Origin of the sequence: Clostridium sp. Ade.TY (assembly GCF_000498355.1) — a bacterium.
Taxonomy (GTDB): Bacteria; Bacillota; Clostridia; order Clostridiales; family Clostridiaceae; genus Clostridium.
This window is the reverse complement of the sequence record NZ_AVSV01000007.1, coordinates 57,672-112,702: the sequence shown is the minus strand read 5'-3', so window position 1 is coordinate 112,702 and position 55,031 is coordinate 57,672. Positions and strand designations below refer to the sequence as shown.

The window sequence follows — 55,031 nt, the reverse complement described above, 5'->3', positions numbered from 1 at the left end:
ATAAATCTTAATTACTTTTTTATTTTTGTTTTTTGTTTTCTCCGTTTACATTTATTATTATATAATAATAATTATCCATTGTAAATACTTTTTTTAATTTTTTCTAAAAAATAGATAAGAGTAAATACTCTTATCTATCTAATATTAATAATATAAATTTTCAGTTGCATATTCTGCATCACAAGTTATATCTATACCAAGCTTTCTAAATGTTTGCTCATCATTATTACTCACTATAGTTGTTGAATGTGCTTGTGCCCCTTTAAGACTAGAAAGCTTCTCAATAGCAACTTGAGCCATTGGATTAGTAGCTGCACATATACTAAGTGCCATAAGTACTTCTTCACAATTAAGAGCTGGTCTCTTAGATGCTAATGTTTCCTTTTTTAATCTTATTATAGGATTTAATATAACTGGTGATATTAAGTGAATATCATCATTTATATCAGCAAAATGCTTAATAGCATTTATAATAGCTGCTGCTGTTCCTTCCATAAGATCTGATGTCTTACCTGTAACTATAGTTCCATCGTCTAATTCAATAGCAACAGATGGACATATTTCTTTACTATCTTTAATTCTTTTTAATCTTTCTGAATTTTCTCTAGCTTTAATAACAACTTTTCTATCTTGTTCTCTTAAATTTAATTCACTCATTATTAAAGATACTCTTTGAAATGTTTCTTTATCTACATATCCTTTTTTATATTCACATGCAGTTTTAAAATATCTTCTTATAATTTCTTGTTTTGAAGCTTCTTTTACTACTTCATCATCTATAATTCCAAAACCAACTCTATTTACACCCATATCAGTAGGTGATTTATATATTGACTCTTCCCCTGTTATTTTTTCTATAATTCTTTTTAAAACTGGAAAACTTTCAATATCTCTATTATAATTTACAGCAACTTTATTATAGGCATCAAAATGGAATGAATCTATCATATTTACATCTTTTAAGTCTGCTGTTGCGGCTTCATATGCAATATTTAATGGATGCTTTAATGGCACATTCCATACTGGGAATGTTTCAAATTTTGAGTAACCTGCAACTTTCCCTCTTTTATTTTCATGATAAAGTTGACTTAAGCATGTTGCAAGCTTTCCACTTCCAGGTCCTGGTGCAGTAACAACTACTATTGGTTTTGTAGTTTCTATATAAGGATTTTTTCCATATCCCTCATCACTTACTATAGTATCTACATCAGTTGGATATCCTTTAGTTGATCTATGTTTGTATACCTTTATGCCTCTTCTTTCAAGTTTATTTATAAAAATATTTGTAGAAGGTTGTTCATCATATCTTGTTATTACAACACTATTTACATCTAAATCATAAGCTCTAAGTTCATCTATAAGTCTCAATACATCAGCATCATATGTAATACCGAAATCTCCTCTTATTTTATTTCTTTCTATATCACCAGCATAAACACAAATAATTATTTCTGCCTTATCTCTTAATTTATGTAATAATTTTATCTTTGCATTTTCATCAAAACCTGGCAATACTCTTTTGGCATGAAGGTCTTGAAGAAGTTTACCTCCAAATTCTAAATAAAGCTTATCGTAGTTATTTACTCTCTCTAAAATATATTTAGACTGTTCTTCTAAGTATTTTTTATGATCAAATCCTATTTTCATAAGTTCTCCTTTTGTTAATAAATTTTTTATTTAGATTTTATACGTTTATACACTATACTATTTTCATAAAAATATGTGAACCATAAAATGTTTATAAAAAATAGAAAATATATTGGATTGTCAGCTGTAAATCCTTTTAATCCTATTAGTGATAAAAGTCCAAGCAATCCAATATATTTATATTTGTGATAATCCATGTAATCATCCCCCAAAAATATATACTTAATTATATTATATACATTTTTAGAATTATTTTCTATATTTAATTGCTTTTAATAAATTTATATTTATACTCAGGTCTACCAACATTACCATAATCTATAGTAACTTCTGCCTCACCTATATTTTCTAAATAATCAATATATTTTTTTATAGTAACATTACTTACCCCTGTTAATTTTGATATTCCTCTTATAGTCCAATATTCTTCATTATTTTCATTTATAACATCATATATTTTGTTTAGTGTATTTTTATTTATTCCTTTTGGTAATTTATTTTCTTCATTAAGTAAGCTTTCACTATTGTATAATCTATCTAAGTCATCTTGATCTATCTTAGTATTTTGAATTAAAAGTTGTTTCTTTTTTATGTACTTATCTATAGCTTTTTTAAATCTTTCAAATTCAAAAGGTTTTATTAAATAATCTACTATACCATAGGCAAAAGCAGCCTTTATTTCTTCTGATTTATCTGCTGCTGTCATCATTATAACTTCTGATAATATCCCTCTATCCCTAATATCTTTTAATATTTCTATTCCATTATCTTTAGGAAGGTATACATCTAACAATATTAAGTCTATATTCTCTTTTTCTAATATATTTATTAAATCTTCTTTATTAGATACAGTTTTTATTACTTTAAATCTATCAATCATTTCAACATACTTTTTATTTATTAAAGCTACCATAGGGTCATCCTCAACAATAATAACTTTATTCATTTTTATCCCTCCTTTAATATGTTTATTATAAACTTCTTATTCTTTTTATTTTCATTTATTTTTATAGAACCCCCGTAAAGATCAATTCTTCCCTTTACTGTTGATAATCCTATTCCTCTTCCTTCTCCTTTTGAAGTTACTCCATTTTCAAAGAGATTATCTTTTATATTTTTCTTTATATTCTTACCATTATCTTTAACTTCTATATTTATCTCCTTATCATCTTCATATATATATACTTCGACAATTCCACTTCCTTCTTTTTCTACACATGCATCAAAAGCATTTTCTATAAGATTACCAAGTATAGTTATTATATCTATTGAAGTTACTCTTCCATGAGATGACATCATATAAGAATCATCATTTATTATAAATTCTATATTTTTTTCATTTGCAATTAATTTCTTACTAAGAAGCATTGCACTTATTAAATTATCTTTTATCTTTGCAACATTAGTTGTATTTTCTAAAACCTCTTTTTGACAATCACTTATATATTTTTTAGCTTCATTATATTCTTCTAAATTTATAAGCCCTAAAATAACATGTAGTTTATTTTTAAACTCATGAACATTCGCTCTAATATTTTTAAGTAATCCATCTATTCCTGTTATTTCCCTTGCTAATCTATTTATATTTTCACTTTTCATTAAAGTAATAACTGCACCCAAGTATTTTCCTTTTTCTTTTATAAAACTTAAATTTACAAATACTTTCTCTCCACTTAATGTTATCTCTTTCATCTCTATACTTTTTTTCTTATCTATAAAATTAGAAAGCTTTTCTATTAATTCTTCTATATTTAATGTATCAAACATTTTAAAGCAATTATCATTTATTTCTAAAATTTTGTTATTTGTATCTATAGCAATTACACCTTCATCTATTGAATCAAGTATTATTTTCTTTTCATTATATAACCTAGCTATTTCATCAGGTTCCATTCCAAGCATCTCTTTTTTTATTTTTCTTGCAAATGTTTCTGATAGTAATATTGTAATTGGTAATATTAAAATAAATAAACATATTGTTATAAATATAACTTTATTAGTTACAGATTCAACATCCTTCAAATATTTCCCAACCATAACAAATCCAACTTGCTTATCCTTATAATATATTGGATCAAAATATCTAACCGTAAATCCCATTGAACCTTGCATCGTTGAATAATAACTAGTTCCATATTTAATTACATCTCTATTATCCGTATTTACATATTTATGTCCTATTTGACTAACATCAAGATGAGAATATTTTTCTCCTGTCATATCTCCAACAACAATAATATCTACATTTTTAAATTTATCAGCAAATTTCTTCACATAATTTTGAATTTCAAAATTATTTTTTCGTTCAGCTAATGTTTTTTGAACTAATGGTGTATTCGCTACTACATATGAAGTTTCCTTTAAATCTCTTTTTATTTCATCATGAAGATCATCAACTCTAAGTTTCATAAAAAACGCACAAGCAAGTATTAAAGGTATTATCGCAATAATAATGCTACGCTTTCTAACACGACTTTTAAAGCTCATATTACCTCCTATTATTCTTTTTAAATTAGATTATACATAACTTTTCTATTTTTTTCGACATATTTTTTATGTATATTTATTAAATTTAATAAAAAAGCCTTACTTATAGTTTGTTACAAGTAAGGCTGCATTATAAATCTTATTAAGCTATTGCATTTTTACAGTTTTTTTCTGTTAAATATTCATTTAAATTTTCATATGAAATACTTATCATATTTGTTAAAGCTTCATCTGTATATGAACCTATATGAGGAGTTAATAATACTTTAGGGAACATATTTATAAGCTTTTCTATATTTTCATCATCTATTTCTTGTCCTTTAAGATCTTTAAAGAATACTCTACTTTCTCCTTCTAAAACATCAGCTCCATATCCTCCAAGTTTTCCACTTTCAATACCTCTTATTATAGCTTCTATATCTTGAAGTTCTCCTCTTGCTGTATTTATTACAATTCCGCCATCTTTCATATTGTTTATAAACTCATCATTTATTAAGTGATAGTTTACTCCTTTAATATATGGCATATGTACTGATATTATATCTGAAGTTTTTATTAATTCTTCTTGACTTACAAATTCAACAACTTCTTTTGCAGCATCACTTTGGAATACATCATATCCAATTACTCTTGCTCCTAAACCTTTGAAAAGTTTAGCAGTTGTAAGTCCTATTCTACCAGTTCCAATTATACCAACTGTACAATTTCTAACTTCTTTACTAAACATATTTGCATCAACTACAAAATTCTTTTCTCTTGTTCTGTTTACAGAATATGCTGTATGTCTAAGTAACATCATAGCAAGTGTTACTGCAAGTTCTCCTATTGCATTTGGTGAATATCCTGGAACTCTTGCTGACTTTAATCCAAATTCTTTAACTGCATCTAAATCAACATGGTCAAATCCAACTGTTCTAGTAAGTACATATTTTAATCCATTGTTTTTTAAAAGCTCTAAGTTTTGTCTATCAGCCATACAGTTACCTCTAACCATTATAGCTTCAGCTCCTATAGCTTCTTTAACATTTTCATGATTTAATCCTTTTTCTACAAGCTTTAAATCGTATCCATATTTATTTAATTTATTAAAAAATTCAACTTCTGTTGGTCTTACTCCAAAACAAACTAACTTAATTGACATAAAAAACTTCCTCTCTTTTCTACATTTATATTTAAAAATAAATTTATAATAAAATAAGACTTAATTCGGAGAAAAGAATTAACTTAAACTCCGAATTATAGTCATTTAATTTTAGTCTATACAAACAATCCTATATTTTTAATTACTTCTAAAACTACTATCCATATTGGCATTGCAACTACGGCAACTATAGTTGATAATAATGAACAGTTTGATGAAAGAACTGATTCTTTATCAAAGCTTATAGCATAAGCTGCTGCAACTGTCGCTGTTGGTGCTGCCATCATTATTACTACTGTAGCTAGTCCAACATATGATACTGGTAAAATTCCAGTTACATTTAAAACATATAATAATACTATGTTTATTAGTGGAACTATAATTACTTTTTGAATGCTGTAGTACCATGAATCTTTTGATCCCATTGCTTCTTTAAATGGTATTGTAGCTAAATTAGCTCCTATTGATAACCATGCAAGTGGTGAACATAAAGTACTTAAATAAGTTAATGGTTTATAAAGCCATGGTAACGTTTGGTCGATTCTTAAGAATGCATAATTTTTTACTCCTTCTTTTGTTGAAACAGCTACTTGTGGTAGTGAATCTTGGAATAACCATATAAATAATCCTAAGAATGTTGCTATAATAATTGGATTTAAAAACATGCTTTTAACATTTTTCTTAAAGTTTTCTTTATCCATTTTTAAACCTGACATTTTAATAAATCCATATGAATAAAGGAATACTCTATATGCTATATTAAATATTGAAGAGTACATAACTCCTACTGTTCCATAAACAGCTTGTACAATCGGAGTTCCAAAGAAAGTTGTTGAACCAAATACTGTTAGTACTCTTAAAGCATCTTGCTTGTCTCCTTTATATCTTGAATAAAATAACTTAGTTATAAATATAAGAATTATGTAAATTGCAAATCCCCATATTAAAAGATTTATTCCTTCATGTAAACTTTTCTTGTTTATATCTACTAAGAATGATTTTAATGCTAATGCTGGAAGTGATACTGATAAAACTACTTTACTTAATATCTTTGCGGCACTATCATTTATTATGTTTTTCTTTCTTAAATAAAATCCTAAGAAAATAATTGCTATTGATGAAAATATTGCGCCTATAATTTCGTTGTCTGTTAATGTTTTTCCTAAAATACTTAAGATATCCATCTAACCTAATTCCTCCTTGGTTTTAAAGTTTTCTCAAATGTTTTTTGTTATTAATTTCACACTTATGTTATAACATTAACAATTTAACTACAATTATATTTAAATTTCTAAATAATTATTTAAGTTTTTTAAGGTTTTTTATTTAATTTATTCACTTAAATAACTTAAATAATTAATTTTATCGTTAAATTTTAATCAAATAAAAGAAAAATATCTTTATTCTAATTGTTATAATTAAATTATTTTAATTACCCTTTTCTAAGTTTCTATATAAATAAATAAAGTTTTTATGCTTTTCTACAAATAAAAAAGAGCCTCATTCGGCTCCTAATATATTAATTAAAAATTTATTTTCTATATTATTTTGTATAATATTTTCAAATTTAACTTTTGAATTTTCGCTTGTATATTCTAAAAGAGGATCTATTATATAATATAAATTTTTAATATTTATTTCATCACTACTAATAATATTAATTTTAACTTCTTTTTGATTATATAATTTACTACATTCTTTTAATGTATTATATACTCCAATACCTATATTCTCTTTATCATTTAATTTTGATATGTAAACAAACATATTTTTTAAATTTAAATTATTTTTATTTATATAAAAATATAATATTTCTTTAAATAAAACTATTATATCCATGTTTCTTCTATTATTTATATATTTATTTTCTATAAAGGTTAATTTATTTAAATTATTAAAGTCTTTTATAAAAATATTTTTTTCCTCATTACTACATATTAATATATTTCCTGAACAATTATAAAATAAACTTAGTTTATAAAAATAATTTTGATCATTGTAATTTATAATATTTATTTTATATTTATCAAAACAAAAACTATAATATGTAAAAATCTTTATAATATTTTTTTCTTTTATAATATGTTTATTTTCCTTAAAAATATTTTTATTTCTAAGTTTACTTATTATATTTATTTCATCTTCTAAAGAATAAATTATATTTATAACTTTTAAATCCCCCATTATATTGACCCCTCTTATTTTAAAATTCAAACGTAATTTAGGGCCATTTTAAAAATAGCCCTAATTTTTTTATACATAAAATATATTTTTTATATCTTCTTCATTGTAATTAACTATAAGTTCTTCTGGGAAATCAATCTCATCTATTAATTTTATACAATTATCAAACTTTCCTATATCATAACATATATGAGAATCACTTCCGAATATTATTTTTGTTTTATGCTTTCTGCAAAACTCTAACATTTTTTTATCATTTTCTAAAGCTCCAACTCTAAATCCATTCGGCTTTAGAGATGAGTTATTTAATTCTAATAAAACATTATTTTCCTTTGCTGCAATTACAATCTCTTCATAATTAATAGGATATCTTGAATCATCTAAATGTCCTATTATTTTTATATTTGGCTTTTTCATAACATTTATAACAGCCCTTGTATTTTCTTCTTCTGTTCCAGATGCTATACAAGGTGGATGAAGACTTGCTATTGCATAGTCTAAATTATTTAAGTCATCATTTGTCATATCTATATTTCCATCAAAATCTAAAATATTAACTTCAGCTCCAACTAAAACATTAACTTCATCAACGAACTTAGGTATTGCTCTTAAATTATGGAAATGATATATATGAGCAGTTCCTGGCATTTTAGGTGCGTGATCTGAGATTCCTAAATATTTAAGTCCCTTTTCTCTTGCACTATCTATATTTTCTTTAACTGTACTATATGCGTGTCCACTAGATATAGTATGAGTATGTAAATCTATTAATTCTCTCATTCTTTACCTCCTTAATACTTACTTATATATTTTACCACAAAAAAATTTTTTAATCATAATTTTACATATTGTTAAACTCAAGTTAAACTAATAAAAAGCTTCCTTGCAAAGAAATTAATCTAAGCAAAAAAGCTTTTTTTAATATATATTAAATTTCACTAGTTCCTTCAGTTAATAATACCTCATCTGAAAGTTTCTTTTTATAAAACACTACAAAACATGTTACTGTTATAATTGCAGCTGTTATATCTGCAATAGGTTCTGCCATTAAAGTCCATCTAAGTTTATCTTCAAAAATCATCGGTAATACTAATGCTAATGGTATAAGAAGTATTATTTTTCTAAGAAGAGCTAATATTAATGATGTTTTAGCCTGTCCCATTGCTAAGAATGTTTGTTGACATGCTATTTGTGCACCTGATGCTATAATACCACCAAAGAATATTTTTATACTCCAAGTTGTTATAGTCATAAGGCTTGGATTATCATTAAATATTGATACAAAGAATCCCGGTACAAGCATTAAAGCAATCCACATAGCTCCTGCATATCCTAATGAATATGTAAGTAATAACTTAAATGTTCCTTTAACTCTATTTCCTTTCTTAGCACCATAATTATAACTTATTATAGGTTGTGCCCCTTGTGATAATCCAACAAGTGGTAATAATACAATTTGCATTATACTGCTCATTATAGTCATTGCACTAACTGCTAAATCTCCACCAAACTTTAATAATTGATTGTTCATTATAATCATTACAAGACTTTCTGTTGATTGCATTATAAAAGGTGATACTCCAAGAGCTATTATTGGAAATACAACTTTTAATTTTGGAATCATATACTCTTTTCTTATCTTTAATATACTCTTTTTCCCAAATAAAAATTTTAGAACCCATATAGCTGATACACTTTGTCCTATTACTGTTGCAAGTGCTGCTCCTTTAACTCCCATTCCAAATCCAAATATAAATATAGGATCTAAAATTATATTAATTACAGCCCCTATTACAACTGTTGCCATACCAACTTTAGCAAACCCTTGAGTATTAACAAATGGATTCATTCCTAAAGCTATTTGAACAAAAACAGTCCCAAGAATATATAATCCTAAATAATCATTTGAATATTTAATTGTAGCTTCACTAGCTCCAAAAGCCCAAAGCATCGGTTCTTTAAAAATTGTAAAAACTATTGTTAATAAAACTCCTAATAATATAAGAGAAGAAAAACTGTTACTTAATATTTCTTCTGCTTCATCATTCTTCTTTTCTCCCATCTTTATTGCCGCAAGAGGTGCTCCTCCCATACCTATAAGTGCACTAAAAGCTGATATTATCATTATTATAGGGAAAGCTACTCCAACCCCTGCCATGGCTATTTCTCCATTTGGTATTCTTCCTATAAATATTCTATCTATTATATTGTATAGAACATTAACTATTTGAGCTATAATTGCAGGAAGTGCTAATTTAAATAATAAACTATTTATATTCCCATTACCTAAGTCTATTTTCTTATCAGACATATTAAACCCTCCATATAATTTAGTCTTTTATAAATTTTACATTATTTTACCTCATTTGTAAAACAAAAAAGCATAGTTTAAAACTATGCTTTGTGCTTATTTATAAATCTTTCTATTCTTTTTATAGCTTCAGTTAAATCATCCATAGATGCTGCATAACATGCTCTTATAAATCCTTCTCCACATTCACCAAAAGCATTTCCCGGAACTGCTAATACTTTCTCTTCCATAAGAAGTTTTTCACAAAATTCATCTGATGTCATTCCTGTAGACTTAATACATGGAAATACATAAAGAGCACCTAATGGCTCAAAACACTCAAGTCCCATTTTTCTAAATCCATTTACTAAAACTCTTCTTCTTCTGTTGTATTCAGATGCCATTTCTCTTACACTGTCATCTCCATGTTTAAGTGCTTCAATAGCTGCATACTGTGCTGTTGTTGGTGAACACATTATTGCATATTGATGAATCTTCTTCATTGCCTCTATTAATACTTTATTTCCACATGCATATCCAAGTCTCCACCCTGTCATTGCATATGCTTTTGAAAATCCATTTATTATAAGAGTTTTATCTTTAACATCCTTAAATTCTGCAATTGATACATGCTTTTTATCATATGATAATTCTCCATATATTTCATCTGAAAGAATTATTATATCTTTATCTTTAACAACATCAACTATTTTTTCTAATTCTTCCTTTGTCATTATAGCTCCAGTTGGATTATTAGGAAATGGAAGGATTAAAACTTTTGTTTTTTCTGTTATTGCCTCTATTAAATCATCTGGCATAAGTTTAAAATCATCTTCAGCCTTTAAATTTATTATTTTTGCTGTTGCACCTGTAAATGCAGTACAACCTCTGTATGCAACAAAACTAGGTTCTGGAATTATAACTTCATCTCCTGGTCCTACAAGTGCTCTAAGCGCTAAATCAATAGCTTCACTTCCACCAACAGTAACTAATATCTCTTCTTTAGGATTATATAATAAATTAAATTTTCTATATAAATAATTTGATATTTCTTCTCTAAGTTCTATAAATCCTGCATTAGATGAATAATGAGTATGTCCTTTTTCTAATGAATATATTCCAGCTTCTACAACGTTCCAAGGTGTTACAAAATCTGGTTCTCCAACTCCAAGAGATATAACATCCTCCATTTCATTTATCATATCAAAATATTTTCTTATACCAGATGGTGGCATATTTTTTATATTATCTAAAATCATATTTTCCATTATCATATGAATATAGCCTCCCTATCTTTAATTTTCTTATCTTTAAATATAGTTCCATGATCTTTATATTTTTTAAGTACAAAGTGTGTTGCCGTACCTTGTACATATTCTTGGACAGCAAGTTTTTCTGATACAAACATAGCAACTTCCTTCATAGTTTTCCCTTCAACTATTACAGTTAAATCAAAACCTCCAGAGCTCATTAAATAACAAGCTTTAACATTTGAAAATTTATATATTCTTTCTGCAACTTTATCAAAACCTTGTCCTCTTTGAGGTGTTATTTTTACTTCAATTAAAGCAGTAACAGTTTCTTTTCCTGTGTTTTCCCAATTTATTAATGTAGTATATCCTGCAATTATATTTTTTTCTTCATAATCTCTAATAGCTTCCCTAACTTCTTCAACAGTCTTTCCTGACATTACAGCAATTTCTTCATCACTATATCTACTATTTTTCTCCAAAATTTCAAGAATTTCTTCCATCTCTCTTAAATCCTCCCTTATTTTTTTAATAAAAAAAACCTTAATCCCAAAAAGGGACGAAGGTTATTGTTTCGCGGTACCACCCTAATAAATAAATATATTACTATACTTATTCACTCTATAAGAATAAATTTATTCCTTTCCTAGTTAACGTTAGGCTTACGGCTTATTTTATTAAGTGTTTTTACTTAGTTCTCAATAAGCAATTCCAAGGCTGCTTCCATAAATACTCTTACTAAATTCCACCAAACTTTAGCTCTCTTTAAAGATAATATTTTATGTACTCTTCCTCTTCATAATTTTTTTGAATTTATTTTTTTCTATATTATATGACTATATTTTAATAAATTCAATACTTTTATTGATTAAAATTTTGTAATCTATTATTTCTCATTGAATATTTATCCATTTTATAATAATATTTACATCAAGATATATAGGGGGTATTTTTATGATTAAAACAAATTATCACACTCATACAAAAAGATGTTTACATGCCGAAGGTAATGATTTAGATTATATTAATGAAGCAATAAAAGCCAATCTTCATACTATAGGATTTAGTGATCATGGTCCATATGAAGATAATAGATTTGGACTTAGAATGCCTTATTCTGTTTTACCTGAATATATAAAAACTTTTAAAAACTTTAAAAAACAATTTAAAGATATTATAAATATAAAAATTGGATTAGAAATAGAATATGATGAAAATAAACTAGATTATTATAAATATCTATTAACTAAATTAGATTATTTAGCTTTAGGACAACATATTTTTCTTGATAAAAATAATAACTTTTTAAATAGTTATGAAATTAAATCAACAGAAAGTTATTTAGACTATGCAAATTCTATATCTAAAGCTTTAAACACTAAATTATTTTCTTTTGTAGCTCATCCTGATCTTATATTTTTAAATGAATTTCCATTTGATGAGAATTGTGAAAAAGCTTGTAATATAATAATAAATGCTGCAAAAAGAAATAATTCTATCCTTGAATTTAATGCTAATGGTTTCAGACGTGGAATTCATAAATTCCCAGATGGAGAAAGATATCAATATCCTTATAAACCTTTTTGGGAAAAAGTTAAAGAAAATAATTTAATGGTTTTAGTATCATCAGATTGTCATAATCCAAAACAAGTATATGATTCATATATGGAGATGGCAGTAAATACTGCAAAAGATTTCGGACTTAATGTTATAGATTTTATAGATTAAAAGGAGCTTTAAAAGCTCCTTTTTTTATCCTATTCCACCAAGTATTATTCCAAGTACTATTATAACTACTGTAATAAAGACAAATACATACTTTCCAAAGAAATAAAATTTATCTCCAAGTTTTACTTCTGATCCAGTATTTATTTCCTTTAAAACCTCATCTTTATTAAGAACATAATAAAATACAATCATAGTTATTAATGCCCCTATTGGTGAAAGTATTATTGTTATAAAATTTGTAAAATTATTAAAATTATTCATACTTAAATCCAATGGAATTGACAGCAAAAATCCAACTAAAGCTATAATTGTTATACTCTTTCTTCTACTAATATTAAACTTATACATTAAAGACTCACATGGACCTTCAAGCATAGCAATAGAAGAACTAATTGCAGCCAAAAATATACTTAAAAAGAAGAATTCACCTAATATTTGACCTCCTGGAATTGTTTTAAATATAGTTGGAACTGTTATAAATAATAATGGAGGTCCTGCCATTGGATCTAAATTACAAGCAAATACAGCTGGCATTATAACAAATCCTGATAAAATTGCAGCTAATGTATCAAATATTGCTGTATATACTGCTGCCTTTGGTATATTAAATTCCTTTTTAGTATAACTACCATAAACAACTAAACAACACCCTGTAAGTGATACTGTAAAAAATGCTTGTCCTAATGCATTAACCCATGTTTTGATTTTAAATAAATATTCCCAATTTGGAACTAATAAAAACTTTACTCCTTCAATTGCACCATCTAAAGTTAATGATCTAATAGCAAGTATTAATAATATAAAAAACATAGCAGGCATTATTATTTTATTTATTTTTTCAATGCCTTTAACAACTCCAAGCCAAACTATTATTACTGTTATTATAATAGCTATTAAATTCCAAATTATACTTTCTGGACTTCCTGCAAAAGACTCAAAATAAGATGTTAAATTAACCTCTTTAAATTTTCCACTTATACTTATTGAAAAATACTTTATAATCCACCCAACAACAATGTTATAAAAAACAAATATTCCAAAAAGCCCCATTACAGGTATTGCTCCTAATATTTTTCCTCCATGAAAACCTTTCTTTTCAAATGCTAATTCTGTTCCACCAAGATTACCTTTTGAAAATAATCTTCCAAAGGAAAATTCTGTTATAAGTCCTGTTGTTCCTAAAATTAAAACAAAGAAAAGATATGGAATTAAGAATACTGCCCCACCGTTACTTCCCATTCTGTAAGGAAACATCCATATATTTCCAAGTCCAATTGCAGCACCTACACATGCGAGAATAAATCCTTTACTACTTTTAAAATTTTCTCTTTTACCCATTTCATAGCCCTCCTCTACGCAAAAAAGCCACATAGAAAACTCTATATGACTTAAATATAAAAAAAGCCACATAGATACTACGTGGCTTAATTACTTACATAATTTTAAAACTTAGCCACCATAGATACTTACCCCTTATAATCTATACGAAGGTTTGCATCCATGATGATTTATAAACACAAACCTTCTACCTAAAGTAGCTAAAGAAAAACAATCTATTAACTTTTTCTATATTGTACAGTATTGTATTCATAAATCAACCTCCTAAGTTTTTTATGATTATATCACAAAAAACCATTATCTGTCTATTATTTTTCATTATTTAATCTACTTTTTTAATATTATAATATATAAATATTATTTTTTTTATTAATTTCATATAAAAAGGATGTAAAATCTTTAATTTTACATCCTTTTAATTATCTATTTACATTTCCAATATCCGTCACATTCACAGTCATCGTCTGCTTCTTCTTTATAGCATTCTATAGCTTTTAAGAATAAAGCATTTGTTTTCTTAATCATTTCTTCAAGCTTTTCTAATAAACATTCAGCTTCTCTTATTCTTTTATCAGCTTTTTCAGATAATTGATCAGCTTTCAATCTATATTTTGCTGCTTCTTCTTGTAAACAATTAGCATCTCTTAATCTTTTATTTATTGCTTCTAATAATCCTCTATTTTGTGCTGCTAATTCTTCTGCACATCTTTCATATTTTTCACATTTGTTATCCTTGCATGGTATACAATAGCATTTTTCCTTTTTGCATTCTCCACAACCCTTATTACATCTAGTCATTTTATATTCCCCTCTTTCTCACTCTTTAGTATAATAAAAACTTTCTTTAATAATAATATATGAATGCAATATGCTATTGTTACTTTTGTTTGTATAAATTTGTATTATCTTAAAATTTATTGTCCTTTATAACTTTAACCTTACCATCTAAAATTCCTATAACATCTTTATTATTTTCCAAATAATTTTTTACTATATTTATTGCATCTATTGTTATAACTTCTCCTTGACATATTAATGGTATCCCTGGTGGATATGGAACTATTGCTTCCTTAGAAACTCTTCCTAATGACTCTTTTAAATTTACAAATTCATAATCTTTTTTAAAAATTTCAAAAGGCTCAAATACTTTTTCTGTTTTTATATTAAAGCTCTCTACATTCCCAACATACTTTATATCTTCAAAATTTATTTTATTAAGTACTTCATAAATCTTTTTAAAGTCCTCTTCTTTATTAAAAGGGGATAGTATTAAAACAACACCTCTTAAAAATCCCATTTCACATTGAACTTTTTCTTTTCTAAGAAGTTCATGAAGCTTATACCCACTATAACCTTCATCAAGTATTAAAACATATCTACTTTTATCAATTTCATAACCATCCATTAAATCAAAGTCAGATAATATTTTAACCTTATCAATACAATTAATTTTTTCTTTCCACTTATTTGCTAACTTTATTAATTTATCATATTCATTTTCACCATATTCATCTAAATAATATCTTGCATAATCTAAAGAAGCCATTAAAAGATATGATGGTGATGTGCTTAAAAATGTATTTTTATAAAATAAAACATCTGAATCTTCATCATTTACAATTAAATATCCCCCTTGTGTTAATGATGGTAATGTTTTATGGGCACTTAAAACAATGTAATCTGCCAAACTAGTTAAACTTTTAGGTAATTTATTAGTTGCAATAAAATGTGCTCCATGAGCTGCATCTATTATTACTTTTAATCCCTTATTCTTTAAATCTTTGATTATAGTTTCTATATCATAGCTTACACCAAAATAATTAGGATTTGTAATAATTATTCCCTTTGCATTTTTGCATTTATCGAAAGCTTCATAAATTTTTTCTTTATTTGGAGGTAAGAAAATCCCATTTTTATTATCTATTACTGGATCTATATAAGTAACCTTTAATTTTCTAAGTATTAAACCATTATATATAGATTTATGACAATTTCTTTCAACTAAAACTTCATCACCTTCATTAAATGCACTAAAAATAGAAATTAAATTGCCAGAAGAGCTCCCATTTACCATGAAAAATCCTAATTTTCCACCATATGTTTTTGCTAAAAGCTCCTCACTTTCTTTAATAACTCCTTCTGGACAATGTAAATTATCTAATGGATCATTTTCTGTAATATCTAAAAAGCCCAAATTATATACAAACTCTTCTCCAAGCTTATCACCTAGAAATCCAATCCCACATTTATTTCCTGGCATTGAAAGTATAAGGTTTTTTTCTTTATGATAATCTATTAAAGCTGTTAACAAAGGTAGTTTTCCCATATATTTTCCTCCTTAATTATAAAAAAAGTTACCTTAAATTAAGGCAACTTTTTTATTTTAAAACTTGAATAAGCTTTTTATCAAATACTTTCTTTATAGTATTTACTATAAACATTAAATTTATATCATCTAAAATTTCTGTTTCATCATTATAAATACTAGAATCTTTAAACATAGTATTAAATGTAGCAAGTTCTTTTGCAAGTACTATGCTCTGTTCTTCCCTAAATAATCTTTTAAGCTTAAAACTCTTTTTAAGTTTATCTAAATCTTTTTCTGTTAATATATCATTTAAATTCAATGAATCATTAACACATTCATCTATAATTTTTATAGCTTTTTTATAATTTTCTTTTGATGTACTTAATGTTATTTTATAAAATTTTATTCCTTCTTCATAGCAAACTCTAGTTAATACATCATAAACTAAATTATTTTTAGTTCTAAGTGTATCAAAAAGTTTTGAATTAACTCCATCACCAAAGTATTCATTAAATATTTTAAGTGCCTTAACTTCCTTATTACTTAATGTATCTATTGGATAATTAATTTGAATTTTGCTAGTTTTAATATTATCCTTCACTTCTTCAAAATATTTATCCTTAGCTTCCTCATAAATAATTTCATTAAGTTCTTTTTCTCTTGCATTCCATTTTCCAAAATACTTTTCTAAAATATCAATAACTTTCTCAAATTTTATATTAGTAACAACAGCAATACTTGTATTTCTTGGGAAATATACTTTATTGTAAAATTCTTTTATATCCTCTACTTTTAGTCTTTCTAAACTATCAAAAGTTCCTATTATAGGATACTTTATTCTTCTTTTATTAAATGAATTTAAAAACAACTTATCTTCTAAGTATTGTTCTACCTCTTCATCCCACTCTTTAAGTTCTTCGATTATTATTTTCTTTTCATCATTAAATCCTTCTTCATTAAAAATCGGATTAATTATAATATCTGAAAATATATCAATTCCTTTTTCCAAATCTTCACTTAATAGTGTTCCATAATATATTACATAAGGATAATTCGTCATAGCATTTTGAAATCCAAAAGTTTCACTTAACTCTATATTTATTTGTTCTTCTGTTCTATTTTTAGTTCCTTTATAAACCATATGTTCTGTTGCGTGAGCCACTCCATACTTTTCATCATCCATAAGAGCTCCTCCATTTAAAGAAATACATACAGATGTAAGGCTTGAACTATGATTCTCATATATTAACTTAATGCCATTTTTTAAAATATATTCCTTAATCACTATATCGCTCTCCTAAGTACACTTTTAATATATTATTCTGCTTTTAATGCTATTGCACATTCAATTCTTTTCTTTTGCATTTTACAACCTATTTCATAAGGAACATTCATATCTCCATTGAAATTAACATTGTTTGCTTGACATCCTCCACTACAGTAGAATCTTGCCCAACAATCTCTGCATTTAGGTTTATTATATATATGTGCTTTTTTAAATTTCTTTCCTAGTTCTGAATTATATGAATCATCATATATACTTCCAAGTTTATATTCTTCCTTACCAACAAATTGATGACATGGATAAACTTCACCCTGTGGAGTTATTGCAACATATTCAAATCCTGCTCCACAACCTGAAATTCTCTTATAAACACAAGGACCACCATTTAAATCTACATTAAAGTGATAGAATCTAAACTCATCTCCCTCTTTTTTTCTTCTAACCATTTCATCATATAACTTATCATAATTTTCAAAGATTGTATCTAAATCTTCTTCTCTAAGTGATAATTGATGTTCCTTTGGTAATACAACTGGTTCTATTGAGATTTCTCTAAAACCTTCATTTGCCATAGCCATAACATCTTCATAAAAATCAGTATTAGCTCTTGTAAATGTTCCTCTTACATAGAACATTTTATCTTTATTTCTCTTTTCAACCATTTTCTTAATATTTGGAAGAATATCATCATATGATCCTGATCCATCAACTTTTATTCTTACATTATCATTAACTTCTTTTCTACCATCTAATGAAAGAATTATGTTTCCCATTTCTTTATCCATATATTCCATCATTTCTTCATTTAAAAGAGTAGCATTTGTTGTCATTGTAAATCTTATATTTTTATTCCACTTAGCTTCATTTTCTCTTGCATAAGCTATTATTTCTTTAATTGTATCCATTATAAGTGTTGGTTCTCCACCAAATAAATCAATTTCTATATTTTTTCTTGGACCACTTCTCTTAACAACATAATCAATTGCTTTCTTTGCAGTTTCAATGTCCATAACTCCCTTATGTCCATGATATTCACCTTCATCTGCAAAACAATATTTACATCTTAAGTTACATCCATGAATTATATTTAAACATACAGCTTTTATATAATCTCTATCATCCATTGAACTATGAGCTATATCTTCATACATATCTTTAGTATAAAGCATGTCCTCATCAATTAATTCCTTTATTTCATCATAAGCTTCACTAATAGCTTCAACAGGATATTTATCTTTTAATTCATTTATTATTACTTCTTTATCTCTTAACGCATTATCATCAACTATATCATAAACTAAATCATCAACTATGTGAACTGCTCCAGTATTTACATCTAAGACAAAACTATTGTCTCCTTGTTTAAATTTATGTATTAATGCCATTTTTAAAAATTCCTCCTCATATATATTGCACATTAATAATTAAGCAGCAACTTAAAATTTAAGTTACTGCTCATTTATTAGTTTTCGCACTCTAAGTTTGCAACTGTGCATGAAGTCTTACATGCTGATTGGCATGAGTTTGCACATTCTTTGCATCCAGGCTTCTTTAAACTATTTTTGATGTTTGTTTTGTTTATTGTCTTTATATGTTTCATATCCTTACTCCTCCATCATTAAAGAATAACATAGAAATTATATCACAATACAATCATTTCTTCCACAGTAATTATAATCTTATTATTAGTTTTATTTAATTATTAATAAAATGATTAACTATATTTTGTTTTTCATAATAATATTTTATATTTTTCAAATCATTTATTTCCTTGCACCCTAAGCATCCCATAAATATTTTGCTATTATTTTTTATATTATTTATATAATCCCTAACTTTTATAATTCCACCCTCTAAATATACCTTCAATACAGCACCAGACATACCTACCATATTTGCTCCTAGTATTAAAGATTTTATTAAATTTATCGAATTATTTATTCCTCCTGATGATATTATATTTAACTCATCACTAACAGCCCTACAAAATAATATAGACTGTGGAGTTGGTATTTCAAGTTGCATAAGCTCTCTACATATATCACTATCTTTTCTTAAAGATTCAATTTTTATAAAGCTTGTACCTCCCTTTCCTCCAACATCTACATATTTAACTCCTATATCATTTAATTTCTTACAAACATCAAAACTTATTCCGCTACCAACTTCTTTTATAATAACTGGTACATTAATGTTTTTTATTATATCTTCTATATTTTTTAACATACCATTGAAATTTCTATCTCCTTCGGTCATAACAAGTTCTTGTGATACATTTAAATGTAATTGAATAGCATTTGCCTCTAAAGAGTCAGTTGCTCTCTTTACATCATCTAAAGAACTCATTGCACTTAAATTAGAAATAATTATCCCATCTTTATTATTTTTTCGTACAATCTTAAAACTATCTTCAAAAATTTTATCTTTAATCATTATTGATTGAGATCCAACAGCAATTGGTATATTAAATTCCTTTGCTATAATGCTTAAATCCCTGTTTATATCAAAACTTAAATTAGCTCCACCAGTCATAGCATTTATCATTAAAGGCATATCAATATTTTCACCTAAAAACTTTGTTTTAAGTGATATCTCATCATAATTAACTTCTGGAAGAGAATTATTTAATATTATTACTTCTTTAAAATAATCTTCGCAAGCATATGATTCATTTGCATATTTTATATGCTCTTCTTTTCTTAATTTCACATTTTCTAAATATTGCATTTATTCTCCTTAATATAAAATCCTTTTATGTAAACATCTTTATCATACATTATTATAATATCATTGCAAGCTTTTTCTGAATATTCATCAAAAATAAACTTTATACCATCTATAATAACTATTTTATCATTTTCTTTTTTAAAATCCATAAACAAATTATAGTAAGAAGAACCACAAGCAAGTTCTGCTTTTATTCTAACATAATCATCTGAGCTATTTTCAATTAATTGTTTTAATGCTAATTTAGCATTTTCATCAATATTTATTTTCAAAATATATCACCTCTAAATTTTATATAAACTTAGGATTAGCATAAATTATAAAATTTAAACTTAAATTTCAAAGAAAAAGACCTATCGTATAAAAATACGCTAGGTCTTATATAAACTTATTTAAATTATATTAACCTTTATTTATTAAAGTACATTAAGTGCTACTTGATTTAATAAGCTCCATGGTTTGTTAAAGTGTGGTTGGAAGAAGAAATCTGTCATTGCAAGTTCTTCTACTGTCATTTTATTTTGAATAACTACTGATAAAGTATTCATAAATTGTGTTAAATCAGCTTTTGATATTATTTGTCCACCTAAAACTCTTCTTGAATTCTTATCAAATACAATCTTAACCATAGCTTTTTCATAAGTTGGCATAAATTCTGGTCTATAATTTTCTTCAATTGTTGAAGTACCACATTCTATTCCAGAAAGTTTAGCTCCTTCTTCTGTTAATCCTGTTGAAGCTATACATTCTTCATATATTTTTATACCTGATGTACCTTGTGTTCCCATATATTTTATAGTTGGTTTTTCAATATTTCTAGCTACTAATGTTCCCATTCTTACAGCATTTGTTGCAAGAGGAATGTATCTATCTTCTCCTGTTGGATTATATTTAACAACACAACAATCGCCAGCAGCAAATACATTTTTATCACTTGTTCTCATATATTCATCAATTATTATTGCACCATTTGGTAAAGTTTCAAGTTTATCTTTAACAAGTGCTGTGCTTGGTCTAAATCCAATACATAATACAACTAAATCTCCATCATATTCACCTTTGTCTGTTACAACTTTAGTTACTTTACCATTTTCTCCTTTAAAGCAACTAACTTTTTCTCCTAATACTAGTTTAACTCCATGCTCTCTAAATTCATTTTCAGCAATATCAGTAAACTCTTTATCTAAATATTTTGCCATTATTCTTTCTTCTGCATCAACTAATGTTACATTTTTACCTAATGTTTGGAATGCTTCTGCAAGTTCTACCCCAATATATCCAGCTCCAATTATAACAACGTTTTTAGCTTTCTTACCTTTTTCTGTTATATCCTTTGCTTGATTATAGTTTTTGCAAAGAACTATATTTTCTAAATCTCCCCCATCAAATTTTGGTACAATTGGCCATGATCCTATAGTTAAAACCAATTTATCATAACAATCTTCAAATTCTTCTCCATTTAATAAATTTTTAACTCTAATTTTTTTATTATCAAAATCTATATCTAAAACATCATGTTGCATATTTGTCTTTACGCCTAATTTTGCTAAACCTTCTGGAGAATTGTAGAACATATCATTTAAATCCTTAACTACATCTCCTACATGAAGTGCTATACCACATGATAAAAATGATATATTATCATTTCTTTCATATACTGTAACTTCACAATCTGGATATAATCCTTTTAAATTTACTACTGCAGCAGTTCCTGCATGAGTACAACCTACAACTATAACTTTCATTATAAGTACCTCCCAATATTTTATATTAATTAATAAGTATTATCCAATAAACTTTATAATTAAATGATACTTCTTTGAAGTTGATTTGTAAATAGTTTTTTTGTTAAGTTTTTCAATAAACTATTAATAAAAAAGAACTACACAAAAATTAATAAAGATTGTATAGTTCTTTCATTATTATATCCAGTTGTATAAATATTTATTTAAAAATAATATCTCCAAATATATATCCTGCACTTATAAATACTGTATTCCAAATAATTATTCCCATTGTAGAAAATATTGAAAATCCTATAAAATTAATTTTAAAAACTCCAGCTGGTATTGAAACTAAAGTTCTTGCTACAGGAATTAATTTACTAATAAATACTCCATAGTTTCCACTTTCTTTAATCCGTCTTGATATTTTATCAACATATTTTTTTTGATTTGGAAATTTTTTTATGTATCTATCTAAAAGAATTGCTCCACCATATCTTCCTATAATATATAAACATATACTTCCAAGTAGCCCTGCTAATACAGAAATACATATTGCTGTAAAAAAATTAATATGGCCTCTTGCAATTAATACTCCAGCAGCAGGCATTATAATTCCTGCTGGTAACCCAGGTAAATTTAAATATTCTAAGAAAACTATAATAAATAGAAACAATAATCCATATTGTGAAAAATAATCTAAAATCACTTCTAAATTCATTTAATCTCCTCCCCATCTCAACCATTATAAAATATATTAACAAATTATTAATACATTTACCATTATTTTTTCCCTTTATTTGTTTATTTTTAAAATTCTAGTAAATACTTTATTTTTCTATAAAATACTGTTATCTTTAATAGTGTATATTTCTTAATAAAAAAGTCGTATTTTATAATATTTTTCTACTTTTTTTTATTAAAAGAAATATTTTTGAAATAAATTCCTTGACATTATGTATTAAAATAATATGTGGAAGCATTTGATAAGGAGGAAATATGAGTAATTTTGATAAAAGGCTAAAAAAAGCCAAAGATTTATATGAAAGTAAAAATTATAAAGAAGTTTTAAAAATATGCGATAAAATACTTGAAAAAGAATATAATAATGAAGAAGCTCTAGAACTTGAAGGGGAAGCCCTATTAAAACTTGGCAGAATAGAGGAAGCTGTTCTTAACTGGCAAATAAATGCAGAATATAATAATAACCATACTGCTAAAATGCGTCTTGAAGATGTAGATGATGAAACTAAGCAAAGAGCATTAAATTTAACTTTAAACTTAAGTAACTTAAGTAAGATTATTAACTCTGAAGCTAAAAAAATAGAAAAACAAAAAAAGGAAGCTAAAAAGTTAAAAGCTGAAAAAGAAGAAGCTGAATCTAAAGCTAAAAATAATACTAAACCAGTGCAGAATAAACCTAATACTGAAAAAGGTTCTATAGAGAACGAAGTTTCTAAAAAAGAAACTAAACCTGAACCTAAAAAACAAACTACAAACAATATAGAAGATAAAAGAAAGCCTCTAATAAAGAAAGAAGATAAGAAGGCTGAAAAAATTATAAATAAAGAAAATACAAATACTGAATCCAATTCTAATAAAATAGAAAAAGATTCTAAAAAAGAAGATGTTAAAACTAATGATTTAAATGTTTCTAATAAAGAAGCTAAAAAAGAAACTACAGTTGATACTATATCAAAAAAGGATAAGCCTTCAAATAAAGGTAAAAAATCTGCAATAATTGCAGCTTGTGCTCTTATAGTTGTAGTAAGTGCTTATGTTGGTATAAAGCATTTTAAAGCGCCTTCTAACAACGATACAGCTACTCAAGAACAACAAAATACAGAAAAAAAACAAATGTCAGCTGAAGAACTTAATAGTAAACTTTCAGACGCTATTTCTAAAAATGATTATAATGCTATTTATAATCTATTAGAAGAAAATCCTCAAAATACTATTACTGACGCTACTAAAGAAAATTATGATAAGGCACTTGATCTTATGAAAACTAAAGGAGTAGAAAAATTCTACAATGAAGGATTAGATCAATACAAGTTTAAGACTTATGATAAAGCATTAGATAGCTTTACTAAAGCTTATAAATATTGTGGAGGAACTTATTTAGAACCACATATTTTATATTTCCTTGGATCTACATATAATTCAATGGATAAAAAAGATGATGGAGCTAAGTATTTCCAAGAATATTTAGATAAGTATCCACATTCAGACTTATATACTGCTGAAATATTATATAATCTATCACTTTATTATCATAATAAAGGTGACAATGAAAAAGCTAAGCAATATGCTCAACGTATTGAAAATTCATATCCAAGCTCACCTTACTATAATGATGTAACAAAAGATATTTTATACAAATAAAAAAAGGTTAGTAGAGAAAATTCTCTACTAACCTTTTATTTTTTTAATTATTTATTTTTATTTTCATTGTTGTTATTATTTTGATTATTTTTATTTTGATCATTACTATTTTTATTATTGTTATCTTTTGATTCAAAATAACTCATAGGAGCATTTTTTATTACTTTAAAGCTATATCCTGCATCTTTATAAATCTTTATTACTTCTGGTAATGCTTCAACTGTAGTTTTCTTTGCAGCTGCATCATGCATTAATAAAATAATATGTTTTGGATCTCCTTTTATTGATTTTTTTGCTCCACTTATTAAAGTACTAACTGGAAGATTATTTCCTGTTGCATCTCCTGTTTCAGCATTCCAATCAATTGAAATTATACCCTCTTTTTTAAATGCAGCATTTAAAGCCTTTAAATGAGGATCATTATAAAACTTTCTTGACATATATCCACCAGGCATTCTAATTACTCTAGTATTAAAGTCTTGTCCTAAAATTTGTTTCATCATTTCATTATTTTCATTTAATTCTTTCATAAATACAGGTACATTTACACTATTTCCTGGATATAATTTACGGTATTCATGACTTACTGTATGATTTGCTATTGCATTACCTTCTAATAACTCATCTTTTAAAAGTTTTTTATTTTCTTCATCTTCTTTTAATTGATTACCCATTATAAAAAATGTAGCATGTACATCATTTTCTTTTAATATTTTTAATATTTTACTTGTATTTTCACTTGGACCATCATCAAATGTTAAAAATACTTCTTTTTCATCATTTACTTTGTTTCTAGTTTCTATCATATCATAAACATCATTTGCTGGTACTGCATATTTATCTGCAGCATAAATAATATTTTGTCCTGAAATTATATCTGTTGGCTCTGGCTTTTTAACTTCTTCTTGTTTAGCCTGTGCCTTTTTAGCATTTGCTGTGTCCGCTTCACTCTTATGATGTGCAAACGCATAAGTTCCGGCACCTAAAATAACAATCAAAGCCGCAACTCCTATTGTTATAGCTCTTCTCCTTCTTTTTTGCATTGTTTTATTTCTTTTGTTTCTACTTGAATAATTCATCCTTATTTATCCACCTGTTCCTATATATAATATTTAATTTAAATTAATTTTAACTATAAAACCAGTTACTATTTTATACTTTAAATATTCATTAAAGATTACTATTTGGAAACAAAATCGTTAATTCATATAAGTTTTACAGTTCGTATACACCTTTGTAATTTTTGAATATATTGTTACTTATTAATATTTTATGTAGTAATTTTATCTATTTTGCTATTTTCATAATTATAATTTTGAGTTATACTAATGAATAGAGAGAAATTTTTGTAAAAGCAATTACTTCTCAAAATAAACAATTAAATTAAAATATTGGAGGTTTTGCACATGTTAGTTTCAGCAAAAGAAATGCTAAATAAAGCAAGAGAAGGTAAATACGCAGTTGGTCAATTCAACATAAACAACTTAGAATGGACTAAAGCTATATTATTAACTGCAGAAGAAAACAGATCACCTGTAATCCTAGGAGTATCAGAAGGTGCTGCAAAATATATGTGTGGTTACAAAACAATAGTAGGAATGGTTAACGGAATGTTAGAAGAATTAAACATCTCAGTTCCTGTTGCATTACACTTAGACCACGGTAGCTACGAAGGAGCTCACAAAGCTATAGAAGCTGGATTCTCATCAATAATGTTCGATGGATCACATTATCCATTATCAGAGAACATAGAAAAAACTTCAGAACTAGTTAAATTAACTAGAGGAAAAGGATTATCATTAGAAGCTGAAGTTGGATCAATCGGTGGAGAAGAAGACGGAGTTGTTGGAGCTGGAGAAATCGCAGATCCTCAAGAATGTAAACAAATCGCTGATTTAGGAGTTACAATGTTAGCTGCTGGAATCGGAAATATCCACGGAAAATACCCAGAAAACTGGAAAGGACTTGACTTTAACGCTTTAGCTGCTATAGAAAAAGCTACTGCTCCAATGCCATTAGTTCTTCACGGTGGTACAGGAATTCCTGATGAAATGATTCAAAAAGCTATCTCACTTGGAGTTTCAAAAATCAACGTAAATACTGAATGTCAATTAGCTTTCCAAGAAGCTACTAGAAAATACATCGAAGAAGGAAAAGACCTTCAAGGAAAAGGATTCGATCCAAGAAAACTTCTTGCACCAGGATTTGAAGCTATCAAGGATTTAGTTAAAGAAAAAATGGAAATGTTCGGTTCAGTTAATAGAGCTTAATTTCTATTTAAATAAAAAAAGTCATCTTTACAAAGATGACTTTTTTTATTAACATTTTATTTTTATTTTATTATTTTCTTTAATTGATTTTCTATTGATATAATTTAATATTTCCTTTAAATTATTTTTATTAGTCCAATCATGAGGTTTTTCATAGCAACTTAAAAGAAATCTTTCCTCCTCTGTTAAAACTCCATCTTTATTTACAAGCCTATTTCTAAGCATCTTCATAGCTGTCTTATCAAAGAATTTTAAATTTTCAAAATCAAATCCTCCCCTTAAATAAAATAATTTTATATTTTTAGGATTATCTTTTAAATTAAATTCTTTTATTTTATTTACTTCACATTCATTTCCTAATGAAGAGCCAACAGCTATCAATATTATTTCTTTATCTTTTAATTCATCTAAGTTCTTTATTATACTATTAAATCCTTTTACAGAACTTGAATATACTCCACCAATATAAATTATACTATCATATCTTTTTAAATCTTTTAAAGAAATTTTATCCTTTTCAAATATATCACATTTTAACTCATCTTTAATCCAATTAGCATATTTTTTTGAACTTCCATACTTAGATTTATATACCAAAACTCTATTTTTAAACTCCACAAAATCTCCCCCTCATAAACCCTTTACAAATATTATATTTAAAAAAAATACATTTTTCTATATTAATTTTCAAATTTTAACAAATCCTAGGAACAAGTTCACCACTTAACATATATAACGTTTTTACACTCCCAAGTTCTGTTTCATAATAAAGCTCATTACCATCACCTTCTATAACTTCTCCAATTATTTTTGCGTTTTTACCATATTTAAAACATTTCATTATTTTTAACGTTTCTAAACTTTCTTCTTTTCCTACAATACATATTAATTTACCCTCATTTGCCATATACAAAGGATCCATACCTACCATATCACAAACATATTTAACATCATTTCTTATCGGTAACTTGTTTTCATAAATTTTTATATTTTTATTTTCCAAATTACATATTTCTTTTAAAGTAGTTATAACACCACCTCTTGTTGGATCCGTCATAACTTTTATATTTTTTATATTATAAATTAATTTTTCAGTTAACTTACATAAACTTTGACAATCACTTTTTATATTTGTATTTAAATCTATTTCTTCTCTTTCACATAATATACTTGTCCCATGATCTCCAATAGTTCCACTAATTATTACTTTGTCCCCTATATTTATTTTTCTATTTTTTAAATTATTTTCATAACTTACCCCTATACCAGTTGTATTTATATATATTTTATCTCCCTTTCCCTTTTCTACTACCTTTGTATCTCCACATATTATTTTTACATCATTTTTCTTAGCCTCTTCACTTATTGATTTAATTATCTTTTCTAAATCACTTATTAAAAATCCTTCTTCAATTATTAAAGATACTGTAATATATAATGGTTTTGCAAAACTTACAGCTAAATCATTTATAGTTCCACAAACACTTAATTTTCCAATATCTCCACCTTTAAAAAATATTGGATTTATTACAAAACTATCTGTTGTTATAAAAATTTTTCCTTGAATATTTTCTATTATTGCTGCATCATTTCCATTTTCTAATATTTCAGAATTAAAATATTTATAAAACATCTCATTAATTAGCTTATGAGTTTCTATTCCTCCATTTCCATGCGCTAAAGTAATCCTCAATCCTTAACCTCCTTTAATTAAAATAATAATTTATATAACAACTTCCCTCATTTGAAACCATACAAGGTCCTTTTGGATTATTAGGTGTGCATAAATTATTGAATTTTGGACATTCTTTTGGCTTTCTTTTTCCTTTTATTATTTCACCACATATACAATTATTATTTTTTACTATATTATCTTCAATTAATTTAAAATATAATTTTGCATCAAATTCTTTATAATTATCATTTAAAGAATATCCTGTGTCTAAAATTTCACCAATTCCTCTCCAATTCCCATTTGAATTTTTAAATACTTCATATATTTCATTTAATGCTTTTTTATTTCCATCTTCCTTTACGGCCTTTTTATAGAAATTTTTAAAGCTTTCTTCTTTATTTTTTATCATATTTACAATATCTAATATACTACCTAATATACTTAAAGAATCAAATCCACTAACTACTACAGGAATATTATATTTTTTTGATATATTACAAAACTCTTTAGTTCCTATTATCGTAGCAACATGACCTGGCGCTATAATTCCATCTATTTTACTCTCTTTATCATTTAATAAATGCTCTATAACTTTTGGCATTCTTTTACCTTCTTGCATTATATAAAAATTTTTTATATTTTCCTCTTTTACCCTTTTTAATATATTTGCTATTGTTGGCATAGTTGTTTCAAATCCAACAGCTAAAAATATAACCTTCTTATTCTTTTCTTCCCTTAATATATTAAAGGTTTGCATAGGTGATGTTATAACTTTTATGTTGCTCCCTTTTAATTTTTCTTCTTTTAATGAACTTATGCTCCCTGGAACTTTAATCATATCTCCAAAAGTTACTATAACTATATCTTTTCTCATACTTAATTTAATAGCATTATCTATAAAACTTTCTGTTGTAACACAAACCGGACAACCTGGACCAGATATTAAATTTACTTTTTCTTTTAATAACTTATCTATTCCATATTTATAAATACTTCTAGTATGAGTGCCGCAAACCTCCATAATATTAATATTATCTTTAACATTTCTTTCTATATTAACAATTATTTTTTTACATAAATCAACTTCTGAAAAATCCATATAAAATATACCTTTCTAAATTCATTCTGTTATCATATCTTTAAATATATTTATAGTTTCTTCCCCTTCTTTTTCATCTATTTTTTCTATAGCAAATCCAACATGAATTAACAAATAATCTCCTAATGTTACATTATCAATAAATGTTACATTAACCTTTTTAGTTACCCCAAAACACTCTACAATAGCATTTTCAGAGTCATATATTTTTATTACTTTCCCTATAACTGCAATACACAAAATAACGCCCCCAAAACTTTATTTATTACTTCCTATTAATATTTGTCCAAAAGATATACAACTATCATTGCAAGGTATTTTCTTATGAGTAAAAACTTGAAAATTATTTTTTTTTAATTCCAAAACTATACCTTTAAGTAAAATTTCATTTTGAAAAACTCCACCACTTAAACAAACTTTATTTATTTTATATATATTTCTTAACTTTAATAAAACCTTTTTTGTTAAGCCTATTATAGTATTATGAAATTTCATTGCTATTTTATATTTCAAAACATTATTTTCTAAATCATTTAATATTTCTAATATTATTTTCTTTATATCTATTTCAAATAAATTTTCATTTTCTATAATATCAAAATTATATAATTCTTTAATGTTTACAGATTTATTAGCTAATTCTTCTAAATATATAGCTGCTTCACCTTCATAAGATATGCGTCCATTAAATCCAAGTAATACTGCTACCCCATCAAAAATTCTACCAATGCTTGATGTTAAATTACAGTTTAGTCTTCTTTTAAGAAGTTTTATTAAAAATTCTTTATCTTCATATGTTTCATTAATATATTTACTTAAGAAATAATCTAATTTTTCATCATTTAATTTAAAAATTTCATATAAAATACTTGTAGTAATTCTCCAAGGATTTTTTATAGCATTATCATTGCCAATTAATTTAAAATATTTTATATGAGCTACTCTTTTAAATTTTTTTATATTTCCTATAAAAAATTCTCCACCCCAAATATTTCCGTCCTCACCATATCCAGTTCCATCAAATGCTACTCCAATTACATCATCATCTATTTTGTTTTCACCAATACAAGCTGCTATATGAGCGTGATGATGATATATTCCCTTAAAACTTTCTCCATAACCTTCTTTTAATTTAGCACTTATATAACTTGGATTATTATCATACAAAACCTTTTTTACCTTTATATCATAAATATCTTTAAAGAAATCTATTGATTTTTTAATTCTTATATTTGCTTTATTACTATTTAAATCTCCTATATAAGGACTTAAAAAAATATATCCATCTTTATTTATTGATATAGTATTTTTAAGATCACTACCTAAGGCTAAATACTCATTAGTTAATTTTTTATTTATGCTCATTGGATAATATCCTCTTCCACCTCTTATAACCCTTTCCTCATCCAAAACTACATTTACTACTGAATCATCTATAGGCATATTTATATCTCTATCATGAAGCAAAAAATAATCTACAACTGTACTTAACTTATTAATAGCTTCCTCATTTTTGTAAATTATAGGTTCTCCACTAATATTTCCACTTGTAAATATTAATACTTCTAACCCATCCCTAAATAATAAATGATGAATTGGACTATATGGAATTACAACTCCAAGCTTACTTATATTAAATGATATATTTTCAGGTAATTCATTATTTACTTTTTTAAGCAAAACTATAGGCTTTTTTTCACCTAATAATATTTCTTTTTCTATATTATTAACTTTACAATATTTTAAAACAACATCAATATCTTTCATCATTAATGCTAAAGGCTTTTTAAATCTTCTTTTATTTTTTCTTAGTTTATCTATTGCACTATAATCTTTTCCATTACATAAAATATTAAATCCACCAATACCTTTTACAGCAATAATTTTACCAAGTTTTAAAAGTCTTATAGTTTCACTAATATTATCATAAACATTAATTTCAATACCTTTTTTATTTAATAATTTAAAAGTTGGACCACATTCTTTACAACAAGTTGGCTCAGCATGAAATCTTCTATTTAAAGGATTGTTGTATTCTTCATTACAATTATTACACATATAAAATTTTTTCATTGAAGTTAAATTCCTATCATATGGAAGTTTTTTAATTATTGTATATCTCGGTCCACAATTTACACAATTTACAAATCCATAATTTCCTCTTCTACTATCATATTTATCATCAATTTCTTTTAAGCATTCACTACAAGTTGCAATATCAGGTGATATAAATGTTATGCCCTTATTATTATTACTTTTTATAATTTTAAAATTATTATATAAAACTAAATCCTTATCATATATTTCTATACTTTCAATAACACTTAACTTTGGAGGTTTAATTTTTAATATATTAATAAATTTATAAATATTTTTCTCTTCTCCTTCAATATCTATAAATACACCATTTAACGTATTATTTACTGTTCCATTAAGTTTTAAATTTACAGCTTCTTTATATACAAATGGCCTAAATCCAACACCTTGAACAACTCCTTTTACAATAATAAATTTTCTAATCAATACTTCACCTCCTTATTTATAATTACTTTTTTATTTTTATCTTTATTACAACTTTACATAAAAAAATAGCCTTAAAAACATCTTATGTTTTCAAAGCTATTTTTCTCCTTGTAAATTTTTTAATTTAACTGGAGTATTTCTAATCCTTTTTTAAAATGTGTGTATGAGGATTCACAATCTACTATTTTACTTATTTCCAATTCTTTTTCTTGCCATCCTCTTAAAGCATCAAATATAACCATTGTTTTTTTATAAAGTTCATATGGTTTATGTATACAATTATTTAATTCATTTTTACCAATATGTAAGATAACATGAATATCTTTTATTACATTTATGTTTAACCCCATTAGATATTCAATAAGCTTGTCCTTTTCTCCTTCATTATAGTACTTATTAAGTTCATTTGATGCTTTTTGTAGTTCTACATAATTATCTTTTAACATATAATCACCCCATGAGATTTAAATAACCTCTTTATTATATCATTATAATTTCAAAAAGAAATAAAAAAAGAACTAAACTTTTCAGTTTAATTCTTTGAAAATTTTAACAACTAATTAAATCTTCTACATTTTTTGAACTAGTATTAATTTTAAATATTATATCATTATCTATTCTAAGCTTGCATTCATCATCATTTACCTTTATCTTATTAAGACTTAAACTTCCACCTGGAGATAATTCTTTATATCTTGTTGATGAAATATCTATATTAAACTTCTTATCTTTTGCTCCTGTAATTTTAATAATAGTTCCATCTGTTGATTTACTCTTAACCTTTATGTGTATAATATTATTACCTTTGCTAGAACAACCTGTTAATCCATCTACAGGAACTTTACTAATTGATGCTTTTCCATGCATAGTAAACCAACCGCCACTTAATTCTATTTTAGTCATTAATTCTAAATCATAATTTTCATCTAACTTTTTTAATATATTTCCTAATTCATTTATACTTAAATCATATTTCATATTTTAAAACCCTCTTTTCCTAAGTAATCATTACTCTCAATTAACAGTATATATTCTTTGAAAGCTTTTATCAATATATAATATAGTTTATTTATCAACTAACTTTGATAATAAATATTTTTTTATTTCATTTCCATCAACATTTAAAATTATATTTTCTGTTGACTTATTAAAATCTTTTATATCATCTAAAATTATTTGACCTTCTTTTGGTCCTTTATTAGTTATTACTTCAACATTAGTATCTATAGACTTTTTTACTAACTTAGGATGAATAAATATTGCTATTACTATAGGATCTGCAAATCCAATTCCCTTTTCACCTTTTTCTTTGCTTACACTATAAACTTCTTTAGATATATCAAGAACAAATTTTATAGTATCTGAATCTAATTTTTTTAAAGCCTCAACATCATTATATGTTATAATTGCATCTCCTACTGCCACATCCCACCCTAAAATTATTTCTGGAACATCCACTTCTAGAACTAATTTCAATGCCTCCGGATCTGCGTAAGCATTAAATTCAGCAAATTCAGTAACATTTCCTTTACCTTCTATTCCTGTTCCAACCATTAATGTTATAGATTTTAATTTTCTAATAGTTTTTGGTTCAAGTAAATAAGCATATGCAATATTTGTAAGTGGCCCAAGAGTTATTAGTTCTACCTCATAAGGATTTTCTTCTATAATTCTAAGTAAAGCTTGTATTGCATTCTCTTTTTCTGACTTTAATTTTTTAGGATGTAAATTAGTGTTTCCTAAACCATCCTTTCCATGAATTTCAGTTGCCTCTACTTTTTCTTTTATTAATGGCTTTCTAAGCCCCTTATAAACTGGTGGACTATATGTTCTTGCTTGTTCTATAGCAATTAATGCATTTTCTGTTGCTCTATCTACATCCACATTTCCTGCTACAGTTGTAATAGCCATTACTTTTATACTTGGCTCTCTTAGTGCTGCTATTATAGCAACCGCATCATCTGATGCAGTGTCTGTATCAATAATAACTTTTCTCATAATATCACCTAAAAATTACTTTCATATTCATTATATTATATATACATTTTTTTGTTTCAATTAATTACCTATAAAACATTTGACATTAACCTTACGTAAAGGTGTATATTTATTTTATCATTAGAAAGGAGTTTTTTATTTTGGAATATACTATACAAAGTTTAAGCAAAATATCTAATATAACTACTAGAACATTAAGATATTATGATGAAATCAACCTTCTTAAACCAAAAAAAAATTAATTCTTCAGGATATAGAATATATGGTGAAAAAGAAATTGATAAGCTCCAACAAATTTTATTTTATAAAGAACTTGGACTTGACTTAAATAACATAAATAAAATTTTAAAAGATCCATCATTCGATAAATTATCAGCTCTTTTATCTCACAAAGAAAAACTTTTAGAACATAAGGAAAGATTAGATTTATTAATTAAAAATATAGATAAAACTATTTTAAATATTAAGGGGGAATACACAATGAGTAATAAAGAAAAATTTGAAGGTTTTAAAGAAAAATTTATAAACGAAAATGAAAAAAATTATGGCTTAGAAATCCGTAATAAATATGGTAATGATACTATAAATAAATCTAATTCATTATTTAAAAATATGTCATAAGAAAAATATAATGATTTTGTAAGTTTAGAAAATAAAATTATAGATGAATTAATTAAAAACTATAAGACTTCATCTCCAGATAGTAAAGAAGGTCAAAATATAGCTAAACTTCATAAAGAATGGCTATGTTATACTTGGACAAAATATACTAAAGAGGCTCATAAAGGACTTGCTTCAATGTACCTTTGTGATGAAAGATTCAAAATGTATTACGATAAACATGGAGATGGAATAGCTGAATTTTTAAAGAACTGTATATATATATTCACTAATTAAATTTTTGTTATAAAAATAGGCTTAATAATAAAATTTTATTATTAAGCCTATACTATTATTATTTTTTTATATAATTTTCTAAAGCATCCATAGCAAGTATATATCCATACTCACCAAATCCTGATATCTGTCCAATACATGCTGGTGCAGTTTTTGATTCTTTTCTAAACTCTTCCCTTGAATGTATATTAGAAAGATGTACTTCAACAGTTGGAATTTCAGATATTCCTTTTATAGCATCATGTATTGCATAACTATAATGAGTATATGCCCCTGGGTTTATTATTACTCCATCATATTTTTCAAAATATGCTTCTTGAATAAAATCAATTATTTCTCCCTCTGAATTAGTTTGATGTAATACTAATTCATGATTTCTCTTTATACCCTCTTGCTCTATAAATTCACATATATCTTTAAAAGTTTTCTTTCCATATATGTTTTTTTCTCTTACACCTATCATATTTAAATTAGGTCCATTAATTATCATAACTTTCATATATAAAAACCTCCATGACTAAATATTACATATAATCTTTAGTTTCAGTTTTTAATCCTTTTTTCTCAAGCCTTCCTTCAACAATTTCTTTAATTATTGAATATAAAACTGCAAATAAAGGAACTCCTATTACCATTCCTACAAATCCTAAGAACTTTCCTGCTACTAATATTGAAAATAAAATCCAAAAAGCAGATATTCCAATAGAATCCCCAAGTATTTTAGGTCCAATAATATTACCATCAAGTTGTTGAATTATAAATATTATAAGTATAAGCCATAATGCTTTTGTTGGTGAAACAAATAATACTATTATAACTGATGGTATAGCACCTATAAAAGGTCCAAAGAAAGGAATTATATTAGTTATTCCTATTATTACTGATAATAAAAGTGTATATGGCATTTTTACTATAGTTAATATTACAAATGTTAAAATAGCTATTATAAGTGAATCTAAAATCTTTCCACTTAAAAACTTTCCAAATGTTTCATTACTTCTATGTGTTAATTCAATAGTTTTTTCTGCCGCTCTTTTATTGAATATTGCATAGGTTACTTTTTTAGCTAAAGCAAAAAACTTTTCTTTTTCTATTAATAAATAAATAGATACTATAATACCTAATACTATATTCCATATACTTGATAAAATAGTAGTAACTCCTGCACCAAGCATTGGTAGTAAATTAGTCGATGCCTTTATTGCATAATCTAATATATTATTAAACTTTTCATTTATTATAGTTAAATAATGCTCCTGTAAATCAAGATTTGCAATAGTTTCATTTATAAACTTACTAGTACTATTTATATAGCTTGGTATATCATTTACTAACCCAACTATACTATCAATAAGTTGAGGAAGTACAAATTGAATAAATAATCCGATTACTATAAATGCAGTAACATATGTAAATAATAATCCAAGTCCTCTTTTTGATTTTAGCTTTTTAAAAATGCCCTTTTTAAGAATTTTATTTTCATAAAATCTTAAAACAAAATCTAAAAGATAAGCCATGGCAAATCCCCATATAAATGGTTTAAGTATATTAACAGCTCCACTTACTTTATCCATTAAATGTCCAAGTTGTGATACTGCTAAATAAAATATTATTATTGTACATATTGATATAACTGCATAAACTGATATAGTTGTATATTTTCTATTCCAATCTATTTTCATTATATTACCTCTTTTTCCCTTTAGTATCAGTTTTTATTATAACATAATTTTAATTAAGTAATTCTGAAATAATTCTTATAATTTTTCTTAATAAATTCATAAAAAAATCTATATTAAGTAAAAACTTAATATAGATTTTTATTTAATAACTTCTTTCAAGTAATTTTTTAGTTATTTCTTTTAATATATGTTTATATTCATTCTCTGGTAATTTTTCTATATTTTTAAAGGCTTTGTTTGAATATTTTTCAGCAAGAGATATAGATTCTTTTATACCACTATTTTCTTTTACTAAACTTATTATATTTTTAATATCCTCATCAGAATAAAATTCTTTATCCAATAAGTTATCGAATGCTTCCTTATTATTTCTAATTGCAAATAGTATTGGTAAAGTATAAATTCCATCCTTTAAATCATTACCTGATTTTTTTCCTATCTCTTCATCTGTCCCTATGTAATCTAATATATCATCAATTATTTGAAATGCCATTCCTATATCGTGTCCTATTTCCCAAAATAATCTACAAATTTTTTTATCACATGAACTTTCAGCTGCTCCTATATAAAAACTAAGAGAAAAAAGTTCTGCTGTCTTTCCAGATATCCTTTTTAAATAATCCTTAATTGAAACATTTTTATTAAACCTTGAATTTAATTGCTCAACTTCACCTAAACATATTCTAGACATTACCTTTGTATCAACATCAATACCCCTATCTATTGATGATGTCGTTCCAAGTATTCTAAAACATAAACAAAATAAATAATCTCCTATATATACAGCGTAATTTTTCCCATATTTAGATTGAATTGTTTCTCTTCCCCTTCTAAGAGGTGCATCATCTATAACATCATCATGAACTAATGTTGCCATGTGGAACATTTCTATGACAGAAGCAAGCGCTCTTACTCTTTCCTCATTATACTTACCAAATTTTGAAGCAATAATTAAAAAAGCAGGTCTTAACATCTTACCACCTGAATTTAATAATTCTAATATACTTTTCTCTATAACTTTGTCCTTACATTTTGCATTTGTTCTTATCTGATTTTTAACTTGTTCTATTTCTTTACTTATAATAGGATAATCAGTCCAAAAATTCCCCATTTTCTTCCCTCGTTTCTTATATAAATACTTTATTAATATAAAGTCTGATAATATAACTTAATAAAAATAATATTATCACACATTATATTAATATTATTTATATCAAAGTAGAGAATATAATATTCTCTACTTTAATAATTATTTAAATATCAACTATTTTCCATGTATTTCGTATATAGGTTCTCTTTTTCCCATCCAAAAATTACTAGTAATCTTACTAATCCAAGGCATTACATAGTAATCTAATCCAAATGTTCTTCCAGCACCACACATTAATGCAATACTACCAAAAGTAAACCATAATATATCCCATCCAGCCATTGCTGAAAATATAAAATTAACAGTCATAAAAGCTGAAGCTGCTGATGCTAAGAATGTAAATAGACCAGCTATTAAACATAATCCTATAGCAATTTCAGTTAATACAACTATTCTTTGGAACCAAACTGCAATTTCAGGATTCGGCATAAATATTTCCATTATAGATTCATAGAACTTTGGCATACTTTCAAATATAGGTGTTGGCATACTTGATACAGCTGCATCAGTTGCAGTTGATGATGCTCCTGTTACACTATCTTGAAGCCAAGAAAATGGCATTTTTACGTTTCCCATCTTCATCCAACTATCCCAACCAATTGTCATATTATCAAATAATGATTGAATATAAGTGCCTATACTACCACCAACTGCATCTGATGCACTTGATGCTGATTCAAATGCTTTTTTCCAAGTTTCTTCACCAATTAATTTTTTAAGACCTTCAATAAGCCATAAAGATCCTATATATATTCTAAGTGGAACAAGCCATAATCTATTTCCTTTTGAGGATAAATGCCCTCTCATTATACATCGTCTTTCCTTCATAGCAAAAAATTCATGTTGAAGATAATTGTATACTGCATGTACATTATTAACACCAAATAAATAAACCATATTTATAAGATGTTTCATTACCATAGCAAAAAATCCTGATAGTTTAATTCCCATAAGATTTGCTACTGCATATCTTCCTCCTATGGATACCATAAATCCATGATAACTTGACTTAAATTCAACTTTTTCTTTATTCTCTATTGATGCTATTATATTTTTAGCAGCTGTAATTGCTGTTTGCTCTGCTGCTTCAACAATTTGAGGATTTGACTTTCCATCATTCTCCTCAACATACGCAACATCTCCTACAACATATATATTTTCTTTTCCTTCAGCTTGCATATATTTATTTGCTAAATATCTACCTGATCTTGCTTTCTTTACATTAACATCTTCTAAATCTTGATTTGCTTGGACACCACAAGTCCATATTAATGTTTCTGTTGGAATTACTTTTCCATCCTTTAATTTAATAGTATTTTTAGTTACTTCAACTATCGGAGAATCTTTAAGGACAGAAACTCCATGCTTAACCATATATTTTTCTGCCTTATCTGCTTGTTTTCTATCAAGCATATTTAATATTGTTGACATAGCCTCAACAACTAATATCTTTATTTCATCCTCAGATACTCTATATTCTCTAGCTAAAGTAGTTTTCCATTCCAATAATTCTCCGGCCATCTCTATTCCAGTAAATCCTGAACCTGCTACAACAAATGTAAGCATTCTCTTTCTCTTTTCAGCATTTCTTTCAAAAGAAGCTTCCTTAACTCTATTTTTAATATGTTTCTTTATTCTAAGTGCATCTTCTAAAGACCATAAAGTAAATCCATTTTCTTTTACTCCTGGAACTCCAAAAAATGATGGTTCACTACCTATCCCAACCATTAGGTAGTCATATTCATATTCACTTTGATTTGTAGTAACTACATTTTTATTAGTATCAACATTCTTAATAAAATCTACAACAACTTTTACCTTTGTTCTATGAAATATTCTTGAAAGCTCTACTTTAACAGATTCTTCTGGAACTCTTCCACCAGCAACCTCATGTAATTCTGTCATTAACGTATGATAAGGATTTTTATCAATTAGTGTAATTTCAACATCCTTGTTTTTCTTATACTTTTTTGCTAATTTTTTAGCTGCATGAACCCCAGCATAACCTGCACCTAAGATAACAATTTTAGTTGACATATTATTCCCTCTCTTCTTTATTTTATTTTAAATATATTAATTTAAGTTATTTAGCATGTTTATTCTATAAGTTAAACTTATACATGTCTACAATTGTTTATTAATTAACAAACAATCTTAGTAAACTTAAAAGTTTTCTAAAAAATCCTTATACTCCTTATAAATAGAGGACTAAGCAGACTTGAAATTTAGTAAACACCATAATTTTTTTTGATATATCATAATATATTTAAATATCCAATATTTTTAAAAAGATTAAGTTCCCAATTAATTCTATTATATAAATACTATTTATTATAATAAAATTTTTCACAGCTAATACAAACGTTTCAGACTTTACTTGTTTCTCTTCAAACTTTTTTATATTCTTATTTATAAACGGTATAGTTAAAAAAACAATTACTGACGTTATAGGTAAAACTTTTAAAATTATTGATATAAAAATTGCAAAGTATCCAAAATAATATAATATTTTATATAATTTTATAGCAAAATCTTTTCCTATATAGTATGGCAACGTAAACCTTGATACTTTTTTATCATCTTCTAAGTCACATATATTATTTGATAACATTATATTTGCAATTCCTGTTATTAAAGGAATACTAACTAAAAATATATTGCTAGCTTCTACTAAATTAATTTTAGCTATAAATTCACCATTTATTACATACATACCAAAATATCCAAGATCAACTATATTTATATATATAGTTAAAAAAGTAATTATGAATCCCATAAAAATTCCTGAAAATACTTCTCCAAGTGGCATTCTTGATATTGGAATTGGTCCAAATGTATAGAATATACCTATAAAAAAGCATATTCCACCTAAAAACAATACTAATAAGTTTGTTCTAACTGCTAATATTATTCCAAATAAAATTGCTATAAATAATAAAATGTATATTACTGTAAGCCCAGTTCTTTTAGATATATTGTTTACAAACATAGGGTTTCTACCAATATACTTTCCATTACTATGCTTTATTTCATTTTTATAATCACAATAATTATTTATTGCAGTTGTTGCCATATCAAAACATATCATAGATATGAACATAATTATTAAATTAACAACATTTACTTTTCCATACTTATAAATACTATAAATACTTCCAAATAAAAATGGAATTAAACTAGCTATCTTAGTCTGGATTTCAACAAAATTTAAATATCCCTTTAAAGTCATATTTCCTCCTATCTAGCTTTATTTTCAGTTATTATAGTTTAAAACTTTCTCTAATTCTTTAATAAATAAATTTATTTTTTTCTTTATTCTACTTTCAATATCTTTTCTATAAGTTATAAATAAATCATAGGACTTCTCATAACTTTTAAATCCTAAATCTATAAACTCCCCTGATTCAATTTCAGATCTTACAGCTATTTTAGGAACTACAGCAACTGTATTGTTATTATTTAAGTATTCTTTTATAGTACTTAAACAATTACTTTTTAAATTAATATTAATATTATCAAAATCTTCTATACTATTTAAAATATTACTTCTACCATCATCTAATATAGCAACAGCTTGATTACATAAGTGCTCTTCTTTTATATTTTCCTTGCTTATTAATATAAATTTATCACTTCCGATATAATTTGATGATAAATCAACATCATATATCATATTACATCCAACAACTAAATCTGATTTATTATGAATTAATAATGATTGCTGATTACTTTCCCAGTTATTGTTAACATTAACATTAAAGTTTTTAAATATCCTCCATATATCTTTCGCCATTTTAGATACTAAAAAATTTGCTGATATATTTGCATTAGTTATATAAAAATCATATTTAACTGAATTTTTTACATTGACATCTTGTAACATATTGTTATGATAATTTAATATTTTTTTTGCATAACCATATACTATTTTCCCTTGCTCTGTTAATTCAACTCCTCTATTACTTCTTTCTAATAACTTTGCCCCAAGTTCTTTTTCTAACTTTAAAAGTTGATGACTTAATGCAGGTTGAGATATATGTGAATTATTTGCAACTTTCGATATACTCTTTAACTCTGCAACTTCATAAAAATATTTCAAGCTATCTATTTGCATACTCTTTCCCCTTTCTAATTAACTAATTTATAATTATCATTTATTATTTTAAAATCTTCCCTTATCCCATCTGTAATGTAAACATTTTTATTATTCATTATAAAAATTGCGTCTACTCCATCAAGTTTGTTAATAAACTCAAGTCCTTTTTCCAAGCCTTTGGTAAAAACTAAAGTAGATAATGCATCACCATCTATTGATTTATCAGATATTATAGAAACACCGGCAATATTTGTTTCATATGGATATCCTGTTTTTGGATTTAATATATGGTGATATTTTTTTCCATTATCCTCTATGTATCTTTCATAAATTCCACTTGTAACAACTGATTTATTAGCTACAGCAACTGTACCAATTATATTTCCTCTATCTGTAAATGGATCTTGCACACCAATTTTCCATTTCTTATCTACCTCTTTATATCCTAAAGCATATATGTTTCCTCCAAGATCTATAATTGCTGAATTAACACCTTCATCTTTAAGAATTTTTGCTATTTCATCAGCTGTATATCCTTTTGCAATACTACCTAAATCTAACATCATTCCTTTTTTCTTCAGAAAAACTTCCTTTGTATTTTCATCTATATAAACATTTGAATAATTTATATTATTAATAGATTCTTTAATTTCACTTTTATTCGGTACTTTTGCTTCAGGTAATCCTATACTCCAAAGCTTAACTAAAGGACCAATTGTAATGTCATAATCTCCTTCTGAAAGCTTTGAATATTCCAATCCTTTTTTAACTATATTAAAACTATCTTCACTTAAGTTTACAGGTCTTACTCCTGAATTTTTATTTAAATTATCTATTTCTGTATTAGGCTTATTTATACTTACCAAATTTTCTAATTCAATTACCCTATCAAATACCTTGTCCAATACTTTTTCATTTTTATAATCATACAACGTAACCTTTATAGATGTTCCCATAAAAAGTTCCGTTCTACTTATAGGCTCAATTTTTTTCTTATCCTTACACCCATACAAGCCTATACTAAATACTATAATCATTAAAAATGTTATAAATTTAGTCTTATTCCCCATCAAATCCTTCTCCTTTATTATTAATTTTTCTTATGTTGTATTAACACTTTGTTTACACTTCGTTTATATTTTACTTTTTTTGTTTAACTTTTACAACATAATTTGTATTTTTTAAATTTTATTTTAAAATCATTTGACATTTTTACAAAATTATTTTTAAATAATTTTATATTTTATCAAAAATTTATTTTTAATAGACAATTATTGTATTTTAAGCAATAAAAAAGCCAATGATTTAAAATCATTGGCTATAAAAAAATATGTTATTACTATTATTTAACTTCAACTAATTCTTTATCAGTTTTTCCTTCTTTTGCATTATTTAAAGCTTCTCCAAATAAAGTTTTAGCTTTAGCTGATGAACTTGTAGCTCCTGTTACTGCATCAAAATCTGCTGATTGAGCTGAAACAACACCTTCTTCAATTTTAACTTCATATTCTGAAGGGCTAGTACCAGCTTTTTCCTTCATCATCTTATTGTATTCTTTATCTTCTCTCTTATCACCTTTATTAGTGAATTCATTATATTTAGCTTCTGCTATTTTTCCATCTTTTATTGTAACTGAAGCTCTAGCTTTTCCACCATTGTCATCAGCATTTTTTGTTTCAACTTCATATGTTCCATCTTTCATAGTTGATTCTTGCTTGCTACCCTCTGCTGGAGCTTCTGTTTGCTTTTCTCCTCCACAAGCAACTAATGATAATGCTAATGCTGCTACGCATAATCCTACTAATAATTTTCTTTTCATTATTATTCCTCCTAAAAATTTATAAATAAAGTTTTAAATTTAACTGTTTTCATCAAGGATTATACACTGAAATACAAAAGTAATATTAACGTATATTTTTATGTAATATTAAAATTTTCTATTACCAATTTTTCTTATTATAAATTAAACTTTAATTACAGATTTATTAATAAACTTTAATTTATCAGGAGAAAACTAATGAAAATATTTAAAAAATTAGATATTGTTATTATAGTTTTTCTTTTAATAATATCCTTTACGCCTTATCTTATATCAGCTAAGGCTTTAAGCAAACAGTATTCATCTGTTTATGCAAATATAAAGGTATCTGGAAAGCTATATAAAACTATTAACTTATCATCTATTAAAGATGAACAAAGTATTGTTTTAAATACAGATAAAGGAAATAATACTATACTTATAAATAATTCAGGTATTAAAATGATCCATGCAGATTGTAAAGATGAGCTTTGTATAAAACAAGGCACTATAAAGAAAGTAACGGAAAGTTTAGTTTGTTTACCACATGAATTAATAATTGAAATTAAAGGAGAAGAAAGTACTAATGATGATGACATTATACTTTCACATTAATAAATATGAAATTAAACAAAACTAGTAAAATGATTTATATATCTTCTTTAGTATCTATGGCTTTAATTCTTTTTACAATAGAAAATATGATACCTGTACCATTTATAACCCCTGGTGCAAAACTAGGACTTGCCAATTTAGTTATAATGATGGCAATATATACACTAGATAACTATAAAGAAGCCTTTTTAGTTTTAATTTTAAGAATAATTCTTTCAAGCTTGTTAGTTGGAAATCTATCTACACTAATTTATAGTTCTGTTGGCGGAATATTAAGCTTTTTTACAGCAATTTTAGTTAAAGAACTTTTTAAAGACAAAGTATCAATAATTGGAGTAAGTGCTTCAGCTGCTGTTTTTCATAATATTGGTCAACTTATTGTAGCATCTTTAATATTAAATAATTTGGGTATTTTTCTTTATTTACCAATACTCTCTATAGCAGGTATTGGAACAGGAATATTCGTTGGAATTTCTTCTAATTACTTATTAACTCATTTAAGAAAATTACCTTATTTTTAAATTCATTTCTAACTATACTTTTATATAAAAAAACAGATATAATACTATATCTGTTTTTTTCTTAAAATATTTTTGCTATAAGCTTTTCTCCGTCATATTTACTTTTTATCTCATTATTTTTGTACATCCAATCATTACAAAAATTAAAATCTTCTAAACTAAAGTTATCTCCATATTCAAACTCAAAATCTTTTAAGGTTTCAGCCTCACTAATATTATATTTTCCATACTTTAATCCTATTTCTATCTTTTCCTCTGGAGTACTTGTATTAAATATTTTTTTAGCTTCTTCTAATGCCTTATGAAAATTTTTAACTGTTTCTTTATTATTTGTATAATACTTTTCATCAAAACACCACATAACAAGATTTCTTCTACTTTCTCTAAGACTCCATATCTTTTTAAAACCTTCTTTTGTCATATCAGTTATGAAAGGTTCTATAGCAACTAACCCATCTATTTCTCCTTTTTTTAAGGCATCCATACGCTCATAAGTATTATTAATCCATGTTATATTGGGATCCTTTATAATATCTTTTAAATCTTCTTCTAAGAATAATCTAAACATCCCCTTTCTATTAACACCAAAATTTAATCCACTTTTATTTGGATTAAATTTTTTTGATACAACTAAACTTATTGTTCTAGTTAAATTTGATGTTATAATACACCTTTTGCCTTGCTCCATCATATAAAAGAAAAATGTTAAATCTCCCATCATAGCATCAGATTCACCTTCTAAAAATGGACTTTTCCCACCAAAATTAAAGTCATATGGTGCTTTTAAATTAATATCTATATTATATTTTTTAAATATTCCAAATTCCTTTGCTATTATAGAAGGAATAGATAATGGATTTTTACCAATTAGTACTAAATTCATTATATTCATAAACTTTCTCATCCCTTTACTTAATCATTATAAAAATTAAAAATTCAATTGATACTAAAATATGAAAAGAATATATTAAAAGAAGAGGTCTAGGTCCCCATTCCTTTCCCATTTCCTTATAAACTTCCTGTATTTTATAATAACCTTTATAAAATTTTACATATCCATAATAGTAAAATGTGAATAACCCAGTAATAAAAATTATTATATTTATACTTCCAATAACATATAAAATTATCCAAACAATTACCATTACTATTCCTTCTGGAATAAGTATTTTAATAGAGTTTCTAAATCCTATTACATGTGGAAGTGTTAATCTTCTACCTTTATCTTTTATAAAGTCCGAAGTATTATTAGTAGACATTAAAAATATAGTCATTATCATTGAAACTAAAGAAAATAGAAAGATTTCTAACTTAAAACTTCCTAGTTGAATATAAGATGATACTAATGAGCTTATTAACCCAACAAAAATACCAGAAATAACCTCACCAATGGGATAAAGTATATAAGGCTTTGGACCTAATGAATAACATATGGCTGCAATTAAACTTAATATACCTATAATAAGTATCTTTATATCTTTAGTTATTAATACAATTAAAATTCCAGATATACCACCTAATATTATCATAAATAAAAATGCTATAATCGCATCTTTAAGTTTTGCATCACCTCTTACTAATCCTTCACTCCCCTTATGACCTGTAAATGTCTCTTCATTTTCCTCTTGTTTTATATAAGCTCTTATCTCATTAGCAATATTTGCAACAATATTAAAACTAAATCCTGAAACAAACATAAGTAATAATAATATAAATTTTATATCTCCAACTAAATAAGCCCCAAAAAGTCCTCCACTTAACACAGGAAGACCTGTTGCAAAGCCTGTCCTAACCTCCATAACTGTATATGCTCTTTTAAAAAAATTTTTCCTATCCATTATTTTATACTCCCCGCAGTTATTCCCCTATATATATACTTTTGTAAAAATAAGAAAAATAAAATCATTGGAATTATGCTTATTATTACTGCAGCACATATAACATTCCATTCTATATTATCTGGTCCTATAAATTTAAATATTGTTGTTGAAACAGTATTTAATTTTTCTCCTGGCATATATAAAAAAGGAATATAAAAATCATTATATATCGATATAACTTTAAGCATTGCAACTGTTGCTGTTGCTGGTTTAAGTAAAGGAAATATTACCTTTCTATATAATGTAAAATATCCTCCTCCTTCAAGCATTACAGCTTTATCTATATCCTTCGGTATTTTCTCAAGCATTTGTAAATAAATATATACCATTAAAACATCAGCTCCTAAATATAAAAATATTGGTGCTAATCTAGTATTATATATTCCTATTGAATCTACTATTTTAAATGTGGCAACTTGTGATATTTCCATAGGTACTATAGATACTAAAAGATACATAAATAAAATTATTTTTTTATATTTAAATTCAAATCTATTAATAATAAAAGCAACCATAGATCCTATTAATATACTTCCACTCACTCCAAACAAAATTAATACAAATGTATTAAAAAATCCTGTAAGCATTTTCCCATTAATAAAAGCTTTAATATAATTATCAAAATAAAAAAAATTGCTTGGAATATCAGTTCCACTAGTTGAATTAAATTCATTTAAAGTTTTAAAAGCTCCAAAAAATACTGTTATAAGAGGTATTAATATTATTAAACACCAACTAATTAAAGTTATATATTTAATTGTTTTTAATATTATATTTTTAATATTAATATTCATCATTTTTACAAATCCTTTTCTGTATAAGTGTCATAACAATAATTACAATACTAATTATTACTGCCATACTTGATGCAAGTCCTATTTTTTTATTTTCAAATGCAGTCTTCATAGTCATAAGCAAAAATGTCGTTGTTCCATTTGACCCATTAGTCATTATCATAGGTATTTCAAATGCTGATATAGATCCAATTATAAGCAAAGTAAAATTAATTTTTAATACCGTATCTATATTAGGCAATATAATATATCTAACTTTTTGAAATACACTTGCACCTTCAATTTCACCTAACTTAAAATATTCTTTTGGTATAGTTTGTATAGCACCAAAATACATAATAAAACTAAAACCTGTAAATTTCCATAAAGATATACTCGCTAAAGTATAATTAACAATCTTTGGATCACCAAGCCAAAAGTTTATATAATTTTCTAGACCTAAAAATGTTAATATTTGATCAAATGTTCCATCAGGTGCAAAAAACATTCTAAAAATCATAGAAATTGCAACACCACTAATTAATAATGGAAATATAAAAACTCCTTTAAAAAAATTTTTATATTTTACTTTAAAAGATAAAATTATTGCAAGTGTTAAGCCAATTATAATTTGTAATACTCCAGAAATAAAATAATAAAAGCTATTCGTAAAAACTTCTATATAATTAGGATCTGTAAGTATTTTTATAAAATTATCAAACCCTATAAAATTTTTACTTTGAGATAATCCATTCCATGATGTAAAACTATAATTAAATATAGATACAATAGGTAAAACTCCAAATAATATTAATAATAATATAGGAAAAAAAAGAAAGATAAATATAATCTTTCTTTCTTTTTTTAAAAGCTTACTTTTCATTATTCTTTACTGCTTTTGCCCACTTATTTTCTAATTCTTTTATATATTCATCATAACTTTTATTATCATTTGGATATAAACCTATATTTATAGTATTTTGAAGTACATCATTAAGTCTTCCAACTCCAACTTCATTAGCTATATTACTGTATAACTTATCTGTTTCTGGTGTCTCTGTTGGAACTGTAAGTATTATATTATTTTCTTCAAACATTTTTTTCTGTTCGTCAGTTAAAGTACTTTTATCTGGACTCATTCCATTTAAGTCTTTTGCATATCCACTCTCATTTGATACAAAAAACTCTAAAAATGCTTTTGCAGTTTCTTTATTTTCACTATTTTTATTTACTCCAACAACAGCTGGTGCTCCAAATGGTATACTAGTTTGTCCATTAATTTTAACTGGAAATGGTGCTATATTTATAATAGATCCATTTTTAACAAGATTTTGAATCTTCGGTATTTCTTGTGAACCCTTCATAAGCATTGCAACTTCTCCATCCGCAAGCATTTGAAGTGATTTTCCATAATCCCCTGTTATAGGATCCTTTTCTATTAATCCTTTTGATGATAAATTATAAAAAAGATCCATTATTTCTCTTATAGGTTGTCCTTCTTTAAATGCTGTTCCCTTTTCAAGTATAACTGATCTATACTGTTCTCCACCATAAGAAGTTAATGCTCCTCCCCATGTTCCTAAAGTACTATTATAATTTGTATAAAAAGGAATAGCGTCAGTATTCTTTTTTACCTTTTCACATACTTCTATCATTTCCTCTAAAGAAGTCGGCATTTTTTCTACACCAGCTTTCTTTAAAACATTTTCGTTATAAAGTATTCCTAAAGAATTTAAAGTTGCTGGTAATCCATAAGCTACCCCATTATAATCAGCCTCTGTAACATCTATATATTTTTCTTCTAAATCTTTAACCTTTCCTAAAGGTTCAAAATAATTTTCATACTCTTCTGGCGTTGCATTCATACTAAATGGTACAAATAATACATCTCCATAATTTTTTGTATTCATTCTTGTTGTTATATAGTTTGAATAATCACTTGAAGATTCAAATACCACATCTTCAACTTCTGGATACTTTTCTTTAAACTTTCTTTCTATATCCTCAAATAATTTGTCAGCATCTGTTCTATCAGTTACAACTGTTATAGTTCCTCCAATTTTTCCTGATTCTTTTTTATCTGTTCCACACCCAGTAAGCAAAATTGGTAGTAATATCAACATGCTAAGTAATTTTTTTTTCATCTTATTCTCCCCTTATATTTCTTTCGTTATTTTTATTAAAAATATTAGCTTCTTCTAAATCAAAACTAACATAAACTTCATCATTTAAATTAATATTCTCAAAACTTGTAACTTTGCTTGTAATTATTTTTCCTAAACAACTTAAATAAATAATTATCTCACTACCTAAATATTCTATTTTTTTAACTTTTGCTTTTATATCTCCATAATTTAAATTTAAATTTATATTTTCAGATCTAACTCCTAAAATATAATCTCCATTCATTAGATACTTTAATGAATTATTATTGTTTAAAATTAATGTCTCTTCAATAATTAATTGATTTCCTTTAACTTTAATATTAAATAAATTTATTTCTGGTTTTCCTATAAAAGTTGCTACGAATATATTATTAGGATGTTTATAAATTTCTTTTGGAGTTCCAATCTGTTGTATAATCCCATCATTTAAAACAACAATTTTATCTGCCATAGTTAAAGCTTCTACTTGATCATGTGTTACATATATAGTTGTTGCATTTATTTTTTTATGTAATGTTGTTATTTCATTTGATGTTTGATTTCTAAGTTTAGCATCTAAATTAGATAAAGGTTCATCCATTAAAAACAATTTAGGTTCTCTAACAATAGCACGTGCTAATGCTATCCTTTGCCTTTGCCCTCCTGATAAATCTTTAGGTTTAGAATTTAAACATTCTTCAATATTTAATATATTAGCTGCCCACATTACTTTATCGTGAATTTCTTTTTTATCAATTTTTCTTATTTTCATTCCAAATGCAATATTTTCATATGCATTTAAATGTGGCAATAAAGCATAATTTTGAAAAACCATAGATATATCTCTATCCTTTGGTTCAATATCATTTATAATCTTTCCATCAATTTCTATAGTTCCACTTGTAGCTTCCTCAAAACCGCAAATTATTTCTAAAAGAGTTGATTTTCCACTACCACTTGGTCCAATAAATACAATAAATTCCCCTTTATTAATTTCTAGATTAATATTTTTTAAAGTATTACTACTTTTACCTTTATACTTTTTAAATAGTTCTTTAAACACTACATAACTAATTTTTATCATCTCCAAATTAATCTATCTTAAAGCATTTTAAATTATACAAATATATGAATTTATTTAGAAATACTTTTATTCTATACAATATAAAAATCTTCAATAACCAGTTAAACAATTTTTTTATTATAATTTCCATTCAAATAAAATTTTAATACTTTAAATAAATATATTTTTAATATTAGGAGATTTTTTTTACAAGTTATAAAAATATGTGTGTTTAAAAAATTTAAAATATATTATAAAATTTTTCTTATAATATAAAATTTTATAAAAAAATAAAACAAGCTATATATTAAAGCTTGTTTTATTTTTTATTAATTTAAATTTACAGTAAATCTATTATCTTCTAATATTTCATAATTATTATTATCATATACATTAATTTTAAAGTCTCTCTTATTCCCAACTTTAAATATTCTTATATTACTTGAACCATCTCTATATTTTTTTAATAACTCTTCTATCGCCTTATTATTTTTACTCTCTAAACTTTTAATCTCTAAATCATCATTTTCTAAACTAATATCAAAATTTGGTAAAATCATTGATTTTAATCCTTTATAAAACATGTCGTAATTTATAATTAAATATTCTCCGTCAATTATAGGCTTCTTTATACCTAATGAAAGATTATCTTTTGTGTTTATATTCATATTTTTATTCAAATCCAAATTAACACTTTTAATCTTTGTTTCTTTTATATTATTTTCATAATTAAAGTATATCGGAATAAATGTTATTTTTTCCATATTTTCATTTGATATAAAACTATTCTTAAATGTATAATCTGATTTAAATCCACTTCTTTCGATTGAAGTTCCATTATCTTTTAAAACTTTATTATTATTATCAATTGCAATATACTGTATTGCTCCACTATCTATAGTGCCCATATCTTTTATTTTCCCTGTTACTAATGTTGTAAGTGGTGATACTACTGAATTTTTAACACTAACATCATAATTAGAAATTTTAAATTCTTTATCTATATCCTTTTTATAAGTATTTTTAATTATTCTACTTTTATCTAACTTAAAATTAATATCGAAATTAACTTTTTTGCCTAAAAGTTCATCTATCTTTATATTAACATTCATTTTTTTAGATAATTTTTCATCTGATATATCTATAATTTTTACAACCTTTAGAGTATTATTATCAATAAACTCAAAATCTCCTGAAGCTCCTATATTGCATGACTTTCCGTTTATATTTAAATATGTTGGAATAAGCATAGCATCAGTAAATGAACCAAAATCATTTTTATTAAATTTTTTATTATTATTTTTTACAACAAAACTTAATAGCATAATATTATCATCTACAGTAGCTTCTTCAAAAGTTATTTCTATTCCATCTTTTTCTTTAGTAGTTCCTATTACACTTAAATATTCTGCATAATTTTCATTATTATCTATATATTTTTGTATTATCTCTCCAATTATCGGAATATTGTAAGCAAAAGCTGGCTTAACTGTTATAAGTGATCCAATACTAATTGCTCCTATTAAAGCTGCTGATGCTATATACTTTTTATAATTTCTCCTTTTCTTTTTTATATTTTTATTTATATTCTTTTTTATTCTCTCTTTTTCTAATTCATCAGTTTCTATTTCTTCAAATTCACTTTCATCTATTTCTATCTCATTTAATAACTCATAAATATCCTTCATTTTAAAGTTCCTCCTTTAATTTTAAATATAGAGGGGCTTTTTCTTTTAATTTTCTTTTACACCTATACACTCTATTATTTATAGCTGATTCTGTAATTCCTTTTTCTTTGCATATACTACTTACAGACATCCCCATAAAATATTTCATTATAAATATATCTCTATCTAAATTATCTAATGTGTTTATAAGATTTATAATTTCCTTTTTATTTTCACTATTTAAAATATCGTCTTCAACATGAATCTTATATCCTAAATCAATATCATAAGATGGAACCTCAACTTTTTTTGATATTTTTCTATAATAATCAATTGCTTTAAATTTGCTTATCTTTGCAATCCAACTTTTAAAATTATTTTTCTCACCATCAAACTTTTTGGAATTATTCCAAACTGCCATAAATATATCATTTATACACTCTTCCATTAGTTGCTTATCAGAATATTTACTTAATACTTTATAAGTAATACCTTTAACTAAAGGCAAGTAAATATCAATAATAAAATTTAGTGCATCTTCATTACCCCTTTTAAGCTCTTTTATATAATTATTTTCATCTACCCTCATTAAATTTTCTCCTTACCTTAAGGTTTTGTAAAAGCCTTTACACCTTATATAACGAAATCTTTAAAAAAATCTCTCATGTAATTGAAATTATAATTAAATTCTTTTCAAAATTCCATATTTTTCATTTAATTGACTATGTTAATATTTAATACTATTATTTTTATGTATAGAAAACAAAAGAGGTATTTTAATGAACGAACAATATTACGAAGAATTACTAAATATAAAAACTAATAAAAAACAAGACTTAAATGAAACATCAATACATTATAATAGATACGAACCTACTGAATATTCAGCTCTAAATGAATTATTTAATCATTACAAATTAAAAGACACTGACTCAATAATTGACTTTGGATGTGGAATGGGAAGACTTAATTTTTTCATAAATTATTTATTTAACTCTAAAGTTACAGGAATAGAAATGAATCATTATTTTTACAAAGAGGCTTTAATTAATAAAGAACATTTTTTAGAAAAACATAATAAAGAACAAAGTAAAATTAATTTTTCTTGTATTTTAGCTGAAAAATATAAAATTAATAAAACTGATAATAAATTTTATTTTTTTAATCCATTTTCTGTTCAAATATTTATGAAAGTTTTAGATAATATTTTAGAATCAGTTTATAAATATAAAAGAGATATAGAACTTATATTATTTTATCCATCAGATGATTATATTTTCTTTTTAGAAAACTACACATTTTTTATGTTATCTAAAGAAATACGACTTGAAAACTTTAAAACTGATCCAAGGGAAAGATTTTTGATATATAAACTTGCTTACATAAATGAATAAAATGGTATCCACATTTTAGTGGATACCATTTCTATTTTTAATATTAACCTTTTAAATTTTAAAATCATTTGGATTATGTTCTTTAGCTTTTGTTTCTCCAAATACAGCTCTTGAACTTTCCTCTTGACTATTATGTTTTATTTTCTTATGCTTTTTTTCATGTGGTTTCATCTTATTTCCCATTTATATCACCTCTATAATAGGATGGCTTAAAGTAATTTTTCATATTCATCAATATTATTTTTATATTCATTTAATATATTCAAAAAATTTAATTTTATATTTTCAGGCAAATCAGTATTAAATTCTTCTAACAATTTTTTTATAGATTTAACTCCCATTGAAAGACCTTTTATAGTGCTTTTTATAACTTCATTATCTTCATCTATCGTTAAATTTATTATATTTGAAAAGCCTTCTATTATCTTTCCTAAAACTCCTTCATTATTTGAAGGCTTATAATTTTCTTCACTTATTATCTCTCTTAAAAATCTTTTATGCTTTTCAATAATTTTAATAGAATTATTAAGTGAATCAATTAAATTTTCATCATTAGCTTTTTCTATAAGCTTTAAAAATTCTTTTTCACCCATTATAACTCCTTGAAGTTGTTCATTTAATCCTTTTATAACACTATTTTCCATAAAACTCCTCCTATTAAAATACTACTATTAATATTTGTTATTGTTATTTAACTTATGCAATTATAACAGGTGTTAAATTAGGTATGTTATCATATATCCATTTTGCATTGTTAGTTAAAAGTCTTATACATCCATGACTAAGTTCCATTCCAAGCCTAGAGTCTATTACATATTTACCATTGCTATCATATAAAATAGAATGATAGTAGTATCTTCCAATAAATCTTGTTGCATATTTAGCCCTATACTGATTAGTTCCAAACCAAGGTTTTCTTCCTGTTATATAAAAATATCCTTTTATAGTTGGAGTAGTCTTTTTTCCAACTGTACATATCCATTTATAAATCTCATCCCATTTATCACCATTTTCTTTGAATATATAAGTATATTTTGTTTTCAATGATGTTGTAATTAAATATCCTGTAGTGCTTTTTATATTATTTTCATTTACAAAAGCTAACATATCAATATTAAAATTTTTAAAATCAAGAGAATTATATATTTCAACAGGATTTTTCATAAAATTACTCCTTAAAATATTTTTTCCTACACATTATAATATTAACTATTTATATTTTGTGATTTTAAGCCATACTAATATTGAATAATTTATGGAGGTGATATTATGCCAAAAGATAGTCAACCAGA

Annotated in this window: 59 protein-coding genes and 1 other annotated feature (1 of these 60 only partly in view); of the genes, 10 read left to right on the top strand and 49 right to left on the bottom strand. The window is 25.3% G+C overall.

What is annotated here, in order from left to right; translation table 11 throughout:
- Positions 1 to 144: 144 nt before the first annotated feature.
- The 11 genes from O212_RS0103600 to O212_RS0103550 form a co-directional block, all read right to left on the bottom strand.
- Entirely contained in the window at positions 145 to 1,647 is a 1,503-nt protein-coding gene (locus O212_RS0103600) for a DUF1846 domain-containing protein (protein WP_024613793.1), read from the bottom strand.
- Between the two features lie 26 nt (positions 1,648 to 1,673).
- On the bottom strand, positions 1,674 to 1,844 hold the full coding sequence (locus tag O212_RS16365) for a DUF3796 domain-containing protein (RefSeq protein ID WP_081705798.1): 171 nt from the start codon (positions 1,842 to 1,844) through the stop codon (positions 1,674 to 1,676).
- Positions 1,845 to 1,909: 65 nt separating this feature from the next.
- Complete coding sequence (locus tag O212_RS0103590) at positions 1,910 to 2,593, bottom strand: response regulator (protein WP_024613792.1); 684 nt, start codon at positions 2,591 to 2,593, stop codon at positions 1,910 to 1,912.
- A 2-nt stretch (positions 2,594 to 2,595) separates the two neighbouring features.
- Complete coding sequence (locus tag O212_RS0103585; RefSeq protein ID WP_024613791.1) at positions 2,596 to 4,134, bottom strand: ATP-binding protein; 1,539 nt, start codon at positions 4,132 to 4,134, stop codon at positions 2,596 to 2,598.
- A 142-nt stretch (positions 4,135 to 4,276) separates the two neighbouring features.
- Positions 4,277 to 5,275: a 2-hydroxyacid dehydrogenase gene (locus tag O212_RS0103580; RefSeq protein ID WP_024613790.1), complete on the bottom strand. Its 999-nt coding sequence runs from the start codon at positions 5,273 to 5,275 to the stop codon at positions 4,277 to 4,279.
- A 116-nt stretch (positions 5,276 to 5,391) separates the two neighbouring features.
- On the bottom strand, positions 5,392 to 6,459 hold the full coding sequence (locus tag O212_RS0103575) for an AEC family transporter (protein ID WP_024613789.1): 1,068 nt from the start codon (positions 6,457 to 6,459) through the stop codon (positions 5,392 to 5,394).
- A 316-nt stretch (positions 6,460 to 6,775) separates the two neighbouring features.
- Complete coding sequence (locus O212_RS0103570; RefSeq protein WP_024613788.1) at positions 6,776 to 7,459, bottom strand: hypothetical protein; 684 nt, start codon at positions 7,457 to 7,459, stop codon at positions 6,776 to 6,778.
- Positions 7,460 to 7,528: 69 nt separating this feature from the next.
- Positions 7,529 to 8,239 (bottom strand): phosphatase, encoded by a 711-nt coding sequence (locus O212_RS0103565; protein WP_024613787.1) that lies wholly within the window; start codon positions 8,237 to 8,239, stop codon positions 7,529 to 7,531.
- Between the two features lie 148 nt (positions 8,240 to 8,387).
- Positions 8,388 to 9,770: an MATE family efflux transporter gene (locus O212_RS0103560; protein ID WP_024613786.1), complete on the bottom strand. Its 1,383-nt coding sequence runs from the start codon at positions 9,768 to 9,770 to the stop codon at positions 8,388 to 8,390.
- An 83-nt stretch (positions 9,771 to 9,853) separates the two neighbouring features.
- Entirely contained in the window at positions 9,854 to 11,023 is a 1,170-nt protein-coding gene (locus O212_RS0103555) for an aminotransferase class I/II-fold pyridoxal phosphate-dependent enzyme (protein WP_024613785.1), read from the bottom strand.
- On the bottom strand, positions 11,020 to 11,502 hold the full coding sequence (locus tag O212_RS0103550; protein ID WP_024613784.1) for an Lrp/AsnC family transcriptional regulator: 483 nt from the start codon (positions 11,500 to 11,502) through the stop codon (positions 11,020 to 11,022). Before O212_RS0103550 ends, O212_RS0103555 begins: the two co-directional genes overlap by 4 nt.
- 49 nt (positions 11,503 to 11,551) lie before the next feature.
- Positions 11,552 to 11,808: a binding site (T-box leader), on the bottom strand.
- 145 nt (positions 11,809 to 11,953) lie between these two features.
- Here O212_RS0103550 and O212_RS0103545 point away from each other — a divergent pair.
- Positions 11,954 to 12,727, top strand: a complete 774-nt coding sequence (locus O212_RS0103545) for a histidinol-phosphatase (RefSeq protein WP_024613783.1) — start codon at positions 11,954 to 11,956, stop codon at positions 12,725 to 12,727.
- Positions 12,728 to 12,751: 24 nt separating this feature from the next.
- On the opposite strand, the gene O212_RS0103540 is transcribed toward O212_RS0103545, so the two are convergent.
- From O212_RS0103540 to O212_RS0103495, 10 genes are all read right to left on the bottom strand, one after another.
- Entirely contained in the window at positions 12,752 to 14,065 is a 1,314-nt protein-coding gene (locus tag O212_RS0103540; protein WP_024613782.1) for a sodium-dependent transporter, read from the bottom strand.
- Between the two features lie 423 nt (positions 14,066 to 14,488).
- Positions 14,489 to 14,863, bottom strand: a complete 375-nt coding sequence (locus tag O212_RS0103535; RefSeq protein ID WP_024613781.1) for a hypothetical protein — start codon at positions 14,861 to 14,863, stop codon at positions 14,489 to 14,491.
- A gap of 109 nt (positions 14,864 to 14,972) precedes the next feature.
- The gene (locus O212_RS0103530; RefSeq protein ID WP_024613780.1) at positions 14,973 to 16,391 is read right to left on the bottom strand and encodes an aminotransferase class I/II-fold pyridoxal phosphate-dependent enzyme; all 1,419 of its coding nucleotides are present in this window, start codon (positions 16,389 to 16,391) and stop codon (positions 14,973 to 14,975) included.
- A gap of 52 nt (positions 16,392 to 16,443) precedes the next feature.
- Positions 16,444 to 17,658 (bottom strand): pitrilysin family protein, encoded by a 1,215-nt coding sequence (locus O212_RS0103525; protein ID WP_347452289.1) that lies wholly within the window; start codon positions 17,656 to 17,658, stop codon positions 16,444 to 16,446.
- 32 nt (positions 17,659 to 17,690) lie between these two features.
- Complete coding sequence (gene scfB, locus O212_RS0103520; protein ID WP_024613778.1) at positions 17,691 to 19,043, bottom strand: thioether cross-link-forming SCIFF peptide maturase; 1,353 nt, start codon at positions 19,041 to 19,043, stop codon at positions 17,691 to 17,693.
- 77 nt (positions 19,044 to 19,120) lie between these two features.
- Complete coding sequence (gene scfA / locus O212_RS15900; RefSeq protein WP_035279055.1) at positions 19,121 to 19,258, bottom strand: six-cysteine ranthipeptide SCIFF; 138 nt, start codon at positions 19,256 to 19,258, stop codon at positions 19,121 to 19,123.
- A 95-nt stretch (positions 19,259 to 19,353) separates the two neighbouring features.
- Positions 19,354 to 20,385 carry a type 2 isopentenyl-diphosphate Delta-isomerase gene (gene fni / locus O212_RS0103510; protein ID WP_024613777.1) on the bottom strand — a complete coding sequence of 344 codons (1,032 nt, stop codon included), beginning with the start codon at positions 20,383 to 20,385 and terminating at the stop codon, positions 19,354 to 19,356.
- The gene (locus tag O212_RS0103505; protein ID WP_024613776.1) at positions 20,373 to 20,657 is read right to left on the bottom strand and encodes a hypothetical protein; all 285 of its coding nucleotides are present in this window, start codon (positions 20,655 to 20,657) and stop codon (positions 20,373 to 20,375) included. The genes fni and O212_RS0103505 overlap by 13 nt, the downstream gene beginning before the upstream one ends.
- A 144-nt stretch (positions 20,658 to 20,801) precedes the next feature.
- Entirely contained in the window at positions 20,802 to 22,130 is a 1,329-nt protein-coding gene (locus tag O212_RS0103500; RefSeq protein WP_024613775.1) for an FAD-dependent oxidoreductase, read from the bottom strand.
- Positions 22,131 to 22,329: 199 nt separating this feature from the next.
- Entirely contained in the window at positions 22,330 to 22,830 is a 501-nt protein-coding gene (locus O212_RS0103495; protein WP_024613774.1) for a DedA family protein, read from the bottom strand.
- Positions 22,831 to 23,108: 278 nt separating this feature from the next.
- Here O212_RS0103495 and O212_RS16155 point away from each other — a divergent pair, with 278 nt between their 5' ends.
- Entirely contained in the window at positions 23,109 to 24,494 is a 1,386-nt protein-coding gene (locus tag O212_RS16155; RefSeq protein ID WP_024613773.1) for a tetratricopeptide repeat protein, read from the top strand.
- A gap of 47 nt (positions 24,495 to 24,541) precedes the next feature.
- Here O212_RS16155 and O212_RS0103485 read toward each other — a convergent pair whose 3' ends face one another.
- Positions 24,542 to 25,573, bottom strand: a complete 1,032-nt coding sequence (locus O212_RS0103485; protein WP_024613772.1) for a polysaccharide deacetylase family protein — start codon at positions 25,571 to 25,573, stop codon at positions 24,542 to 24,544.
- 327 nt (positions 25,574 to 25,900) lie between these two features.
- On the opposite strand from O212_RS0103485, the gene fba reads away from it, so the two are divergent.
- Positions 25,901 to 26,764, top strand: coding sequence for a class II fructose-1,6-bisphosphate aldolase (gene fba / locus O212_RS0103480; RefSeq protein WP_024613771.1), 864 nt, complete (start codon positions 25,901 to 25,903; stop codon positions 26,762 to 26,764).
- 48 nt (positions 26,765 to 26,812) lie between these two features.
- Here fba and O212_RS0103475 read toward each other — a convergent pair whose 3' ends face one another.
- From O212_RS0103475 to O212_RS0103440, 8 genes are all read right to left on the bottom strand, one after another.
- Positions 26,813 to 27,382: a flavodoxin domain-containing protein gene (locus tag O212_RS0103475; protein WP_024613770.1), complete on the bottom strand. Its 570-nt coding sequence runs from the start codon at positions 27,380 to 27,382 to the stop codon at positions 26,813 to 26,815.
- 76 nt (positions 27,383 to 27,458) lie between these two features.
- Positions 27,459 to 28,457 (bottom strand): hydrogenase expression/formation protein HypE, encoded by a 999-nt coding sequence (hypE, locus tag O212_RS0103470; RefSeq protein ID WP_024613769.1) that lies wholly within the window; start codon positions 28,455 to 28,457, stop codon positions 27,459 to 27,461.
- Between the two features lie 13 nt (positions 28,458 to 28,470).
- Positions 28,471 to 29,538, bottom strand: coding sequence for a hydrogenase formation protein HypD (gene hypD / locus O212_RS0103465; RefSeq protein ID WP_029699154.1), 1,068 nt, complete (start codon positions 29,536 to 29,538; stop codon positions 28,471 to 28,473).
- 21 nt (positions 29,539 to 29,559) lie between these two features.
- Complete coding sequence (locus tag O212_RS0103460; protein ID WP_024613767.1) at positions 29,560 to 29,778, bottom strand: HypC/HybG/HupF family hydrogenase formation chaperone; 219 nt, start codon at positions 29,776 to 29,778, stop codon at positions 29,560 to 29,562.
- 18 nt (positions 29,779 to 29,796) lie between these two features.
- The gene (hypF, locus tag O212_RS0103455) at positions 29,797 to 32,061 is read right to left on the bottom strand and encodes a carbamoyltransferase HypF (protein WP_024613766.1); all 2,265 of its coding nucleotides are present in this window, start codon (positions 32,059 to 32,061) and stop codon (positions 29,797 to 29,799) included.
- A 119-nt stretch (positions 32,062 to 32,180) separates the two neighbouring features.
- On the bottom strand, positions 32,181 to 32,507 hold the full coding sequence (locus tag O212_RS0103450; protein WP_024613765.1) for a hypothetical protein: 327 nt from the start codon (positions 32,505 to 32,507) through the stop codon (positions 32,181 to 32,183).
- Positions 32,508 to 32,610: 103 nt separating this feature from the next.
- Positions 32,611 to 33,039, bottom strand: a complete 429-nt coding sequence (locus tag O212_RS0103445; protein ID WP_024613764.1) for a hypothetical protein — start codon at positions 33,037 to 33,039, stop codon at positions 32,611 to 32,613.
- Positions 33,040 to 33,126: 87 nt separating this feature from the next.
- Entirely contained in the window at positions 33,127 to 34,059 is a 933-nt protein-coding gene (locus tag O212_RS0103440) for a nucleoside hydrolase (protein WP_024613763.1), read from the bottom strand.
- Between the two features lie 140 nt (positions 34,060 to 34,199).
- Here O212_RS0103440 and O212_RS17080 point away from each other — a divergent pair, with 140 nt between their 5' ends.
- The 3 genes from O212_RS17080 to O212_RS17070 are packed head-to-tail and all read left to right on the top strand — an operon-like array spanning position 34,200 to position 34,956.
- Entirely contained in the window at positions 34,200 to 34,301 is a 102-nt protein-coding gene (locus tag O212_RS17080) for a MerR family DNA-binding transcriptional regulator (protein WP_347452288.1), read from the top strand.
- Positions 34,264 to 34,680 carry a MerR family transcriptional regulator gene (locus tag O212_RS17075; RefSeq protein ID WP_347452287.1) on the top strand — a complete coding sequence of 139 codons (417 nt, stop codon included), beginning with the start codon at positions 34,264 to 34,266 and terminating at the stop codon, positions 34,678 to 34,680. The genes O212_RS17080 and O212_RS17075 overlap by 38 nt, the downstream gene beginning before the upstream one ends.
- 36 nt (positions 34,681 to 34,716) lie before the next feature.
- On the top strand, positions 34,717 to 34,956 hold the full coding sequence (locus O212_RS17070; RefSeq protein ID WP_347452290.1) for a TipAS antibiotic-recognition domain-containing protein: 240 nt from the start codon (positions 34,717 to 34,719) through the stop codon (positions 34,954 to 34,956).
- Positions 34,957 to 35,014: 58 nt separating this feature from the next.
- On the opposite strand, the gene aroQ is transcribed toward O212_RS17070, so the two are convergent.
- The 8 genes from aroQ to O212_RS15885 form a co-directional block, all read right to left on the bottom strand.
- Positions 35,015 to 35,455, bottom strand: coding sequence for a type II 3-dehydroquinate dehydratase (gene aroQ, locus O212_RS0103430; RefSeq protein ID WP_024613762.1), 441 nt, complete (start codon positions 35,453 to 35,455; stop codon positions 35,015 to 35,017).
- Positions 35,456 to 35,480: 25 nt separating this feature from the next.
- Positions 35,481 to 36,638 carry an AI-2E family transporter gene (locus O212_RS0103425; RefSeq protein ID WP_024613761.1) on the bottom strand — a complete coding sequence of 386 codons (1,158 nt, stop codon included), beginning with the start codon at positions 36,636 to 36,638 and terminating at the stop codon, positions 35,481 to 35,483.
- 142 nt (positions 36,639 to 36,780) lie between these two features.
- On the bottom strand, positions 36,781 to 37,749 hold the full coding sequence (locus O212_RS0103420) for a polyprenyl synthetase family protein (RefSeq protein WP_024613760.1): 969 nt from the start codon (positions 37,747 to 37,749) through the stop codon (positions 36,781 to 36,783).
- A gap of 153 nt (positions 37,750 to 37,902) precedes the next feature.
- Positions 37,903 to 39,825 carry an FAD-dependent oxidoreductase gene (locus O212_RS0103415; RefSeq protein ID WP_024613759.1) on the bottom strand — a complete coding sequence of 641 codons (1,923 nt, stop codon included), beginning with the start codon at positions 39,823 to 39,825 and terminating at the stop codon, positions 37,903 to 37,905.
- A gap of 229 nt (positions 39,826 to 40,054) precedes the next feature.
- On the bottom strand, positions 40,055 to 41,017 hold the full coding sequence (locus O212_RS0103410) for a 1,4-dihydroxy-2-naphthoate polyprenyltransferase (protein ID WP_024613758.1): 963 nt from the start codon (positions 41,015 to 41,017) through the stop codon (positions 40,055 to 40,057).
- A 24-nt stretch (positions 41,018 to 41,041) separates the two neighbouring features.
- Positions 41,042 to 41,902 (bottom strand): LysR family transcriptional regulator, encoded by an 861-nt coding sequence (locus O212_RS0103405; protein ID WP_024613757.1) that lies wholly within the window; start codon positions 41,900 to 41,902, stop codon positions 41,042 to 41,044.
- A gap of 14 nt (positions 41,903 to 41,916) precedes the next feature.
- Positions 41,917 to 42,954 carry an FAD:protein FMN transferase gene (locus O212_RS0103400; RefSeq protein WP_024613756.1) on the bottom strand — a complete coding sequence of 346 codons (1,038 nt, stop codon included), beginning with the start codon at positions 42,952 to 42,954 and terminating at the stop codon, positions 41,917 to 41,919.
- Positions 42,955 to 43,226: 272 nt separating this feature from the next.
- Positions 43,227 to 43,703 (bottom strand): FMN-binding protein, encoded by a 477-nt coding sequence (locus O212_RS15885; RefSeq protein WP_024613755.1) that lies wholly within the window; start codon positions 43,701 to 43,703, stop codon positions 43,227 to 43,229.
- 198 nt (positions 43,704 to 43,901) lie between these two features.
- Between O212_RS15885 and O212_RS0103390 the strand changes: the two genes are divergently transcribed.
- Together O212_RS0103390 and O212_RS0103385 are read left to right on the top strand one after the other, a co-directional pair.
- Positions 43,902 to 44,297, top strand: coding sequence for a NusG domain II-containing protein (locus O212_RS0103390; RefSeq protein WP_029699151.1), 396 nt, complete (start codon positions 43,902 to 43,904; stop codon positions 44,295 to 44,297).
- A 29-nt stretch (positions 44,298 to 44,326) separates the two neighbouring features.
- Entirely contained in the window at positions 44,327 to 44,818 is a 492-nt protein-coding gene (locus O212_RS0103385; protein ID WP_242829551.1) for a Gx transporter family protein, read from the top strand.
- A gap of 61 nt (positions 44,819 to 44,879) precedes the next feature.
- Here the strand turns inward: O212_RS0103385 and O212_RS0103380 are convergent, their stop codons facing one another.
- The 8 genes from O212_RS0103380 to O212_RS0103345 form a co-directional block, all read right to left on the bottom strand.
- Positions 44,880 to 45,710, bottom strand: coding sequence for an ABC transporter substrate-binding protein (locus O212_RS0103380; protein WP_051372985.1), 831 nt, complete (start codon positions 45,708 to 45,710; stop codon positions 44,880 to 44,882).
- A gap of 16 nt (positions 45,711 to 45,726) precedes the next feature.
- Positions 45,727 to 46,656, bottom strand: a complete 930-nt coding sequence (locus tag O212_RS0103375) for a prenyltransferase (protein WP_024613751.1) — start codon at positions 46,654 to 46,656, stop codon at positions 45,727 to 45,729.
- Positions 46,656 to 47,495, bottom strand: a complete 840-nt coding sequence (locus tag O212_RS0103370) for a carbohydrate ABC transporter permease (RefSeq protein WP_035279048.1) — start codon at positions 47,493 to 47,495, stop codon at positions 46,656 to 46,658. Before O212_RS0103370 ends, O212_RS0103375 begins: the two co-directional genes overlap by 1 nt.
- A complete protein-coding gene (locus tag O212_RS0103365; protein ID WP_029699150.1) occupies positions 47,482 to 48,354 on the bottom strand; it encodes a sugar ABC transporter permease in 873 nt (290 codons plus the stop codon). Before O212_RS0103365 ends, O212_RS0103370 begins: the two co-directional genes overlap by 14 nt.
- Positions 48,344 to 49,615 (bottom strand): ABC transporter substrate-binding protein, encoded by a 1,272-nt coding sequence (locus O212_RS0103360; RefSeq protein WP_024613748.1) that lies wholly within the window; start codon positions 49,613 to 49,615, stop codon positions 48,344 to 48,346. The genes O212_RS0103365 and O212_RS0103360 overlap by 11 nt, the downstream gene beginning before the upstream one ends.
- A gap of 1 nt (position 49,616) precedes the next feature.
- Positions 49,617 to 50,699 (bottom strand): ABC transporter ATP-binding protein, encoded by a 1,083-nt coding sequence (locus O212_RS0103355; RefSeq protein WP_029699149.1) that lies wholly within the window; start codon positions 50,697 to 50,699, stop codon positions 49,617 to 49,619.
- A 308-nt stretch (positions 50,700 to 51,007) separates the two neighbouring features.
- Entirely contained in the window at positions 51,008 to 52,366 is a 1,359-nt protein-coding gene (locus O212_RS0103350) for a DUF4179 domain-containing protein (RefSeq protein ID WP_024613746.1), read from the bottom strand.
- A gap of 1 nt (position 52,367) precedes the next feature.
- Positions 52,368 to 52,934, bottom strand: coding sequence for a sigma-70 family RNA polymerase sigma factor (locus O212_RS0103345; RefSeq protein ID WP_024613745.1), 567 nt, complete (start codon positions 52,932 to 52,934; stop codon positions 52,368 to 52,370).
- A gap of 190 nt (positions 52,935 to 53,124) precedes the next feature.
- Between O212_RS0103345 and O212_RS0103340 the strand changes: the two genes are divergently transcribed.
- On the top strand, positions 53,125 to 53,739 hold the full coding sequence (locus tag O212_RS0103340; protein WP_024613744.1) for a methyltransferase: 615 nt from the start codon (positions 53,125 to 53,127) through the stop codon (positions 53,737 to 53,739).
- 51 nt (positions 53,740 to 53,790) lie between these two features.
- Here the strand turns inward: O212_RS0103340 and O212_RS17005 are convergent, their stop codons facing one another.
- Genes O212_RS17005 through O212_RS0103320 form a run of 3 tightly spaced genes read right to left on the bottom strand, consistent with a single transcriptional unit; the run spans position 53,791 to position 54,903 of the window.
- Positions 53,791 to 53,922 (bottom strand): CPC_1213 family protein, encoded by a 132-nt coding sequence (locus O212_RS17005; RefSeq protein ID WP_278244684.1) that lies wholly within the window; start codon positions 53,920 to 53,922, stop codon positions 53,791 to 53,793.
- 26 nt (positions 53,923 to 53,948) lie between these two features.
- Positions 53,949 to 54,383 carry a DUF2383 domain-containing protein gene (locus O212_RS0103325; RefSeq protein ID WP_024613743.1) on the bottom strand — a complete coding sequence of 145 codons (435 nt, stop codon included), beginning with the start codon at positions 54,381 to 54,383 and terminating at the stop codon, positions 53,949 to 53,951.
- Positions 54,384 to 54,435: 52 nt separating this feature from the next.
- Positions 54,436 to 54,903: a L,D-transpeptidase gene (locus O212_RS0103320; protein WP_024613742.1), complete on the bottom strand. Its 468-nt coding sequence runs from the start codon at positions 54,901 to 54,903 to the stop codon at positions 54,436 to 54,438.
- A 105-nt stretch (positions 54,904 to 55,008) separates the two neighbouring features.
- On the opposite strand from O212_RS0103320, the gene O212_RS16820 reads away from it, so the two are divergent.
- On the top strand, positions 55,009 to 55,031 hold the beginning of the coding sequence (locus O212_RS16820; protein WP_173391476.1) for a hypothetical protein. It continues 133 nt past the right edge of the window; only the first 23 of its 156 coding nucleotides appear in the window; it begins with the start codon at positions 55,009 to 55,011; its stop codon lies off the right edge, out of view.

What these genes read in the sequence shown, in the direction of transcription:
- O212_RS0103600 (WP_024613793.1), bottom strand. Translation starts at nt 1,647, where the DNA reads ATGAAAATAGGATTTGATCATAAAAAATACTTAGAAGAACAGTCTAAA.
- O212_RS16365 (WP_081705798.1), bottom strand. Translation starts at nt 1,844, where the DNA reads ATGGATTATCACAAATATAAATATATTGGATTGCTTGGACTTTTATCA.
- O212_RS0103590 (WP_024613792.1), bottom strand. Translation starts at nt 2,593, where the DNA reads ATGAATAAAGTTATTATTGTTGAGGATGACCCTATGGTAGCTTTAATA.
- O212_RS0103585 (WP_024613791.1), bottom strand. Translation starts at nt 4,134, where the DNA reads ATGAGCTTTAAAAGTCGTGTTAGAAAGCGTAGCATTATTATTGCGATA.
- O212_RS0103580 (WP_024613790.1), bottom strand. Translation starts at nt 5,275, where the DNA reads ATGTCAATTAAGTTAGTTTGTTTTGGAGTAAGACCAACAGAAGTTGAA.
- O212_RS0103575 (WP_024613789.1), bottom strand. Translation starts at nt 6,459, where the DNA reads ATGGATATCTTAAGTATTTTAGGAAAAACATTAACAGACAACGAAATT.
- O212_RS0103570 (WP_024613788.1), bottom strand. Translation starts at nt 7,459, where the DNA reads ATGGGGGATTTAAAAGTTATAAATATAATTTATTCTTTAGAAGATGAA.
- O212_RS0103565 (WP_024613787.1), bottom strand. Translation starts at nt 8,239, where the DNA reads ATGAGAGAATTAATAGATTTACATACTCATACTATATCTAGTGGACAC.
- O212_RS0103560 (WP_024613786.1), bottom strand. Translation starts at nt 9,770, where the DNA reads ATGTCTGATAAGAAAATAGACTTAGGTAATGGGAATATAAATAGTTTA.
- O212_RS0103555 (WP_024613785.1), bottom strand. Translation starts at nt 11,023, where the DNA reads ATGATAATGGAAAATATGATTTTAGATAATATAAAAAATATGCCACCA.
- O212_RS0103550 (WP_024613784.1), bottom strand. Translation starts at nt 11,502, where the DNA reads ATGGAAGAAATTCTTGAAATTTTGGAGAAAAATAGTAGATATAGTGAT.
- O212_RS0103545 (WP_024613783.1), top strand. Translation starts at nt 11,954, where the DNA reads ATGATTAAAACAAATTATCACACTCATACAAAAAGATGTTTACATGCC.
- O212_RS0103540 (WP_024613782.1), bottom strand. Translation starts at nt 14,065, where the DNA reads ATGGGTAAAAGAGAAAATTTTAAAAGTAGTAAAGGATTTATTCTCGCA.
- O212_RS0103535 (WP_024613781.1), bottom strand. Translation starts at nt 14,863, where the DNA reads ATGACTAGATGTAATAAGGGTTGTGGAGAATGCAAAAAGGAAAAATGC.
- O212_RS0103530 (WP_024613780.1), bottom strand. Translation starts at nt 16,391, where the DNA reads ATGGGAAAACTACCTTTGTTAACAGCTTTAATAGATTATCATAAAGAA.
- scfB (WP_024613778.1), bottom strand. Translation starts at nt 19,043, where the DNA reads ATGGCATTAATACATAAATTTAAACAAGGAGACAATAGTTTTGTCTTA.
- scfA (WP_035279055.1), bottom strand. Translation starts at nt 19,258, where the DNA reads ATGAAACATATAAAGACAATAAACAAAACAAACATCAAAAATAGTTTA.
- fni (WP_024613777.1), bottom strand. Translation starts at nt 20,385, where the DNA reads ATGCAATATTTAGAAAATGTGAAATTAAGAAAAGAAGAGCATATAAAA.
- O212_RS0103500 (WP_024613775.1), bottom strand. Translation starts at nt 22,130, where the DNA reads ATGAAAGTTATAGTTGTAGGTTGTACTCATGCAGGAACTGCTGCAGTA.
- O212_RS0103495 (WP_024613774.1), bottom strand. Translation starts at nt 22,830, where the DNA reads ATGAATTTAGAAGTGATTTTAGATTATTTTTCACAATATGGATTATTG.
- O212_RS16155 (WP_024613773.1), top strand. Translation starts at nt 23,109, where the DNA reads ATGAGTAATTTTGATAAAAGGCTAAAAAAAGCCAAAGATTTATATGAA.
- O212_RS0103485 (WP_024613772.1), bottom strand. Translation starts at nt 25,573, where the DNA reads ATGAATTATTCAAGTAGAAACAAAAGAAATAAAACAATGCAAAAAAGA.
- fba (WP_024613771.1), top strand. Translation starts at nt 25,901, where the DNA reads ATGTTAGTTTCAGCAAAAGAAATGCTAAATAAAGCAAGAGAAGGTAAA.
- hypD (WP_029699154.1), bottom strand. Translation starts at nt 29,538, where the DNA reads ATGGATTTTTCAGAAGTTGATTTATGTAAAAAAATAATTGTTAATATA.
- O212_RS0103450 (WP_024613765.1), bottom strand. Translation starts at nt 32,507, where the DNA reads ATGTTAAAAGATAATTATGTAGAACTACAAAAAGCATCAAATGAACTT.
- O212_RS0103445 (WP_024613764.1), bottom strand. Translation starts at nt 33,039, where the DNA reads ATGAAATATGATTTAAGTATAAATGAATTAGGAAATATATTAAAAAAG.
- O212_RS0103440 (WP_024613763.1), bottom strand. Translation starts at nt 34,059, where the DNA reads ATGAGAAAAGTTATTATTGATACAGACACTGCATCAGATGATGCGGTT.
- O212_RS17075 (WP_347452287.1), top strand. Translation starts at nt 34,264, where the DNA reads ATGATGAAATCAACCTTCTTAAACCAAAAAAAAATTAATTCTTCAGGA.
- aroQ (WP_024613762.1), bottom strand. Translation starts at nt 35,455, where the DNA reads ATGAAAGTTATGATAATTAATGGACCTAATTTAAATATGATAGGTGTA.
- O212_RS0103425 (WP_024613761.1), bottom strand. Translation starts at nt 36,638, where the DNA reads ATGAAAATAGATTGGAATAGAAAATATACAACTATATCAGTTTATGCA.
- O212_RS0103420 (WP_024613760.1), bottom strand. Translation starts at nt 37,749, where the DNA reads ATGGGGAATTTTTGGACTGATTATCCTATTATAAGTAAAGAAATAGAA.
- O212_RS0103415 (WP_024613759.1), bottom strand. Translation starts at nt 39,825, where the DNA reads ATGTCAACTAAAATTGTTATCTTAGGTGCAGGTTATGCTGGGGTTCAT.
- O212_RS0103410 (WP_024613758.1), bottom strand. Translation starts at nt 41,017, where the DNA reads ATGACTTTAAAGGGATATTTAAATTTTGTTGAAATCCAGACTAAGATA.
- O212_RS0103405 (WP_024613757.1), bottom strand. Translation starts at nt 41,902, where the DNA reads ATGCAAATAGATAGCTTGAAATATTTTTATGAAGTTGCAGAGTTAAAG.
- O212_RS0103400 (WP_024613756.1), bottom strand. Translation starts at nt 42,954, where the DNA reads ATGGGGAATAAGACTAAATTTATAACATTTTTAATGATTATAGTATTT.
- O212_RS15885 (WP_024613755.1), bottom strand. Translation starts at nt 43,703, where the DNA reads ATGAAAAGAAAATTATTAGTAGGATTATGCGTAGCAGCATTAGCATTA.
- O212_RS0103390 (WP_029699151.1), top strand. Translation starts at nt 43,902, where the DNA reads ATGAAAATATTTAAAAAATTAGATATTGTTATTATAGTTTTTCTTTTA.
- O212_RS0103385 (WP_242829551.1), top strand. Translation starts at nt 44,327, where the DNA reads ATGATTTATATATCTTCTTTAGTATCTATGGCTTTAATTCTTTTTACA.
- O212_RS0103380 (WP_051372985.1), bottom strand. Translation starts at nt 45,710, where the DNA reads ATGAATATAATGAATTTAGTACTAATTGGTAAAAATCCATTATCTATT.
- O212_RS0103375 (WP_024613751.1), bottom strand. Translation starts at nt 46,656, where the DNA reads ATGGATAGGAAAAATTTTTTTAAAAGAGCATATACAGTTATGGAGGTT.
- O212_RS0103370 (WP_035279048.1), bottom strand. Translation starts at nt 47,495, where the DNA reads ATGATGAATATTAATATTAAAAATATAATATTAAAAACAATTAAATAT.
- O212_RS0103365 (WP_029699150.1), bottom strand. Translation starts at nt 48,354, where the DNA reads ATGAAAAGTAAGCTTTTAAAAAAAGAAAGAAAGATTATATTTATCTTT.
- O212_RS0103360 (WP_024613748.1), bottom strand. Translation starts at nt 49,615, where the DNA reads ATGAAAAAAAAATTACTTAGCATGTTGATATTACTACCAATTTTGCTT.
- O212_RS0103355 (WP_029699149.1), bottom strand. Translation starts at nt 50,699, where the DNA reads ATGATAAAAATTAGTTATGTAGTGTTTAAAGAACTATTTAAAAAGTAT.
- O212_RS0103350 (WP_024613746.1), bottom strand. Translation starts at nt 52,366, where the DNA reads ATGAAGGATATTTATGAGTTATTAAATGAGATAGAAATAGATGAAAGT.
- O212_RS0103345 (WP_024613745.1), bottom strand. Translation starts at nt 52,934, where the DNA reads ATGAGGGTAGATGAAAATAATTATATAAAAGAGCTTAAAAGGGGTAAT.
- O212_RS0103340 (WP_024613744.1), top strand. Translation starts at nt 53,125, where the DNA reads ATGAACGAACAATATTACGAAGAATTACTAAATATAAAAACTAATAAA.
- O212_RS17005 (WP_278244684.1), bottom strand. Translation starts at nt 53,922, where the DNA reads ATGGGAAATAAGATGAAACCACATGAAAAAAAGCATAAGAAAATAAAA.
- O212_RS0103325 (WP_024613743.1), bottom strand. Translation starts at nt 54,383, where the DNA reads ATGGAAAATAGTGTTATAAAAGGATTAAATGAACAACTTCAAGGAGTT.
- O212_RS0103320 (WP_024613742.1), bottom strand. Translation starts at nt 54,903, where the DNA reads ATGAAAAATCCTGTTGAAATATATAATTCTCTTGATTTTAAAAATTTT.